Below are 57671 nucleotides of genomic sequence, written 5' to 3'. Positions count from 1 at the left end.
AGGGTTTTACATCGCGCAAATACTGGCGCGGGGCCATATACGAATCAACCATGACGTAAAGCGGCCTGCAGAACGCAGGCCGCGGGAAGGACTTCAGGCGTCGGGCGGGCCGAGCTCGACGCGAAAACGGCAGCCGTTTGGCTCCATTGTGGTGAGGGTCACGCGCCAGCCCTGGCTATCGCAGATTCGCTGCACCAGCGACAACCCCAGACCCAGCCCTTCGCCACGTTTTTCACTACCGCGCACAAAGGGTTGAAACATGGCCTGGCGTTTTTCTTCCGGGATACCAACGCCGCTGTCTTCCACCACAAACCCGCTGGGCTCCAGGGTCAACCGGATAAAGCCCTTATCGGTGTAGTGCAACGCATTGCGCAGCAAGTTGCCCATCACCGCGTGCAGGAAGGTCGCGTTATAGCGCGTATCCAGCGGATTGCCGGGTTCGTAAATCAATTCAAGGCCTTTGGCCTCGATGGGCTCTCGCCACAGGCTGATCAGGCCTTCGGCCACGGTGGTGAGCGTTACCGTGGGCGACATGCTGGCATCTTCATGTTGCGCGCGGGCCAACATCAGGAAGGTCTGCACCAGTTCACGCATTTCTTCGCAAGCACGGGATATGCGCTCGACCTGTGAGCGACTGCGCTGATCCAGCGACGGGCTTTCCAGCAGAAGTTCGCAGGAGCTGGCCAGTACCATCAGCGGGGTGCGCAATTCGTGGCTTACGTCACTGGTAAACAGACGTTCGCGGGTCAGGGTGTCGCGCAGGCGACCCAGGGTAGCGTCGAACGCCACGGCCAGCTCGCCCACTTCATCAGCGGCATAGTCCGGGGCCAGGGGCGGGGCCAGCCCCAGCAGTTGATCTCGATGGCGAACCTGACGCGCCAGACGCACCACCGGCGCCATTACGCGACGTGCAAGCGTCCAGCCCAGGAAGACGGCCAATGCCAGGGCCAGGACAAAACCGACCACCACCACAGCAAACAGCACGCGCTCACGCTCTTCAAAATCGCTCTGGTCTTGCAGCAGGACATAACGCCGGCCATCGACCACTTCAACCATCGCGTGATACGACAGCTGATCGCGAAATACCTCATGGAATCCCGGGTCCAGATGGCGCAGGTCCTTGGGCAAAGCAAAATCGCCACGCCCGCCACTGAAATAAAACAGCTGACTCGGTTTAGGCCTGTGGTTCCACTCTGCGCCGTTGTCCATCAGCAACAGGCGCTGCAAATCACCGCCCAGACCGGCCGATATGAGTTTTTCTTCAACCAGATGCACGGTGGCAATAATGCCCACCGCAAATGTCCCTGCCACCAGGGCGCTCATCAAGGCAAAGGCAATGATGATCCGCTGGGAAAGGCTTTGCTTAAACTCCATCGCGAAGCTCGGCGAGGCGGTAGCCAACACCATGCACGGTTTGCAACAGAGGCTTGTCGAAAGGCTTGTCGATCACCTGGCGCAATTGATGCACATGGCTGCGCAGGCTGTCGCTGTCTGGGCAGTCGTCGCCCCAAAGGGCCTCTTCCAGAACTTCGCGGCGCAGCACGTGAGGGCTTTTTTGCATCAATACCGCGAGCAGTTTGAGACCCACCGGGTTGAGCTTGAGCAAACGCCCTTCACGGGTCACTTCGAGGGTATCGAGGTCGTAACGCAGCTCCGCGACCTGCAACTCCCGTCGACCTCCGCCTTGGGCGCGACGCAATACCGCCTCGATCCGCGCTGCCAGTTCGGACAGGGCAAACGGCTTGAGCAGGTAGTCATCGGCACCGGACTTGAAGCCTTGCAGGCGGTCGTCCAATTGGTCGCGGGCAGTCAGCATGATCACCGGCGTATCGCGACGAGCGTCTTCACGCAGGCGCTTGCACAGGGTATAGCCGTCGATACCCGGCAACATGATGTCGAGCACAATCAGGTCGTAGTGCTCAGTGGCCGCCAGGTGCAAACCTGACAATCCATCCTGGGCGCAGTCAACGGTATAGCCCTTGAGCCCCAGATAGTCCGCCAGGTTGGCGAGGATATCGCGGTTGTCTTCAACCAATAGAATTCGCATGGGTATTCTCTCCGTTCACAGTTACGGCCGTCTTGGCCCGCGCAGCTTAAGGCCAAGAACCGCGCAGGGCCAGCACCGCAGGGCGCACAGACAATTTAGTTGTCGCATCTGCAAAAATGACATTTTTTTTACTATCGGTTCACAAACTCAATACAGTGGCGCCCGCACACTCCCGCACCCTCGCGTTTAAGGAAAAACAACAATGCGTCTGCTGCACACTGCGCCAATGCGCTACCTCCTTCTGTTGACTGGCTGCTGGCTGGCGACTTTTCTAATTACCCGAGGCGTTCTGCTGGTCACCCACCTGGGAGAGGCTGGTAACAACTGGCTTCCGGTGTTTGGCATTGGCTTGCTTTATGACCTCGGCTTTCTGGCCTATGCCGCCCTGCCTCTGGGCCTGTACCTGCTGTTATGCCCGCCCGGCCTGTGGCGTCGTCGAGGCCATCAGTGGTTTCTGCAAGGCCTGCTGACCGTCAGTCTGTTTGCCATATTGTTCACGGCCGTCGCCGAGTGGCTGTTTTGGGATGAGTTCGGCGTGCGCTTCAACTTTATCGCCGTGGACTATCTGGTCTATTCCGATGAAGTGCTGAACAACGTACTGGAGTCCTACCCCATTGGCATACTGCTCAGTGCCATTGCCCTGACTGCCATTGTGTTGAGCCTTGTTCTGCGCAAACCGTTCAACGCGGCCATGAATGCTCCGCTGCCAACCTTTGGCTCTCGCATCGCTGCCTTCGCCAGTCTGTTGCTGGTAGCTGGCCTGAGCCTGCAACTGCTCGATCAGGACGGCCCACGGGGTCAGGGTGGCAATGCCTATCAGCATGAACTGGCAAGCAATGGCCCGTATCAGTTCTTCGCCGCGTTCCGTAACAACGAGCTGGATTACCAGCAGTTTTATGCCAGCTTGCCGACCGACGTGGTGGCCCAACAATTGCGCAAAGAGTTGACGGAGCCCAACGCTACGTTTGTTGGCCAGGACCCGCTGGATATCCGTCGCAATATCGACAATCCGGGCACTGCGCGTCAGCCCAACATTGTGTTGGTGACGATCGAAAGCTTCAGCGCCAAATACCTGGGCAGCAACGGCGATGGTCGCAACCTGACGCCAAATCTGGATCAACTGCGCAAGGAAAGCCTGTACTTCAATAACTTCTATGCCACCGGCACCCGCACCGACCGCGGCCTGGAAGCCATCACCCTGGCCATTCCGCCGACGCCGGGGCGCTCCATCGTCAAGCGCATCGGCCGTGAAAGCGGTTTTGCCAGCCTGGGCCAGCAGCTTAAAGGTGTGGGTTACGACAGCGTGTTCGTCTATGGCGGACGCGGTTACTTTGACAACATGAACGCCTTTTTCAGTGGCAACGGTTACCGCGTGGTTGACCAAAGCAGCGTGAATGAAGCCGATATCCACTTCAAGAACGCGTGGGGCATGGCCGATGAAGACCTGTACCGCGAAACCCTGAAGCTGGCCGATGCAGACTATGCGCAACAAAAACCCTTTTTGCTGCAACTGATGACCACCTCGAACCATCGCCCCTACACCTACCCGGAAGGCCGGATCGACATCAAGTCGGGTAATGGTCGCGACGGCGCAGTGAAGTACACCGACTACGCCATCGGCCAATTCCTGGACGCAGCGCGCAAAAAGCCCTGGTTCGATAACACGATCTTTGTGTTCGTGGCCGATCACACGGCAGGCAGTGCGGGCAAGGAAGACTTGCCGATCACCAACTATCAGATCCCGCTGTTTATCTATGCGCCCAAACTGATCGAAGCGCGGGAAAACGCGCAACTGGCCAGCCAGATCGATCTTGCCCCAACCTTGCTCGGCTTGCTGAACCTGGACTACCAGTCGACTTTCTTCGGTCGCAACCTGCTCCAGGACAATCCGTTGCCACCACGGGTGGTAGTGGGCAACTACCAGCACCTGGGTTTGTTTGACGGTAAAGACCTGGCCATTCTCAGCCCGCGTCAGGGCCTGCGTCGCCACGACGAAGCGTTGACCACCAGTGTTGAGTCCCGCGTACCGGCGACCGATCCGTTGATTGAACGGGCGATTGCCTACTATCAGGGCGCCAGCCACGGCTATAAACAGCAATTGTTGGGCTGGAAGCCAACGCAGGGAATCCCGGAGCAGCTTTCCCAGCGGTAAACCATCGCTTTTGCGGGAGCGGGCTTGAGGCGACGCGCAGTGTCAGTCAACCTGCGGCTGATACCATCGCAGGCAAGCCAGCTCCCACTGGTTTGGGGGTAAACCCAAGACTGGATGCTGACAGGATCTGTCGTGGGAGCGGGCTTGCTCGCGATGGCGAACGACGCACAGTATCAGACGTGTACTTTTCTCAATACCTGCCAGATAACGACCAGCCACAAAAAAGCCCCGCCTGATGACTCAGGCGGGGCTTTTGCGTAACGGGGTAAGGCTGGCTTACATCATGCCGCCCATACCACCCATGCCGCCCATGTCTGGCATGCCGCCAGCTGGTTTGTCTTCCTGGATCTCAGCGATCATCGCCTCAGTGGTGATCATCAGGCTGGCAATCGACGAAGCCGCTTGCAGAGCCGAACGAGTCACTTTAGCCGGGTCAAGGATACCCATTTCAATCATGTCGCCGTATTCGCCAGTGGCTGCGTTGTAACCGTAGTTACCCGAACCCTGCTTAACTTTGTCGACAACTACGCTTGGCTCGTCACCGGAGTTGGCAACGATCTGGCGCAGAGGTGCTTCAACAGCACGACGCAGCAGTGCGATACCAACGTTCTGATCAGCGTTGTCGCCTTTCAGATCAGCGATTGCCTGCAGAGCGCGAACCAGTGCCACGCCACCGCCAGGTACCACGCCTTCTTCAACGGCTGCACGGGTTGCGTGCAGGGCGTCTTCAACGCGGGCTTTCTTCTCTTTCATTTCTACTTCAGAGCCAGCGCCAACCTTGATCACTGCTACGCCGCCAGACAGCTTGGCCAGACGCTCTTGCAGTTTTTCACGGTCGTAGTCCGAAGTGGTATCAGCCACTTGAGCACGGATCTGAGTCACACGAGCCTGGATGTCAGCTTCAACGCCAGCACCGTCGATAACGGTGGTGTTTTCTTTGGTTACGGTAACGCGCTTGGCATTACCCAGGTGTTCCAGGGTAGCGCTTTCCAGGCTCAGACCGATCTCTTCGGAGATAACGGTACCGCCAGTCAGAACAGCGATGTCCTGCAGCATTGCCTTACGACGATCACCAAAGCCAGGTGCTTTAACAGCAACGACTTTCACGATACCGCGCATGTTGTTCACAACCAGAGTCGCCAGGGCTTCGCCTTCAACGTCTTCGGATACGATCAGCAGTGGGCGACCGGCTTTGGCAACAGCTTCCAGAACTGGCAGCAGTTCACGGATGTTGGAGATCTTTTTGTCGACCAGAAGGATCAGCGGACCGTCGAGCTCGGCAGTCATGGTTTCTGGTTTGTTGACGAAGTACGGGGACAGGTAGCCACGGTCAAACTGCATGCCTTCAACAACAGACAGTTCGTTTTCCAGGCCCGAGCCTTCTTCAACAGTGATCACGCCTTCTTTACCGACTTTTTCCATGGCTTCGGCAATGATGTCGCCGATGGAGCTGTCGGAGTTGGCAGAGATGGTACCTACCTGAGCGATCGCCTTGCTGTCAGCGCATGGCTTGGCCAGGGATTTCAGCTCTTTGACAATGGCGATGGTCGCTTTGTCGATACCGCGCTTCAGGTCCATCGGGTTCATGCCGGCAGCGACGGCTTTCAGGCCTTCGTTGACGATCGATTGAGCCAGAACGGTTGCAGTGGTAGTACCGTCACCAGCGTCATCGTTGGCACGGGAGGCAACGTCTTTAACCAGCTGCGCGCCCATGTTTTCGAAGCGATCTTTCAGCTCGATTTCTTTGGCAACGGAAACGCCGTCCTTGGTGATGGTCGGAGCGCCGAAGCTCTTCTCGATGATCACGTTACGGCCTTTAGGGCCCAGGGTCGCTTTTACTGCGTCAGCCAGGACGTTTACACCGGCCAGCATTTTTTTACGGGCGGAGTCGCCGAATTTAACTTCTTTAGCAGCCATGTTCGTTCTTCCTTAAATACTTTGTAGTAACGGGAAAAGGAGCGGGAGATCAGCCTTCGATTACAGCGAGAATTTCGTTCTCAGCCATAACCAGCAGGTCTTCGCCGTCGACTTTCACAGTGTTGCTGCCGGAGTAAGGGCCGAACACAACCTTGTCACCCACTTTCACGGCCAGCGCACGTACTTCACCGTTGTCCAGAACGCGGCCAGTACCGACAGCGAGGATTTCACCGCTGTTGGCTTTTTCGGCAGCAGAACCCGGCAGAACGATACCGCCAGCGGTTTTCTTTTCTTCTTCGCTGCGACGGATTACGACGCGGTCATGCAGAGGACGAAGCTTCATTGTCGATCTCTCCTAATTGTGGTGTTCATCGGCCGGTGTCAATACCGGCGGGGTTTGCAAATCCGGAAATGCCGGGTGCTATTCGCTGAAGGGATGTGCTGTTGCCAGTAAAACCCTGCGGTGTCCGTTACATAAGGGCGCATCCACTTATTACAAGGGCACGCCCATGAATTTTTTAACCTTGTGCCTGACCGAAAAACAAACACGGCACCCAAGGTGCCGTGTTGATAACGCAAAAGCCTTATTTGTCGCGGTGCTCGAACTCGCCTTCGATCACATTCGGCTCACGCCCCAAAGGCTGCTGGGATCGAGGGCGAGCTGCAGCCTCGAAGTCATCGGCAAACGCACGCTGGCGAATGGCTTGTTCTTCTGCACGCTTGCGCAGACGGTTGACCAGGAAACGACGAACCGGCGGGAACAGCAACAACAGACCGGCCGCATCGCTGATAAAGCCCGGTAGCACCAGAAGGCCGCCACCCAGGGCCAGCATCAGACCTTCAAGCATTTGCTGAGCAGGCAGCTCGCCGCGATTGAGGCTTTCGCGCGCTCTGAGCGCAGTGGCCAGACCTGCAACGCGAACCACCAGAACACCCAGCATGGAGCCGGCAATGATCAGCAGCAACGCAGGGAAAAACCCGATAGCGGTGCTGACCTTGAAAAAGACGTACAGCTCTAGCACTGGAAATAACAGAAAGAGCAATAGAAAAGCGCGCATCAAATGATTCCTCTCCGGAAGAATATCTTCCAACCAAACCTAGATGACGGCGCGCCTGTGAAAATTCAAGGTCAGGTCGTCTGTTTTTTCGGCCATTCACTAGCACGCGCCAATAAAACCAACGCTTCGCGCACCTGTGTCGAAGTATTGCAAGGCTCGGGAAAGCCCAACCAATGCAGGCCTTCACCGATACGCAAATGCATGCCTTCGCTGTCGATACCCACCAGCGTAGCTGGCGTTGTTAGCGGTAGACCGGTCAATTTGACGTAATGCTCGATGGCGTTGGCGTGGTCGGCGTTCATGTGCTCCACCATGCGCACCTCGACCTGCCCGGCAAAGGGGTTGGCCAGCGTGACTTGATCCAGCCAGTGAATAGCCCCGAAACCACCTATATAACGGTGCCTGACCGGGTTAAGCACCCAAAAGTCGAAATCATGGGCCGTGTCATAGCCCCTGGCCTCAGGGAAATAGCGGTAGTAGCGCTCAGCTGCGGCGGCAATCGCTGCAGCCTCGGTCAACTGCTCGGCTTCGGCCAGATACGTCAGGCGCCCAACGGCCTGGATATCTTCAGCCCCCCGCTCGCCTACCATCAGCGAGCACTTGGGGTCCTTGCGCAGGTTATGGGTGTGCTGGGCAATACGGCTGATCAAAATCAACGGGCGCCCCTGCTCATCCAGGCAATAAGGCACCACGGAACCAAAGGGAAAACCCGGCATGGCCTTGGACTGGGTCGACAGGGCTCCGCGGTATTCCTTGAGCAGTAATTCTCGGGCATGCTTGGCAGCTTCAACGCTCAACTTATGACTCCTTAATAAAAAATCCGTCGATAACGGTCGAGATCAGGGCACCCATGCAACTAAAAGACAAAGTAATCATTATCACTGGCGGCTGCCAAGGGCTGGGCCGTGCAATGGCTGAGTATCTGGCTGCCAAGGGCGCGAGGCTGGCACTGGTCGACCTCAATCCGGAAAAGCTTGAATTGGCGGTCGCGGCTTGTCAGGCACACGGTGTAGAGGCCCGCGCTTACCTGTGTAACGTCGCCGATGAAGAACAGGTTACGCAAACTGTTGCCCAGATTGCAGAAGATTTTGGCGCGATCAATGGTCTTGTAAACAACGCCGGCATTTTGCGCGACGGACTGCTGCTCAAGGTCAAGGACGGGGTGATGACCAAGATGAGCCTGGCGCAATGGCAGGCGGTGATCGACGTCAACCTGACGGGCGTTTTCCTGTGCACCCGTGAGGTCGCGGCAAAAATGATCGAGCTCAACAGTCAAGGCGCGATTATCAACATTTCGTCGATCTCGCGCGCCGGTAACGTAGGCCAGACCAACTACTCGGCAGCCAAGGCCGGAGTTGCCGCAGCCACGGTGACCTGGGCCAAAGAGCTGTCACGCTACGGCATTCGGGTGGCCGGGATTGCCCCAGGCTTTATCGAAACCGAAATGACCCTGGGCATGAAACCCGAAGCCCTCGAAAAGATGACTTCCGGCATCCCGTTGAAGCGCATGGGCAAGGTTGAAGAAATCGCCCATTCCGCGGCCTACATTTTTGAGAACGACTACTACACCGGGCGGATTCTGGAGCTTGATGGCGGCTTGCGAATCTAGAGCAACCTGTAGCCGCTGCCGAAGGAACGAGGCTGCGCTCCTTCGGCAGCGGCCACGACGTGAGCTATTACCAGGTCACGCCAAACCCCATGGTGTAGCGAGTCTTGTTGAGGGAGTTATCAGAGCCGCTTGAACCACCAATCAGGTCTTTCTCGGCCTTGAGATTGAGCGATGCCCACTCGGTCACCTTGTAACGCAAGCCTATTTCGGAATCGAGGCTGTAATCCGACGTACTCTCCAGCGACTTGCCCAACTCACCATTGGTGAAGATCGACACTGTCTTGCCCAGCAAGTAGCGGTTGTAATCCCACTTCATGGCCAGCGAGTAGAAGTTATCTTTTTTGCCGTCAGAATATTCATAGTCCGTGCGGTTGATCAGCGACCCCAGGGAGAACGCACCCAGCTCGTCATCCCAGAACTGATAGCCCGGACCAGTACCGATCGTGCGCTGGCGTGAAACGTCTTCGACCCGGTCACGGTTATAAGTCAGACGACCTTGCCAGTACCACTTTTCATCAATGAAGTGGTCAAGCGCGTATTCGGCAGTCCAGTTGTCCGTCGTGACAACATCGTTCTGAAACTCGCGGTTGTATTCGCCTTCTGCATGATGGCGCCAGGCACCGTGACGAGCAGTGGTCTTGAAGTCGATGTCGTAATCGTCGGTATCCTTGTCGGCCCGCTTGTAGTCCAGTGCCACATCGACATTGCCTTTCCAGACCAGGTCTTCAATCACTGGCTTGGGCTTGAGGATTTGCTGAATACTGGCCAGCTCTACGGTTTTCGGCGCTTCGCCATTGGCCAGGGTTACGTGGCCATCTTCGGCTGCCTGCAACGACTTGGCTTTCTCTCCGGTGTAGGCATCCTGCTTGACCAGCAGTTCCTGATCACTCTCAAGGGTTTTGACCTGTTTCCAGTCAATGGGCACGGCACCCGCGTATTCGGTCTGGATCAGCAACTTGCCACCGTCGAATACTTTGATCTTGCCGGTCAGACGGTCGCCATTTTTCAACCACACCGTATCGGCAAGCACGGGCGCAGTAAGACTCAGGGCAGCAAGGCATAACAGGGTTCTGGACAGCATAAGCAAATGCGAAACTCAGGAGTGCGAAAGAATGCCGGCATTATCCCCATGGACACGCCCTTGAGAAAGAAAGACCGGCTCATTGTGCTGGAGTTCCTTCTATAGTTGAGTTAACAGCGCAAGCCCCCTTTCCGCCGACCAGAAGCCCGCCGTGAGCACACTCATCGACACCCCTCAAAGCCCCGCCGAAATTCGCCGTACAGCACTGTATTCAACCTTGATGATGGTGCCCGCAGGTTATGTGGTGTCCTACGGCCAGCTTGCCGAACTGGCTGGTCTGGGTCGAGCTGCACGGTGGGTTGGGCGAACGCTTAGCCAACTCCCTGAAGGCACGCGCCTGCCCTGGCATCGGGTTCTTGCCGCTGGTGGCCGTATCAGTTTGCCAGCAGGTAGCCCGTCGGGTGATGAACAGCGTGCGCGTTTGCGCGCCGAGGGCCTGAGCATCATGAATAATCGCGTGGATATGCAACGTCATGGCTGGCGCCCGATAGAGCACTGCGGTTAGAGTGCGCCCTTTGTTTCCGCAACCAGAGGCAGACTCCAGTCCATGCCCCGTAAAACCTGGCGCGAAGCGCTAGCTGCCTATTCCAGCCCCTCAACCCTTGTGCTGTTACTGCTCGGTTTTGCCGCCGGTTTACCGTACATGCTGGTTTTTTCAACGCTCTCCGTGTGGCTGCGCGAAGCCGGTGTGGCCCGTGAAACCATTGGCTATGCCAGCCTGATCGGTCTGGCTTACGCCTTTAAATGGGTGTGGTCCCCGCTGCTGGACCAATGGCGTTTACCGCTGCTCGGAAAACTTGGCAGGCGTCGTTCATGGCTGGTGCTGTCGCAGTCGCTGGTGATCCTGGGCCTGATCGGCATGGGCTTTTGCGACCCGCAAAAACACCTCTCCTGGCTGATTGCCATCGCGGTGGTCGTGTCCTTCGCCTCGGCGACCCAGGACATCGCCGTGGATGCCTACCGGCTGGAAATCGCAGAAGACAATCGTCAGGCTGCGCTCGCTGCCAGTTATATGTCCGGCTATCGCGTGGCAGCCCTGCTGGCCACCGCAGGCGCCCTGTTCTTTGCCGAGGGCTTCGGCTCGACGGGCTTTAACTACAAACATTCGGCCTGGACCGGTACTTATGTGCTGTTCGGCCTGCTCATGGTGCCAGCACTGCTCACCACCCTGTTCATGCGCGAGCCCCCGGTACCGCTGCGCACCCAACTGTCGGCCGGGCGCTACAGTTTTGGCCATCAGCTGGCGTCTGTATTCGTACTGATCGTCTTGCTTGTTTCAGTACCGGCGATGTTCACGCAGCTCTACAACACCGATTTTGCAGGCGTCCTGTTCGAGGGCGTCAGCCCGATGACACTGGTGCTTGAAGACAGGGCATTTCTGCGCGCCATCCTGTACACGCTGCTCACGGTGCTGTGCCTCTCGACCTTTGGACGACGCGGGCTGGCGCCAGTCCTGACACCGGTTAATGACTTTATCCTGCGTTATCGCTGGCAAGCCCTTCTGCTGCTGGGCCTGATTGCCACTTACCGCATGTCTGACACGGTCATGGGCGTGATGGCCAACGTGTTCTATATCGACCAAGGGTTCACCAAGGATCAGATCGCCGGGGTCAGCAAGATTTTCGGCTTGATCATGACCCTCGTTGGCGCTGGCATGGGCGGTTTGCTTATCGTGCGCTTCGGCATTTTGCCGATCCTGCTGATTGGCGGGGCGGCATCAGCAAGCACCAACCTGCTATTTATGTTGCTGGCAGACATGGGCCCGAATCTGGACATGCTGATCGTCACTATCTCTCTCGACAACTTCAGCTCCGGCCTCGCCACCTCTGCATTCGTCGCCTATCTGTCCAGCCTGACAAACCTCAAGTTTTCGGCCACCCAGTACGCCCTGCTCAGTTCCATCATGCTACTGCTGCCGCGCCTGATGGGCGGCTATTCAGGGGTTCTGGTGGAAAAGTTCGGCTATCACAACTTCTTTATCATCACGGCACTGATGGGCATCCCTACCTTGCTGCTGATCAGCCTGCACTGGTTTCAGGAAAGCCGCCGGGCCCGCCAGAAGCCCGCTGTAGACCTCGAAAAACAGCCATAAATCTGCGGGGGAAGCACTCTCCCCCGCCCGCGCTGTACGCAAACTGATCTCGCCCGTACAATGCGAGGTCATTTCTAGTCATCAGCAACGGCCACGACTAACCATGCGCACCAGCCAATATTTGCTCGCCACACAGAAAGAAACGCCTTCCGATGCGGTCGTTATCAGCCACCAGCTGATGCTGCGCGCCGGCATGATTCGCAAACTTGCTTCCGGCCTGTACACCTGGCTGCCCATGGGCCTGCGGATCATGCGCAAGGCCGAAGCCATTGTTCGCGAAGAAATGAACGCTGCAGGTGCTCTTGAAGTGCTGATGCCGAGCATCCAGCCAGCTGAGCTGTGGCAGGAATCCGGTCGCTGGGAAGAATACGGCGCCGAACTGCTGCGCCTGAAAGATCGCCATGGTCGCGAGTTCTGCGTAGGCCCGACCCACGAAGAAGTCATCACCGACCTGTGCCGCAACGAGCTCAACAGCTACAAGCAGTTGCCGATCAATCTGTACCAGATCCAGACCAAATTCCGTGACGAAACCCGCCCGCGCTTCGGCTTGATGCGCGGCCGCGAGTTCATCATGAAGGACGCCTACTCCTTCCACGTCGACAACGCTTCGCTGCAGGTCACTTATGACCGCATGCACCAGGCCTACTGCAATGTATTCACCCGCCTGGGCCTAAACTTCCGTCCGGTTGAAGCTGACAACGGCTCCATCGGCGGCGCCGGTTCCCACGAGTTCCACGTTCTGGCCGAGTCTGGCGAAGACGACATCGTGTTCAGCAATGGTTCCGACTACGCGGCCAACATCGAAAAAGCCGAAGCCGTTCCAGTCGAAACCTCGCGCCCTGCTGCCACCCAGGAGCTGCGCCTGGTCGACACGCCAGATGCCAAGACCATCGCCCAACTGGTCGAAGGCTATGATCTGGCCATCGAAAAAACCGTCAAGACCCTGATCGTTCACGCCGCCGAAGAAGGCAAGCTGATCGCACTCGTTATTCGCGGTGATCACGAACTTAACGAAATCAAGGCTGGTAACCACCCGCTGGTAGCAAGCCCGCTGGTCATGGCTTCGGACGCAGAACTACGTGACGCCATCGGCGCCGGTGCAGGCTCCCTGGGCCCTCTGAACCTGCCGCTGCCGTGCATCATTGACCGTTCGGTCGAATTGATGAGCGACTTCGGCGTGGGCGCCAACATTGATGACAAGCACTACTTCGGCGTGAACTGGGAACGCGACCTGCCGGTTCCGACCGTTGCCGACCTGCGCAACGTGGTCGCTGGCGACCCGAGCCCGGATGGCAAGGGCACACTGGAAATCAAGCGCGGCATCGAAGTGGGTCACATCTTCCAGCTGGGCACCAAGTACAGCGAAGCGATGAAGTGCCAGGTGCTGGGCGAAAACGGCAAGCCGGTAACCCTGGCAATGGGTTGCTACGGCATCGGTGTTTCCCGCGTCGTGGCAGCAGCCATCGAGCAGAACAACGACGAGCGCGGCATTATCTGGAGCGATGCCCTGGCACCTTTCCAGGTCGCACTGGTTCCACTGCGCTACGAGACCGAAGCCGTACGCGAAGCCACCGACAAGCTCTATGCCGAACTGACGGCCGCAGGCTTTGAAGTGCTACTGGACGACCGCGACAAGAAAACCAGCCCGGGTATCAAGTTCGCCGACATGGAACTGATCGGCATCCCTCACCGGATCGTGGTCAGTGACCGTGGCCTTGCAGAAGGCAATCTGGAATACAAGAGCCGCACCGAAGCAGAGCCTCAAGCCCTGCCCGTTGCTGATGTGCTTGCCTTCCTTCAAGCCCGTATCGCTCGCTGAAACCAGATAGAGGCGTCATGTTCAAGCGAAGTACCTTAACCCTCGCAGGTGCCGCCATGTGCGGCACCTTGCTGCTGAGCGGCTGTGCCAATCACATGTCGCAACGCAGTGAGCACGAGGAGCGAATCGAGCGAAAGCTGCTCGCCCACAGCCTCCTGATCGATGTTGGCTCGCCAGCAGTGCTTGAGCTGCCGCAACGCCGTGTGCGCATCAATGAACAGAAGACCTTTGAGGTCACCGAGTTCGATGTCACGCGCCATTACGACCGCTACACCCCGTACCAGCCCTGGCGCGAAGTCTATGAGATTCCGCTGGGGGCGGTGGCTATCGTCGCAGGGGTGGGTGCCAATGTGCTTAACGTGTTCATGTTCGGGCAACTTCCTGACAGCGTGACCAAAGACTGGATCAACTACGGCTTTGCGGGCATCAACCCTGCAATGAACGTGCAGTCCCACGGTCGCGCCGAACAGAACCTGGCCGGTATTGATGATGTTCAGCGCGACAAGCGCCTGGAGTATTCAAGCTTGCCCTGGTCGGAACGCCCGGTTGTGGTCAAGGCTGGCAAGCAGACTCATGAGCTGACGACTGATCGCAACGGTGTATTGCGCCTCAACCTGCTGGACAGCCCTTTTGCCGAGCAAGACCTCAATCACATCGGCAAGCTGACCATCATGGTTGAAGACGCTCAGGACGAGACCCACTCGAACTCAACCCTGTCGATCAGCAGCAACCTGCGTGGCAAGCTGCTTGAAGCGCACAACCTGATCTACGACGACCTGGAGGGCGACGACGTCAACCAATGGGTACATCGGGTCAAGCGCTTGTCGGAACTGGGACTGGAAGAAGAAGCCAGCGAGCTGGAACAAAGCCTGATCGAACTCACACGCAACGATCCCGAGCTACAACGTGAGTTCCTTCATTCTCTGACCAAGGATGCCGGGCGGCTGGTGGCGGATCCGGGCGTCAGCTGACACATGCCCTTGTAGTCGCTGCCGCAGGCTGCGAGAAGGGCCGCAGGCTCTTCGTGTTTTGGGGCCGCTTCGCACCCCATCGCAGCCTCGTACCTCGTCAGCGACTACAGTTATTTGCCTACCCCTTGAACAGCTCCAGCTGCTCAAACCCGCTGTTCAAATCCTGTAAACGCACACCAAGCCCGAGCAATCGAACGGGCTTGGCGCCGCGTGCAAACGCCTGGCTCAACAATCCCTCATAACTCTCAAGGTCACGCCCGGCACCGGACTGCTCCAGTGTGGTCTGGGTAAAATCGTGGAATTTGACTTTGACGAACGGCTTGCCTGGACGATAACTGCTGTCTATACGTGCAATGCGGCGAGTCAGCGTCTCCAGCAACTCCGGTAGTTTTTCCAGGCAACTGGCCAGATCCGGCAAATCGGTATCGTAGGTATTTTCCACGCTAACAGACTGACGTCGACTGTCGCTCTGCACCAGACGGTCATCAATCCCCCGCGACAACCCCCACAATCGCTCACCGAAACTGCCGAACTCACGCACAAGTGCCAGTTTGTTCCAGTCACGCAACTGCAGGCAGGTCTCAATCCCCAACCGCCCCAGCTTGTCCGCCGTGACCTTGCCCACGCCATGCAACTTGTTGACTGGCAACGCCGACACGAAATCTTCAACGTGATCCGGAGTAATGACGAACAGCCCATTGGGCTTCTTCCAGTCGCTGGCAATTTTGGCCAGAAACTTGTTCGGTGCTACACCCGCCGAGACGGTGATGTGCAGTTGATTGGAGACCCTGCGCCGAATTTCCTGGGCAATGCGCGTGGCACTGCCCGAAAAATGCGGGCTATCAGACACATCCAGGTAAGCCTCATCCAATGACAGCGGCTCTATCAAGTCGGTGTAATCGCGCAAAATGCCGTGGATTTCTTTCGACGCTTCTTTATAGGCATCCATCCTGCCGTTAACGATGATCAGATCCGGGCACAGTTTGAGTGCATGCCGGGACGCCATCGCCGAGCGCACACCATAAGCCCGCGCCTCGTAGTTACAGGTCGAGATTACCCCCCGACGGTCAGCCGAACCCCCGACTGCCATCGGCTTGTTTGCCAGGCTCGGGTCATCGCGCATCTCAATAGCGGCATAGAAACAGTCACAGTCGACGTGGATGATTTTGCGCTGCGTCATGTAAGGCGACGTTCTTCAGGGGAGTAGGCAATGCGGATTGCCAGTATGTCACCACCAACTGTATATAGCACCAGTGGTCTCGACTCTCCCCGACAGACGCGGGAAATATCGCCATTGAATTTGTTTTTTCAATCGAATCTTGCCCGTCAATAGAGCCACACCCCATATGGAACATGGCCTGCAGGCCTTTTTACAACCGGATTTTCTATCTAACCAATTGACGCAGAACGAATTTTTCTAAATTAAGGTTTGACAGCCCAGCGGATCGCTGTAGAATCCACCCCACAGACGCGGGATGGAGCAGTCTGGTAGCTCGTCGGGCTCATAACCCGAAGGTCGTCGGTTCAAATCCGGCTCCCGCAACCAAACATCGAAAAAGGCTACTCGAAAGAGTGGCCTTTTTTGTGCGCGCCTGTTTTGTAGCTCGCCTGACTTGCGACGGCTTCGCCGCCGAACGCAGCCTTCGTTCCTCGGCAGCTGCAACAGACCGAACTGCCCCCACCCAAAAACAGGCCTGTTTTGATCTTATTCAGGTCATTTATGCATTAAAGGTTGACTCCCCCACTCATCACTGTAGAGTGCGCCCCACAGACGCGGGATGGAGCAGTCTGGTAGCTCGTCGGGCTCATAACCCGAAGGTCGTCGGTTCAAATCCGGCTCCCGCAACCAAACATTAAAAGGCTACTCGAAAGAGTGGCCTTTTTTGTGCCCGGGTGTTTTACCCGCCTTCTGCACGTCACGAGCCGGAGGAATTAAAACCGGGTATTTCAACCGCTTACGACATTTAAGGTTGACACCCGCACGATCCTCTGTAGAATGCGCCCACACAGACGCGGGATGGAGCAGTCTGGTAGCTCGTCGGGCTCATAACCCGAAGGTCGTCGGTTCAAATCCGGCTCCCGCAACCAAACATCAAAAAAGGCTACTCGAAAGAGTGGCCTTTTTTGTGCGCGCTCGAAAAGTATGGGGAAAACGGTTATTGACGCTCAACGTCATATTCCTGAAAGTCCCGTCGTCTATGCTGTCCGGCAATAATTACCCTTTTTGTACAGGCCAAACCTGAACCTCAGGCAAACAGCCAAACATATTTAGAAATATTTTCACCAAAAGGATTGGTAACTTGAGCCTATGCCTCCATCCTATCGCGCACGATCCACGAGGTGATTGATGCCCGATAATTCGCCAGAACTTAAAGAAGCCGTCACAGCAGCCCACCCGATTGCCGCAACTCGTTTGCGCTGGCTGGATTTGCTGAGCAAGTATCGCCAACCCATTGGTCTGGCAATCACTTTGTTGCTGTTTGCGATAGCACTGATTGCCTGTCGCCACCTGCTCAGCGAACTTGACCTGTACGCCCTGCACGACTCGATCCTGGAAGTCCCCAAGCCCGCCCTCCTCGGTGCAGTGGCCGCGACTGCCGTGGGCTTTGTGATACTGCTGGGGTATGAGTGGTCCGCCAGCCGGTATGCCGGGGTCAAGCTGCCACCTAAAACCCTGGCATTGGGCGGCTTCACCGCCTTTGCCATCGGCAATGCCATCGGCCTGTCGCTGCTGTCCGGCGGCTCCGTGCGATATCGCCTGTATGCACGTCATGGCGTAGGCGCATCAGAAGTCGCCCACATGACGCTGTTCGCCAGCCTGTCACTGGGCTGTGCCTTGCCGCCACTGGCAGCACTGGCAACGTTGAGCAACTTGCCCGCCGCCTCCGCCGCCCTGCACATCCCGGCTTATATACTGGGTGCAATTGCTTTCGCGGTTCTGGCCCTGTTCGGGTTATTGGCACTCGGCATCTATCGCCGCCGCCTTCCTGAGCAACCGATCCCGGACAACCTGCTGGTAAAGGCCGGGCGTCGCACATTACGCTTGCCAAGCCCGCGCCTGACCTTCCTGCAATTAGTCATTACAGCCCTGGACGTCGCTGCAGCGGCCACCGTGCTGTATTTGCTGCTACCCGAAGCGCCACCTTTTGGCGCCTTTATGCTGGTGTATCTGTTGGCGCTGGCTGCTGGCGTACTCAGCCACGTGCCCGGCGGTGTCGGGGTTTTCGAAGCCATCCTGCTGGCCGCCTTTGCCGACAAACTCGGCGCAGCACCTCTGGCGGCTGCCCTGCTGCTGTACCGCATGATCTATGTGATCCTGCCGCTGCTGATTGCCTGCCTGCTGCTGTTGCTGAACGAAGCCCAACGCCTGATCCATACCCGACAAAGCCTGCGGGTTGCCTCGGGCCTGGCCGCTCCGGTTCTGGCGGTCCTGGTATTTATGTCCGGCGTGGTGCTGCTGTTTTCCGGGGCCACTCCCGAAATTGACACACGCCTTGAGCACATCGGCTTTCTGATCCCGCACCGCCTGATTGACGCATCACACTTTGGCGCCAGCCTGATCGGCGTGCTGTGTCTGTTGCTTGCCCAAGGCCTGCGCCGGCGCCTGTCCGCTGCCTGGATGCTGACCACGATTCTGCTGCTGGTCGGCGCCGTGCTTTCCCTGCTCAAAGGCTTTGACTGGGAAGAAGCCACTATCCTGGTCCTGACCGCCAGCCTGCTGGGGCTGTTCCGCCGCTCGTTTTACCGTCCGAGCCGCCTGACCGAGTTGCCGTTTTCACCCCTGTATCTGGTGGCCAGTGTCTGCGTGCTGGGCGCCTCGATCTGGCTGTTGCTGTTCGCCTATCAGGACGTTCCTTACAGCCATCAACTGTGGTGGCAGTTCACCCTCGACTCGGACGCCCCACGGGGCCTGCGCTCGTTGCTGGGCGCAGCCGTGCTGCTGGTGATCGTGTCGCTGACCTGGCTATTGCGTACCGCACGCCCGGTGATTCACCTGCCCGATGCCGCAGAGCTGGAAAAAGCCGGGAAAATCATCCTGGCCTCCGACCAGCCCGATGGTGGCCTGGCCCTGACCGGCGACAAGGCCCTGCTGTTCCACCCGGATGAAAATGCCTTCCTGATGTACGCCCGCCGCGGGCGCAGCCTGGTAGCGCTGTACGACCCGATTGGACCACCCCAGCAGCGTGCCGAGCTGATCTGGCAATTTCGCGACCTGTGCGACACCTTTCACGCCCGCCCCGTGTTCTATCAGGTCCGCGCCGAGAACCTGCCGTTTTACATGGACATTGGCCTGACCGCGATCAAGCTCGGAGAAGAAGCCCGGGTCGACTTGCACCGCTTTGATCTCGAAGCCAAGGGCAAAGAGATGAAAGACCTGCGCTACACCTGGAACCGTGGCACCCGTGACGGTCTGTCACTGGAAATCCACGAACCGGGTGAGGCCCCGATGGATGAACTCAAGGCCATTTCGGATGCCTGGCTTACCGGCAAAAACGTACGGGAAAAAGGCTTCTCCCTGGGTCGCTTCAGCGAGGACTACATCAAGCACTTTCGCGTGGCAATTATTCGCTTTGAAGGCAAGCCGGTAGCCTTCGCCAACCTGCTTGAAACCCACAGCCATGAGCTGTCGAGCCTCGACCTGATGCGCTCACACCCCGAAGCGCCAAAACTGACCATGGAATTCATGATGGTGGGTTTGATTCAGCATTATAAAAAGCATGGATACGCACGTTTCAGCCTGGGAATGGTACCTCTGTCCGGCCTGCAACCCCGACGCGGCGCACCGTTGACCCAGCGTCTGGGGTCGATGCTGTTCCAGCGCGGCGAGCACCTGTACAACTTCCAGGGTTTGCGCCGCTTCAAAGATAAATTCCAGCCCGACTGGGAACCTCGTTATATGGCCGTGCCCGCCGGACTTGATCCGCTGGTAGCGCTGGCTGATACCGCCGCCCTGATTGCAGGCGGCTTGACTGGATTGGTGAAACGTTAATGAAACATCGTTCCTGGCGGTTTTTGTTGCTTGCCTTGATAGTTCTGGTCGCACTGGCTGCAGGCGGCTATTGGTTCTGGAATCGCCCCGCGCCTGAGCCAACAATTGAACACCTGAGTCAAACCGATGGCTCGACCCTGACCAACGTCACTCCCGGTCAGAAAGCCCTGGCCCGGGTGGTGATCGCCACCCCCGCCGAAGAAGCGCTCAATGACAAGCAGTTAGTGGCCTTGAGCCGTGGCGGCAAAGCACAGGTCGTGCAGGTGATTCTGCCCAAAGATGATTGCACCCTGCAGCAGCAAGCCCTGCAAACTGCACTGCAACAACTCAAGGGCCCAGCGACGCTGGTCAGCGGTATCGGTCCGGGTGCAACCCTGGCTTGGCGCTGGCTGGCCGAGCAGACCAATGACAAGGCCCAGGCCGTGTCGGTCGGTTTCAAACTTGAAGAGCCCGGCTGCGCCCTGCCCGTTCCAAAAACCGCTGCCCACGGCAACTGGCTGGTGGCCTGGAACGACAACCCTGACGACCCGAGCGCTGCGTTCGTACGTGATCAACCAAACGCTCAGACCAGCATCAGCGACTACGACATTCATTACCCGCAGGTACTGAGCAACGAACTGCGCAAAATACTGGTAGGCGATGAAAACGGCGGGTTGAGCATGCCGGTGGTCGAAGTGCCCGCAGGCCAGCAAAACAGCACCGTAACCCTGTTCCTGTCCGGTGACGGTGGCTGGCGAGACCTGGACCGCGATGTGGCCGGTGAAATGGCCAAGATCGGCTACCCGGTGGTCGGCATCGACATGCTGCGCTACTACTGGCAGCACAAAACACCCGAGCAAAGCGCCACCGACCTGACCGAACTGATGCAGCATTACCGTCAGAAGTGGGGCACCCAGCGCTTTGTACTGGTGGGCTACTCGTTTGGTGCTGACGTTTTGCCTGCCACTTACAATCGCTTGCCTGAAGCCGAGCAAAAGCGGGTCGACGCCATCATGCTCCTGGCATTTGCCCGCAGTGGCAGCTTTGAGATCCATGTCGATGGCTGGCTCGGCAAAGCCGGCGCTGAAGCCGATACGGGCGAGGAAATGTCCAAGCTGCCTGCCAGCAAAGTGGTATGCATCTATGGCGCAGAAGAGGTGGATGAAAGCGGCTGCACCGCCAAGACAGCCGTAGGCGAAAGCCTGAAACTGCCCGGCGGACACCACTTCGACGAAAACTACCCGGCCCTGGCCCAGCGCCTCGTAGACCTGATCAAGAAGCATCAGACGACTGCCGAGTAAGCAACCTGTGGGAGCGGGCTTGCTCGCGATGGGTGCGCTGCGGTTTATCAGGCAAACCGCGGCGCCTGTATCGCGAGCAAGCCCGCTCCCACAAAAACGCCTCCCTCCTGCACAAAAAAGCCCCGACTCTCACGAGCCGGGGCTTTTTATTGGCGACCTGAACGCGACTACATCTCGACCTGGGTCCCCAGCTCGATAACCCGGTTAAGTGGCAGCTTGAAGAAGCGCAAGTTGCTGTTGGCGTTCTTGAGCATGAACGCGAACAACCCTTCTCGCCAACGCGCCATACCCACCAGCTTGGACGCAATCACCGTCTCCCGGCTAAGGAAGTAAGTGGTACGCATAGGGCTGAAATCCAGCTCATCGAGATGGCACAGCTTCAACGCCTCAGGCACATCCGGCTCGTCCATGAAACCAAAGTGCAGGATCACCCGAAAGAAGCCATCTCCATACGAATCCACCTCGAAACGCCGCGAAGCAGGGACCCGGGGCGAATCTTCGTTGACCACCGTCAGCAATACCACTTGCTCGTGCAGCACCTGGTTATGCAGCAGGTTGTGCAACAGCGCATGGGGCACCGCGTCCGGACGGGCCGTCAGAAACACCGCAGTCCCTTGAACCCGATGCGGCGGTTGCACCCGGATACTGCTGATAAACAGCGGTAACGGCAGCGCACTTTCGTCAAGGCGATCCACCAGCAGTTGCTTGCCGCGACGCCAAGTGGTCATCAGGATAAACAGCACAATCCCCGCCAGCACCGGGAAGGCCCCGCCCTGCACAATTTTTGGCACGTTGGCGGCAAAGAACAGACCGTCCACCAACAGAAAGCCAATCAGTACAGGCACTGCCAGAATCGGCGGCCACTTCCACAGCAACAGCATCACCGCCGACACCAGAATACTGGTGATCAACATGGTGCCGGTCACCGCCACCCCGTAGGCCGACGCCAGGGCCCCCGAGGATTCAAAGCCCAGTACCAGCAAAATCACCCCGACCATCAGCGACCAGTTCACCGCACCGATGTAAATCTGCCCCTGCTCGGCACTGGAGGTGTGCTGGATATGCATGCGCGGGATATAACCGAGCTGAATCGCCTGGTGGGTCAGGGAGAAGGCCCCGGAAATCACTGCCTGGGAGGCAATCACCGTGGCCAGCGTGGCCAGGCCTACCAGAGGAATCAGCGCCCAGGCGGGTGCCAGCAAATAGAACGGGTTACGGGCAGCCTCGGGGTTTTCCAGAAGCAGAGCACCCTGCCCGAAGTAATTGAGCACCAACGCAGGCAACACCAGGATGAACCAGGCCCGGGCTATCGGCTTGCGCCCAAAGTGGCCCATGTCGGCATACAGCGCTTCAGCGCCGGTCAACGCCAGCACCACGGCGCCCAGAATGGCCACGCCCATACCGGGGTGCGAGACGAAGAAACGCACGCCCCACACGGGGTTCAGCGCATTGAGCACCTCAGGATGTTGAGCGATGCCATGAATACCGAGCCCGCCCAACACGACGAACCACAGCACCATGATCGGACCGAACAGCTTGCCCAGAGTGGCTGTGCCACGGCGCTGGATCAAAAACAGCGCCACCAGCACGATCAGGGCCAGCGGCACGACCCAGCGCTCCAGCCCGCTGAACGCCAGTTCAAGCCCTTCGACCGCTGACAATACCGAGATCGCCGGAGTAATCATGCTATCGCCGTAAAACAGCGAAGCACCGATCAGCCCCAGGATCACCAACACCGAACGCAGCTTGGGATAGGGCGAAGCAGCACGCCGCGCCAATGCGGTCAGGGCCATGATGCCGCCCTCACCTTCGTTGTCTGCCCGCAGAATGAACAGCACATACTTGATCGAGACCACCCAGATCAGCGACCACAGAATCAACGCCAGAATTCCGAACACACCGTCATGGTTGACTTGCACTCCATACCCGCCGGAAAACACCTCCTTGAGGGTGTACAGGGGGCTGGTACCAATATCGCCGTACACCACGCCGACCGCTGCAACCAGCATCCCTATGGGCCTGGCCTTTGAGTGACCGTCTTCTGCCGCCTGACTACTTGCCTGCCCCATCAACCACCCCTACGACCATGGACCGCGTTTCTTAATGGTTTGCGCTACATTTGATCAGCAGCATGCGCTGATTTTGCGAATCTGATCCACGAAATTCGGGTGATTGAAAACCCTGTTTTCGCGACGGCGCGCAGCATAGCGCAGCACTCGTCGTAAATCCCCGTATAACGCTGGTCAAGTACGTTGACCATAGCTAAAATTGCGCACTTTTTTTGATCAGAGGCGCACAAGAGCCTGTTACCGCTTGGTTGATAATTTCAACAGAGCGCCAGCAGGCCCAAAGCGCCCGTTCGTCGTGCAGCCTTTACGGGCATGTAACGTCACTACATACCGAGGTTCGCCATGTCCACCGTTACCACCAAGCCAGCCAACCCGAAGGTTGGCTTTGTTTCCCTGGGTTGCCCGAAAGCGCTGGTCGACTCCGAACGCATCCTTACGCAGCTGCGTATGGAAGGCTACGACGTCGTCTCCACCTACCAGGACGCTGACGTCGTTGTGGTCAACACCTGCGGCTTCATCGACAGCGCGAAAGCTGAATCCCTGGAAGTGATCGGTGAAGCCATCAAGGAAAACGGCAAGGTCATCGTGACCGGCTGCATGGGTGTCGAAGAAGGCAACATCCGCAACGTGCACCCAAGCGTGCTCGCCGTGACCGGCCCGCAGCAGTACGAGCAAGTGGTCAACGCCGTGCACCAGGTGGTGCCACCGCGCCAGGATCACAACCCGCTGATCGATCTGGTGCCGCCTCAAGGCATCAAGCTGACGCCGCGTCACTACGCCTACCTGAAGATTTCCGAAGGCTGCAACCACAGCTGCAGCTTCTGCATCATCCCGTCGATGCGCGGCAAGCTGGTCAGCCGTCCGGTGGGTGACGTCCTCGACGAAGCCCAGCGCCTGGTCAAGGCTGGCGTAAAAGAACTGCTGGTGATTTCCCAGGACACCAGCGCCTACGGCGTTGATGTTAAGTACCGTACCGGTTTCTGGAACGGCGCCCCGGTCAAGACCCGCATGACCGAACTCTGCGAAGCGCTTAGCTCGCTGGGTGTGTGGGTCCGCCTGCACTACGTTTACCCGTACCCGCACGTTGACGAACTGATCCCGCTGATGGCCGCCGGCAAGATCCTGCCGTACCTGGACATCCCGTTCCAGCACGCCAGCCCCAAAGTGCTCAAGGCCATGAAACGCCCTGCGTTTGAAGACAAGACCCTGGCCCGCATCAAAAACTGGCGCGTGATCTGTCCGGACCTGATTATCCGTTCGACCTTCATCGTCGGCTTCCCGGGTGAAACCGAAGAAGACTTCCAGTACCTGCTCGACTGGCTGACCGAAGCGCAACTGGATCGCGTGGGTTGCTTCCAGTACTCGCCAGTAGAAGGCGCCCCCGCCAACCTGCTGGACGCGGCCATCGTGCCGGACGACGTCAAGCAGGATCGCTGGGACCGCTTCATGGCCCACCAACAGGCCATCAGCGCCGCACGCCTGCAGATGAAAATCGGCAAGGAAATCGAAGTCCTGATCGACGAAGTTGATGAGCAAGGCGCTGTTGGCCGCTGCTTCTTCGACGCACCGGAAATCGACGGCAACGTGTTTATTGCTACCGAAAAAGACATCAAGCCGGGTGACAAGATCATGTGTCGCGTCACCGACGCCGACGAGTATGACTTGTGGGCTGAAGTGATCTAAACCGCAACTGCCTCTCAAAAAGCCCTGCCGCACTCGCGCCAGGGCTTTTTTTACGACTATCGTTAATCCATCGCTATCCCAACCTGTGTCAGGAGACACGCTTGATGCAACAACAATGGGTTATTCATACGCCACGCCTTACAGACTTCGATGAACTGACCGACGTGTGGGAAGCATCGGTACGGGCTACCCACGACTTTTTGCCTGACAGCTATATCCAACTGTTACGGGGTCTGGTCAAAGATCAATACCTGGATGCCGTGATGCTGATCTGCTGCAAGGATCCCGTCAGCAAACGCATAACCGGCTTTGCGGGCGTAGCGGGAGGCAAGGTGGAAATGCTGTTTATCCACCCCGATTACCGGGGCCAAGGCATAGGCAGGTGCCTGCTGATGTTCGCCATCAACGAACTGAATGCCGAGCGCCTCGACGTCAACGAGCAGAACCCGCAAGCCATTGGCTTCTACCTCAAGCAAGGTTTTGAGGTCACCGGGCGCTGCGAAAAAGACGGCCTGGGCCAACCGTATCCATTGCTGCACCTGCGGTATAAACGCCCAGCACGTGCATAAGGCAAATGTTGCCGGGCTTAACCGGCGCCAGGCGGGTACAATAGCCGCCCAATTCCTATACGGCCCCTGTCATGTCTGAACCGATACGTCTCTCCAAACGCCTCATCGAACTCGTCGGCTGCTCCCGCCGTGAGGCCGAACTGTTCATTGAAGGTGGCTGGGTCACGGTAGATGGCGAAGTCATCGACGAGCCGCAATTCAAGGTCGACAGCCAAAAAGTCGAGCTGGACCCAGAGGCCAAGGCTACTGCGCCAGAACCGGTGACCATTTTGTTGAACGCCCCGGCGGGCCTGGACACTGATAGCGCCCTGGCGTTGATCGGCCCTGAAACCCTGAGCGAGGAGCACCGTTTCGGCAAGCGCCCGCTAAAAGGCCACTTCCTGCGCCTGAGCGTTGGCAACGAGCTGCAAGCCAACGCCAGCGGCCTGCTGGTGTTTACTCAAGACTGGAAAATCGTGCGCAAGCTTACGGCCGATGCCAACAAGATCGAGCAGGAGTACGTGGTTGAAGTCTCTGGCGAGATGGCACCCCACGGTTTGAACCGCCTCAATCATGGCATGACCTACAAGGGTCGCGAGCTGCCTGCGGTCAAGGCCAGCTGGCAGAGTGAAAACCGCCTGCGCTTTGCGATGAAAAATCCGCAGCCGGGGGTCATTGCACTCTTCTGCCAGGCCGTCGGCCTGACGGTCATCTCTATCCGCCGGATCCGTATTGGTGGCGTGTCGATGGGTAAATTGCCCGTTGGCCAATGGCGCTACATGAGCGCCAAAGAAAAGTTCTAAGCCCCACACCGAACATTTCGACACCGCAGCAATGCCTGCGGTGCTCACTGCTGAATATCAGGATTACCCACATGATTCATAACGACGTACTGCGTAGCGTGCGCTACATGCTCGACATCAGCGACAACAAGGTTGTAGAAATCATCAAGCTTGGTGGTCTTGAAGTCACCAAGGAAGACGTACTGACCTACCTGAAAAAAGACGAAGAAGAAGGCTTTGTTCGTTGCCCTGACGACGTGATGGCGCACTTTCTTGATGGCCTGGTGATCTTCAAGCGCGGCAAGGACGAAAGCCGTGCACCGATGCCTGTTGAGCTGCCGGTGACCAACAACATCATCCTGAAAAAACTGCGCGTGGCCTTCGAACTCAAGGAAGACGACATGCACGCCATCCTCAAGGCTGCTGGTTTTCCGGTATCCAAGCCTGAGCTGAGCGCCTTGTTCCGCAAGTTCGGCCACACCAACTACCGCACCTGTGGCGACCAGTTGCTGCGCAACTTCCTGAAAGGCCTGACCCTGCGCGTTCGCGACTGAAAACACTATCGCTTTTGTAGTCGCTGCCGCAGGCTGCGATAAGATCTGAAAGATCTTCAAGTCCTTATCTACCAAGGGCCGCTGCCGCAGCCCATCGCAGCCTGCGGCAGCGACTACAAGGTTTCTTTCGATGACCTATACCGTCTCCCCCATCGGATTTGTGCGCTCCTGCTTCAAGGAGAAGTTCGCGATCCCCCGTCAGCCGCAACTGGCTCCGGCCGCCCGTGGCGTGCTGGAACTGGTCGCGCCTTTCGATCAGGGCGATGCGGTGCAAGGGCTGGAGCAGGTCAGTCATGTCTGGCTTTTGTTCGTATTCCATCAAGCGCTCGAAGACAAACCCCGGCTAAAAGTACGCCCGCCACGGCTGGGCGGCAACAAGTCGATGGGAGTGTTTGCTACCCGCGCCACCCACCGCCCGAATGGCATCGGCCAGTCTGTGGTCAAGCTGGACAAGGTTGAAGCCAATCGCTTGTGGATTTCAGGAATCGACCTGCTCGACGGCACGCCGATTCTCGATATCAAACCCTATGTGCCTTACGCGGACATCATTGCCGATGCCAGCAATGGCATGGCCAGCGCGGCACCGGTGTTGATTCCCGTGGTGTGGGCCGATACGGCCCTGCAACAGGCTCATACACAGGCTCTACGCCTCCAGGAGCCGCTGGTGGCACTGATTGAGCAATGCCTGGCGCAAGACCCGCGCCCGGCCTACCAGACGCCCACCCCCGAACGAGAGTACGGCGCGCAGTTCTGGGATCTGGACGTACGCTGGCATTACCCTGAACCCGGCACGATCCGGGTGCTTGAGGTAATTCCCAAGCAGTGATCTGAAACGCAATGTGGGAGCGGGCTTGCTCGCGATATCGGTCTTTCAGACACCTGTGCGGTGACTGGAGCTCCACAATCGCGAGCAAGCCCGCTCCCACATTTTTTTGATCGGTGCGGTTTACTTCTCGACGAAGGCGCGCTCGATCAGATAGTCACCCGGCTCACGCATACGTGGCGAAACTTTAAGGCCGAAGCTGTTCAGCACTTCGCTGGTTTCGTCGAGCATGCTCGGGCTGCCGCACAACATGGCACGGTCATCCTGCGGGTTGATTGGAGGCAGACCGATGTCGCTGAACAGTTTGCCGCTGCGCATCAGATCGGTCAGACGGCCTTCGTTCTCGAACGGCTCGCGGGTCACGGTTGGGTAGTAGATCAGCTTTTCACGCAGCGCTTCGCCGAAGAACTCGTTCTGTGGCAGGTGCTCGGTGATGAACTCGCGGTAGGCGACTTCATTGACGTAACGCACGCCGTGGCACAGGATCACTTTTTCGAAACGCTCGTAGGTTTCCGGGTCCTGGATGACGCTCATAAATGGCGCCAAGCCAGTACCGGTGCTGAGCAGGTACAGATGCTTGCCCGGCTTCAAGTCGTCCAGCACCAGCGTACCCGTAGGTTTTTTGCTGATGATGATCTCGTCGCCTTCCTTCAAGTGCTGCAACTGGGAGGTCAGCGGGCCATCCGGCACCTTTATGCTGAAGAACTCCAGATGCTCTTCCCAGTTCGGGCTGGCGATCGAGTAGGCACGCATAAGCGGACGGCCGTTGGGCTGTTGCAGGCCGATCATCACGAACTGACCGTTCTCGAAGCGCAGACCCGGGTCGCGGGTGCACTTGAAGCTGAACAGGGTGTCGTTCCAGTGATGAACACTGAGGACACGTTCGTGGTTCATGTTGCTCATGTACGGGGCTCCTAATTTCGCCTGCGCTGACTATGGGCGCGATTGCACAGCATTCTAATGGCGGCGACAATATCTGTTAACTGAATTATCAAGATAAGGGTTATCGGTTATATCGATATGCGATTTACTCTCAGACAACTCCAGGTGTTCGTTGCCGTCGCCCAACAAGAGAGCGTGTCTCGCGCTGCTGGTTTGTTGGCCCTTTCACAATCTGCTGCCAGTACCTCGATTACCGAGCTGGAGCGCCAAACCAGCTGCCAGCTTTTCGACCGTGCGGGCAAGCGTTTAAGCCTTAATGCTCTGGGCCGCCAACTGCTGCCTCAGGCCGTCGCCCTGCTGGATCAGGCCAAGGAAATCGAAGACCTGCTCAACGGCAAATCCGGCTTTGGCTCATTGACCGTGGGCGCCACACTGACCATCGGCAACTATCTGGCGACCCTGCTGATAGGCAGCTTCATGCAGGCGCACCCTGAAAGTCAGGTCAAGCTGGTGGTTCAAAATACAGCCCATATCGTGCAACAAGTCGCCCATTACGAAATTGACCTGGGTCTGATCGAAGGCGATTGCGCCCATCCGGACATCGAAGTCCAGAGCTGGGTAGAGGATGAACTGGTGGTTTTCTGCGCTCCGCAGCATCCGCTGGCGGTTCGTGGTCACGCCACACTGGAAGAGTTGACCCGTGAAGCTTGGATTTTGCGCGAGCAGGGCTCCGGCACCCGCCTGACGTTCGATCAAGCCATGCGCCATCACCAAACTGCGCTCAATATTCGCCTGGAGCTGGAGCACACTGAAGCGATCAAACGGGCGGTGGAGTCGGGACTGGGCATTGGATGCATCTCACGCCTGGCGTTGCGCGACGCTTTTCGCCGCGGCAGCCTGGTCGCCGTGGAAACACCTGACCTGGATCTGGCCCGACAGTTTTTCTTTATCTGGCACAAAAAGAAGTATCAGACGTCTGCCATGCGCGAGTTTCTGGAACTGTGCCGCGCCTTCACCGCAGGGGTTCAGCGCAGCGACGAGATCGTATTACCGACCATCGCTTAAAGCAGAATGACCGCCCATACCACGGCAATCATGGTCAGCACCACAAACTGGGCGGCGCTGCCCATGTCCTTGGCATTTTTCGACAATGGGTGCAAGTCGAGGGAGATACGGTCAACCACTGCCTCAATCGCCGAATTCAACAATTCCACAATCAATGCCAACAGGCATACAGCGATCAGCAAGGCCCGCTCTACCCGGCTCACATTCAGCAGGAAGCTCAGCGGGATCAATATCACGTTCAGCAACACTAACTGCCGAAAAGCCGCCTCGCCAGTAAAGGCTGCGCGCATACCGTCCAGCGAGTAACCGCTGGCATTCAAAATCCGTTTAAATCCGGTTTTACCCTTGAAAGGCGACATAGATAGGCAACTGCGCAAAAAAATGAGAAAGGGACGCTAGTTCACGCCTCGTCAAAAAAGCGTGAAGGCTCGCAGGTTAATGGCTCGAAATTGATTCAAGTTGCTGCAAGAGTAGCGCGGCCTGGGTTCGCGTGCGAACTCCCAGCTTGCGGAAAATCGCTGTCACGTGGGCCTTGATGGTTGCTTCGGAAACGCTCAGCTCATAGGCGATCTGCTTGTTCAACAAACCTTCACACACCATGGTCAGCACCCGGAACTGCTGTGGAGTCAAGCTGGCCAGGCCTTCGCTGGCGGCCTTGGCCTCAGCCGACACCTGAACTTCTTCAAACGCCTGGGGCGGCCAGCTCACATCACCATCCAGCACCGCGCGCACGGCTTTTTGAATTTCATCCAGCGAGCTGGATTTTGGGATAAAACCACTGGCGCCAAATTCCCGCGACCGCACCATGATCGAGGCTTCTTCCTGAGCTGAAACCATCACTACCGGGATCTGCGGGTATTGACCACGCAACAACACCAGCCCGGAGAAACCGTAAGCGCCCGGCATGTTCAAGTCGAGCAGCACCAGATCCCAATCGGCCTTGATTGCCAGCTGTGTTTCAAGCTCAGCAATACTGGCAACCTCAACCAGGCGAACATCAGAGCCCAGCCCAATGCTCACAGCCTGGTGCAAGGCACTGCGAAACAGCGGATGGTCGTCGGCAATCAGGATTTCGTATGTGGCCATTTTTTAAATGATCCTGTTTTTCAGGCGAGCCCTGATGAATTCCAGCACTCGCTAAGGCAACTCGAGCAATAGCTCAAAGACTAGGGGTCAAAGGGCGCGATTTACGCTAAACGTCGGCAAATATAAGTGTTTTAGCAGCTACTTCAGCCGAATCGGCGCCAAGCATGCCCAGCGAAACGGGGGTGGTCAAGTTGAAAACCTGACGCCTGGGTCCAAGGGGAAGCTATCACGGCGCCATCATCCAAATACGAACAATGGCACTCGCTTGCATCTGCCGGAAAAGTGTAGCGCTACTTCTTTAGTCTATTGAGCCCGATTCCGGGGAAGGTCTTTTACAAAAACGCCCAGTTCCTGGTGTGCGACGCTGGATTCATTCATCGGCAGCTGGTTTTTCGCGTCCAGGTAATGCTGGCTGAACACATCGAAATAGGCATCCAGCGCACTTGAAGCCTCGGTATCGCCGGCCAGCTCAAGGCATAAACTGGCCACTTCTGCGGTACACAGATGCTCACTTCGTGTGGAGCGCCGCAGCCGGTAGCGCGACAGCCTTTCAGGCAGCAGGCTCAAAATAGGCAAGGCATCGAAATACGGGCTTTTGCGAAAGATCTTGCGGGCCTCGGTCCAGGTTGCATCCAGCAGGATAAACAGCGGGCGCTTGCTGCTGTCCAGGTCCACCGTGTGCGTTACCCGCTCAGGGGCGACGTATTCACCGGGAAACACCAGATATGGCTGCCACTGCGGATCGGACAGCAATGCCAGCAGTGCATCGTCGGTCTCGGTTCGCGACCAGATAAAGGCAAAGTTGTCGCTGACTACGTCCGCAATCAACCAACCTGTATTGCTGGGCTTGAACACTTCCTTTTTAGTCATGACCAAACACACACCCGAGCGCGTGCTGACCTTTGGCCGCCAGTTGCACAGGCAGTGGCTTTCAATCACGCGACAGGTATGGCAACGCGGGGCTCGTGAGCCACGCGCCAGGTAAGGCTTGGTGCTCTCCTCTTCGCGCTCGTCTCGTAAACGGGCTACAGAATTCGGGGGAAAGGTCGTCAGGGTCATGGATTTTTACTTAAAGGCGCCAACCGTCCATTTGCCAGAATTGGCACACCAACGGATTCACAAGAGAAAGGCGGCAAGTTTAACAGAGGCGCAGTAACAGGGCGCGAATCCATGACCTTTGGCATTTCCTGCCAACTCATGCTGACCTATACTCCCGCGCCACTGAACGCACAGATATGTGGCCGGTCTAAGCCTGGGTCACTGAAATCAGGAGAGTTTCATGCTGCGCCATATCATTCCGACCGTCGCTCTTATGCTTGCACTGCCTCTGGCTGCACAAGCGGCTTCTCTCAAGGATTTTGAGTTGAACAAAACCCTGCTCAAGGTTGCCGCGAAAAGCAATGAAGGCAAACCACGGGCTATCAATGCGGACCTGCTGGACAAAGGCTTTACGGTAGACGGTACTGTTTTGATCAACAATCTGGAGGCCAGCCCTACATTGTCCGCCCAGATGCGCTCCAATCCTGAAGAAACAGTCCCGCAACTGGGTCGCAGTGTTTGCAGCAACGCAGGTTTCCGTACCCTGATGGCTCAAGGTGCGACGCTGCGCTACAGCTTCAAGGAATACAAAACCAACAGTCCGGTCCTGATCCAGGATTTTCGGGCTGAAAACTGCCAGCGCAAAAAGTAACCTCGCTGACACGCCGTACCTCCCGGTACGGCGCATGAGCCTGCCACAGGCCTCGACACTACGTTCCCTCGCATGACCTCCTCGCACCAAACTCCATGTAGGTCAGGCAATTAGCTATTGCCAGCCAAGACATACCGGGACCATCATCGAACCATCATGGTGACACTCTGTGTCTCTGCGGCTGCCCACCTGCGGCGCCTTCAAGGATGTTGTGTAGAAGGAGAAATACATGCCTGATCAATCCAATGACACCCTGACGCTGCACTTCCAGGAACAGGGGCTGGATCTTGCTCATGAAGTCGACGAGCAACTGCAACGGGTCGCCCCCGACAGCCCGAACCGGGCGCTTTACCGAGAAATGTTGCTGACCGTGTTGCGCATGGCCCACGACGATCTTGATCGCTGGAATGCCAAAATCACTCTGCAAGCCATCCGCGAGCTCGAAAAAACCTTTCGAACTCTGGAGCAGTTCAAGGGGCGACGCAAAGTCACGGTCTTCGGCTCGGCCAGAACCCCTATCGAACACCCGCTCTATGCGCTGGCCCGGGAAATGGGCAGCGTGCTGGCCAAGTCCGACATCATGGTCATTACCGGCGGCGGTGCGGGCATCATGGCCGCAGCCCATGAAGGTGCAGGCCTGGCCCATAGCCTGGGTTTCAACATCACCCTCCCCTTCGAGCAACGGGCCAACCCCACCATCAACGGCACTCCCAATGTGCTGGCGTTTCACTTTTTCTTTACCCGCAAACTGTTTTTCACCAAGGAAGCAGATGCTCTGGTGATGTGCCCGGGCGGCTTTGGCACGCTGGATGAAGTGCTGGAGGTGCTGACACTGATGCAGACCGGCAAGACCCCGCTGGTACCGGTAGTTTTGCTGGATGTGCCAGGCGGTTCGTTTTGGCAGGGGGCGCTGGACTTCATTCACAACCAACTGGAGGCCCACCAGTACATTCTGCCCAACGATTTGAAGTTGATGCGTCTGGTACATAGCGCTGAAGAGGCGCTTGCTGAAATCAACCAGTTCTACAGCAACTTTCATTCAAGCCGATGGTTGAACAAGACCTTTGTCATCCGCATGAAGCGACCTCTCAGCGCGTTGGCGCTCAAGGCGATACAGAAAGACTTTGCCGATATTTGCTTGAGTGATGGTTTCCATCAACAGGGATATTGCAGCTTTGAGCATGAAGACCCCAAGTTCAACCACCTTACCTGCCTGGGCTTTGCATTTAGCGGGCGCAATCAGGGGCGGTTGCGCGAACTGGTCGATTTTATCAACCTGCCGCAAAACTGGGAGACAGTTGACCGTTCGATTACGTCCTCACAGCCCGCATCCGTAGCGGACTGAAAATACACCCTGTGGGAGCGAGCCTGCTCGCGAACGAACTTCGGGAGCAGGCTCGCTCCCACAGCGGCTGTCAGTCTTCAAACTCTCGGCCGCTCAACAAGCGGCCGATCATTTCAAGCGGATACCCTCGGTAGCTTAAAAAGCGCCCCTGGCGGGCACGTTCCTTCGCATCGACAGGCAACTGACCGGAAAACTTGCGGCGCCAGGTATCTTCCAGCTGCTCTTGCCAGTTGAAACCACACTCTCGCAGCGCCTCCTCGATATCCCCACGCACCAGGCCACGCTGGCTAAGCTCTTCGCGAATTCGCAAAGGGCCATAACCTGAACCGGCACGGTAGTTGATATAGCTCTCGAGATAACGAGACTCGGACAGCAGCCCCTCTTCCGTCAGACGGTCAAGGGCGGCGTCAATCATGTCGGGGCAAGCCCCGCGCTGACGCAGCTTGCGCGTCAGCTCGACTCGACCGTGCTCGCGTCGCGCGAGCAGGTCCATTGCAGTCCGTCGCACTGCGACGGGGGTATCCAGAACGGCGATCATGATGTCTATCAGTTATCGCTGTCGGTAGCGTTTTCCATTTCTTCAGCTTCAGCCAGTGCTGCAGCTTCTTTGGCAGCCTTGCTCAGTTTTGGCATGACTTTCATTTCTGCCAGCTCAGCGTCGGTCTTTGGCCCCAGCAACTTCTCACGCAGCTGCTTCTCCAGCGCATCCTTGATATCAGGGTTGTCGTCCAGGAACTTGGCGGAGTTGGCCTTGCCCTGACCGATCTTGCTGCCGTTGTAGCTGTACCAGGCACCGGCTTTTTCAACGAAGCCGTGCAACACGCCCAGGTCAATCATCTCACCGTTCAGGTAGATGCCCTTGCCGTACAGGATCTGGAACTCAGCCTGGCGGAATGGCGGTGCCACCTTGTTCTTGACCACTTTGACGCGGGTTTCGCTGCCTACTACCACATCGCCTTCTTTCACGGCGCCGGTGCGACGGATATCCAGGCGTACCGAAGCGTAGAACTTCAGCGCGTTACCACCGGTAGTGGTTTCCGGGCTGCCGAACATCACGCCGATTTTCATGCGGATCTGGTTGATGAAGATAACCAGGCAGTTGGCGTTCTTGATGTTACCGGTGATTTTACGCAGCGCCTGGGACATCAGACGGGCTTGCAGGCCAACGTGGGTATCGCCCATGTCGCCTTCGATTTCAGCTTTTGGCGTCAGTGCAGCAACGGAGTCGATGATGATCACGTCAACCGCATTGGAACGCACCAGCATGTCGGTGATTTCCAGTGCCTGTTCGCCGGTGTCAGGCTGGGAAACCAGCAGGTCATCAACGTTTACGCCCAGTTTGGCAGCGTACTCAGGGTCAAGGGCGTGCTCTGCGTCGACGAAAGCGCACGTTGCACCCGCCTTTTGCGCCTGTGCAATCACGGACAGGGTAAGCGTGGTTTTACCCGACGACTCTGGACCGTAGATTTCAACAATACGGCCTTTTGGCAAGCCGCCAATGCCCAGTGCGATATCCAGACCCAGGGAGCCCGTGGAGATCGCCGGAACTGCCTGACGCTCCTGGTCGCCCATCAGCATCACGGCACCCTTGCCGAATTGACGTTCGATCTGACCCAGGGCCGCAGCCAAGGCTTTCTTCTTGTTGTCGTCCATTAAAGTCCTCTCGTAATCAATAAGGCCCGACGGCCGATAACTGTATAAGTAGCCAGTATTATTCCACAGGGTTAAACGATCGCCTACCCCTCATTTTTTATTTCTCGTACCGTTCGGCGTATTAAGCCTTCCAGAGCGGCAATCACCGTTTGCTGGCGTACCTCTTCGCGATCACCGGGGAAGTGCCTGCGCTCGGCCGTCACCTGATCACCATCGCCCCACGCCAGCCAGACGGTGCCGACCGGCTTCTCTGGCGAACCGCCACCCGGGCCGGCAACGCCACTCACGGCGACGGCAAATCGAGCCCCGCTTTGCACCTGCGCACCACGCACCATCGCCTCAACCACCTCGCGACTGACCGCTCCCACCTGAGTGAACAAGGGCTCGGGGACATTCAGTTGCCTGGTTTTTTGCTGGTTGGAGTAGGTCACGAATCCCGCCTCAAACCAGGCGGAGCTGCCGGCGATGCGGGTGATGGCTTCAGCGATGCCGCCGCCGGTGCAGGATTCGGCGGTCGTCACCTGGGCATTAAGAGCCTGTAACAGCAGCCCAAGTTCAGTCGCAAGTTGAGATATTCGGTCCACGGTCCTCTCCTGATGGGCGCGTCTGCGCCATAACCTACACCAAAATAGCGTCTGCTATGGCTCGATCCGCGAGTCGCCAGCCGAGCCATCGACCCCAAGCCGCCTGGCGGCCCAGCGCTGGTACAGGCTGATGGCCGCATCCGCACCGGCCAGCGCGGTCAGGCACCCCAGTGCCCCGGCCGCCAGAATCGACATCCCTGCCGAGTACAGCAGCATGAAGGTCGACACACCGCACACCATGCATGCCCCCGAACGCAGCGCCAGGCGCCGCAACAGCAACCATCCGCTTGCTCCGTCCTTGTCCGCCCGCCACATCTCACCAAAAACACCGCCCACCAAGGCAAGAAGGATGACCAGTAAAACCGGCATTTCCAGCAAAACCTGCGGCCCATTAATCATGTCATCACTCCTGTGTCCTTATTGATAAGCGCCAATTTCTGGCTCGGGCTGTACAGCGGGCGCCCTCTGTTACGCCACATCCCTGCTTGAGTTACATCGTGGACCGCCATGCAGCAAAGACTATGCATGTATGGATATACAGTCAATGCACCAGTGCATATATTTATTCGGATGATTTCAGCAAGCCGGAAAAAGCCAACAATTACGGCGTGAATGGTCTTTTTGATGACGAAAAAAACCCACTGACTTGTGGGTTGCTTCTTAAATGCGAGGGTCAGCGTGCGTACATGCCCCACCAGAATACATGCCCGAGGATCACCAACTGCTCATCCTCCATATCGCTGTAGGCGTAATCCTCATCGGGAAACTCATCGCGATTGAAGCTGCGCAAACGGAGCCCTCCCGCCAGGCGATACAGTTGTTTGACCCGCAACTGACCATTGTGATTGACCGCATAGAGATCGCCATCAATGACTTCCTCCAGCGTACGCTTGCCAGCATTGACCCCGACCGTAGCGCCATCGCGCAGAACGGGCAGCATGCTGTCACCGCGCACGGTCACGCATTTGGCCTGATCGAATTCCACACCGTTATGACGCAGGCTGCGTTTGCCGAAACGCAGCCTGGCGCGCTCGCTCTCTTCAATGGCAAAACGCCCGGAGCCCGCTGCCAGTTCGACCTGGCGCAAAAACGGAATGGACACTTCATCGTCCGCCACCGGGGTATTGTCGTCCCACAGGCAAATATCGCGCAGCTCAGGGTGATGCAAGCCGGCTTCTGACGCGGCAAACGTACAGGGGTCATCCCGGCCACGCAGACGATCGGTGCTGATGTGGAAGTACTCGGCGATTTTGGAGATATGCCTGTCGGAAGGGTCGACAATTTTACCGCTCAAAATACGTGACAACGTGGGCTGCGGCACCCCAGTGCTACGGTGCAGCGCCATCGCGCTGATTCCGTGCCGGGCAAGCAGCTCTTTAAGGACGGTTGAAACAGTTCGTTTGGACATGACGGCAATAGTGCTGGCCGTGTTTATTGATGGCAAATGCTATTTCTTCTATTTATAGCCACGCGCAAGCGCCCCTCCTTGCGCACCTGTAGATGCAAGGGGCTGACATGTTAACCTTGCGCCCATTGCGAAAACCTCAGGCCACGGCCTGCCTTTCCCCCACTTCTGAACGAATCCGCCTAAGCCCTGATGAGTAAAAATACTTCCGACCTGTCCAGCCACACGCCGATGATGCAGCAGTACTGGCGCCTGAAGAATCAGCACCCTGATCAGCTGATGTTCTATCGCATGGGCGATTTCTACGAAATCTTCTACGAAGACGCGAAGAAAGCCGCCAAATTGCTGGATATCACACTCACTGCACGCGGTCAGTCTGCAGGTCAGGCGATCCCGATGTGCGGGATTCCTTACCATGCAGCTGAAGGCTATCTGGCCAAGCTGGTCAAGCTTGGCGAGTCGGTGGTGATTTGTGAGCAGGTCGGCGACCCGGCCACCAGCAAGGGGCCGGTTGATCGTCAGGTCGTGCGTATCATCACGCCGGGGACGGTCAGTGATGAGGCACTGATGGATGAGCGCCGCGACAACCTGATTGCCGCCGTGCTCGGCGATGAGCGCTTGTTTGGCCTCGCCGTTCTGGACATCACCAGCGGCAACTTCTCGGTACTGGAGATCAAGGGCTGGGAAAACCTGCTGGCAGAGCTTGAGCGCATCAACCCGGTCGAGCTGATGATTCCCGATGACTGGCCACAAGGCCTGCCGGCCGAAAAACGTCGTGGGGTTCGTCGCCGCGCGCCGTGGGATTTTGAACGCGACTCGGCCCTGAAAAGTCTGTGCCAGCAGTTTTCGACCCAAGACCTTAAAGGCTTTGGCTGCGAAAACCTGACCCTGGCCATTGGCGCCGCAGGTTGCCTGCTCAGCTACGCCAAGGAAACCCAGCGCACGGCCCTGCCCCACTTGCGCAGCCTGCGCCATGAGCGCCTGGACGACACCGTCGTACTGGACGGCGCCAGCCGACGCAATCTGGAGCTGGACACCAACCTCGCGGGCGGACGCGACAACACCTTGCAGTCGGTGGTCGACCGCTGCCAGACCTCGATGGGCAGCCGCTTGCTGACCCGCTGGCTGAACCGTCCGTTGCGCGACCTCAACGTGCTGCTGGCTCGCCAGTCATCGATCACCTGCTTGCTGGACGGCTATCGCTTCGAAAAGCTGCAGCCACAGCTCAAGGAAATCGGCGATCTGGAGCGTATTCTGGCCCGTATCGGCCTGCGCAATGCTCGCCCCCGCGATCTGGCACGCCTGCGCGATGCCTTGAACGCATTGCCTGAACTGCAAGATGCAATGATCGGACTCGAAGCGCCGCATCTGCAACAACTGGCCACGACTACCAGCACCTACCCCGAGCTGGGAGCCCTGCTGGAAAAAGCAATCAACGACAATCCGCCAGCCGTGATCCGCGATGGCGGCGTATTGAAAACCGGTTACGACGCCGAGCTCGATGAGCTGCAGACACTGAGCGAAAACGCCGGGCAGTTCCTGATTGATCTGGAAGCCCGGGAAAAAGCCCGCACTGGCCTGGCCAACCTCAAGGTCGGTTACAACCGGGTACACGGCTACTTTATCGAGTTGCCAAGCAAGCAGGCCGAGCAGGCACCGGCTGATTACATCCGCCGCCAAACGCTCAAGGGCGCCGAACGCTTTATCACCCCGGAGCTCAAAGCCTTCGAAGACAAGGCCCTGTCGGCCAAAAGTCGGGCCCTGGCCCGCGAGAAGATGCTCTACGAAGCACTGCTCGAAGAAATGATCAGCCACCTTGCACCGCTGCAAGACACCGCCGCCGCACTGGCCGAGCTGGATGTGCTGAGCAACCTGGCCGAGCGTGCACTGAACCTGGACTTGAACTGCCCGCGCTTTGTGGACGAGCCGTGCATGCGCATCAGCCAGGGTCGTCACCCGGTGGTCGAGCAAGTACTGACCACCCCATTTGTGGCGAATGATCTGGCGCTGGATGACAACACGCGCATGCTGGTGATCACCGGCCCGAACATGGGCGGTAAATCGACCTACATGCGCCAGACCGCATTGATTGTCCTGCTGGCCCACATCGGCAGTTTTGTTCCGGCAGCCAGCTGCGAGCTGTCGCTGGTTGACCGTATCTTCACCCGGATCGGCTCCAGCGATGACCTGGCGGGCGGCCGTTCGACCTTTATGGTCGAGATGAGCGAAACCGCTAACATCTTGCACAACGCCACCGACCGCAGCCTGGTGCTGATGGATGAAGTCGGTCGCGGCACCAGCACCTTCGACGGCTTGTCCCTGGCGTGGGCTGCGGCAGAACGTCTCGCCCAATTACGGGCCTACACCTTGTTCGCCACCCATTACTTCGAGTTGACGGTACTGCCCGAGAACGAACCGCTGGTCGCCAACGTGCACTTGAGCGCAACCGAGCACAACGAACGCATTGTGTTCCTGCACCATGTGTTGCCTGGCCCTGCGAGCCAGAGTTATGGCTTGGCAGTGGCACAGCTTGCGGGTGTTCCAGCCAATGTCATCACCCGTGCCCGCGAGCATTTGAGCCGTCTGGAGACCACCAGCCTGCCCCACGAAGTACCCCCGGCGACCCCTGGCAAAAAGTCGGCACCACAGCAAAGCGACCTGTTTGCCAGCCTCCCTCACCCGGTGCTGGATGACCTTTCCAGGCTGGATCTGGACAACATTACGCCGCGTAAAGCACTTGATTTGCTCTACACATTAAAGACACGCCTTTAAAAGCTGCTAGAATCGCGCGCGGTTCGGGATGCTACTGACCTTTTAGCCTGGTCTGTAGATATCACTCCCGAACCCGGCGAACCCGTTCTGGAAGGGCTTCGCTGCCGCCGCCTGAGGAGAGAATTAGAAATGACCTTCGTCGTCACCGACAACTGCATCAAGTGCAAGTACACCGACTGCGTAGAAGTCTGTCCGGTGGACTGCTTTTACGAAGGCCCGAACTTCCTGGTGATTCACCCGGATGAGTGCATTGACTGCGCGCTTTGTGAGCCTGAATGCCCTGCACAGGCGATCTTCTCTGAAGATGAAGTGCCTGCTGGCATGGAGAATTTTATTCAGTTGAATGTCGAGCTGGCTGAAATCTGGCCCAACATCACTGAACGCAAAGACCCTCTGCCGGACGCGGCCGAGTGGGATGGCACCCCAGGCAAGATCGCCGACCTGGAACGCTGATTCACGCTTGAGTAAAAAGCCCCGCGAGGGGCTTTTTGCGTTTTGCAGCATCAATTTTCTGTGGGAGCGGGCTTGCTCGCGATGGCATCACTGCGGTTTGGCAGTTAAACCGCGGCGAGGGCATCGCGAGCAAGCCCGCTCCCACAGACTCAAGCGTTGATTTCGCAGCCGGTGGCCGCTTTCAGCTCTTCAAGACTGACGCCCGCTGCCAGCTCGACCAGCTTGAGCCCCTGCCCGGTCACATCCAGCACGGCCAAATCGGTAATGATCCGGTCAACCACGCCCACGCCAGTCAACGGCAAGTCGCATTGCTTGAGCAGTTTATGGGTGCCGCCCTTGGCCGTGTGCTCCATCAGCACCACCACCCGCTTGACTCCGGCCACCAGATCCATAGCACCGCCCATGCCCTTGACCATCTTCCCGGGGATCATCCAGTTGGCCAGGTCGCCTTTCTCGGAGACTTGCATCGCCCCCAGAATCGACAGATTGATATGGCCGCCGCGAATCATTGCGAACGAATCAGCGCTGTTGAAAAAGCTGCTGCCCGGCAAGGTCGTAATGGTTTGCTTGCCCGCGTTGATCAGGTCGGCATCGACTTCATCGTCGGCGGGGAACGGGCCTATGCCCAGCAGACCGTTCTCACTTTGCAACCACACGTCCATCCCCTCGGGAATGTAGTTGGCCACCAGCGTAGGCAACCCGATACCGAGATTGACGTAAAAGCCGTCCTGCAGTTCTTGGGAGGCGCGCTGCGCCATTTCTTCACGAGTCCAGGCCATGATCAGGCGCTCCGCACAGTGCGATGTTCGATACGTTTTTCCGGAGTAGCGTTGAGCACCAGCCGCTGCACGTAAATCCCGGGCAAATGAACTTGATCAGGCTCGATCTCGCCGATTTCAACGATTTCTTCCACTTCCACCACACACACCTTGGCCGCCATTGCTGCCAACGGGTTGAAGTTACGTGCAGTTTTGTTGAACAGCAGATTGCCGGACTTGTCGGCTTTCCAGGCCTTGACCAAGGCTACATCGGCGCGCAACGAACGCTCCATGACGTACCACTCGCCATCGAACTCACGGGTTTCCTTGCCTTCAGCCACCAGCGTGCCGTAACCGGTCTTGGTGAAAAAAGCCGGGATACCCGCCCCGCCCGCCCGCAGTTTTTCCGCGAGGGTGCCCTGAGGGGTGAACTCCAGCTCAAGCTCGCCGGCCAGGTACTGGCGTTCGAACTCTTTGTTCTCACCCACATAGGAAGAAATCATTTTGCGGATCTGACGCGTCGTCAGCAGTTGCCCCAACCCGAAACCGTCGACCCCGGCGTTGTTACTGATGACCGTCAGCTCGCGCTTGCCGGTGTCACGCAAGGCCGCAATCAGCGCCTCTGGAATCCCGCACAATCCAAAACCGCCCACTGCCAGGGTCATGCCGTCTTCGACCAGCCCCTGCAAAGCGGATTCAGCACTCGAGTAAATCTTGTTCACTTGTTATTCCTCGAATTCCCCACGACACACCACTCCATCGCGGTCTGTTTGCTTTAGTCGAGAGAGGACAAACACGTTGGCAGTCGCCCGCTCCCCGATTCTGGCTGCTCTGGCGTGCAGCCAAAGCGTCGTTCAAGTGTAGGGCAGCCGACGCAGGAAGGGTTGATTGAAAGAAATAACCAGAAAGGATGTCGCCGTTCAGCCTCCACTCAACCGCTTTGGCTTAGGGTCATTCGCCCGTGGCCGTAGGAGGTTTAACCAAGCGATAACAATTTAACTACAAAATACGTAGCTCGCTAACTTTAAACCCGCGAGCTAGACGTATATAACTGCCTGCTGCCATCAAATGGCCCAGAGGGGGAAAACTTCACTCGCCATATGGCTTGAGCCTACTAGACTCCCTTTCGGATATCGCCGCAGATTCGCAGTGTCGGGCTTAAACGCAACATATCCAGCCCGGTGTCGACCCAGGATTCAGCTTCGTTGTAAAGATCGAAACTGTTGGGAACCAGCAGCCATTGTCCGAGAATTCCGTCGACATAGGCATGCAAACAGATAGCAGCACGGCGCGCATCCAGATTTTCAGGGAGTTGTTGACGGTGAATGGCATTGTTCAGGGCAAGCTCAATCCTGCTGTTGCAATCGACCATCGCTACCTGACGCTGAGCTCGTAAATCACACATTTCGTCAGTGAATTCGCACTTATGAAACAAAATTTCATTGATACGCCGGGTTTTCGGATCAGTGGCAACTTGGCGAAACAAATGAATCAACAGTTGGCGCATGCAGCCAAGCGGATCAACTTCGTTCTCGCTTTCACTGGCTTTGGCCATTTCATCCAACGGCTCATGCAGGCTGTCGAGCATGGCCTGGACCAGCTCGGCCTTGTTGCTGAAGTGCCAGTAAATTGCACCACGGGTGACGCCCGCCAGCGCGGCAATATCTGCCAGCGTCGTGCGTGCAACACCTCGCTCATAAAAGGCCTGCTCGGCCGCTTCGAGGATTTTGCTCCGGGTTTCAAGCGCTTCTTCTTTGGTACGACGCACCATGGCAATTACAACCTCAATCAGGAGGATCCGGGCCGCTGCGATCACTCGTCCGGACCAACATCGGGTGGCGTTTGTTTTGCCTTATCCCGGTCTACTTCAGGCTTGAAAAGTGGCCCTGTAATGCCTGGCGAGACAGTGTCCCGCTATTTACAAACAGACATGAATGTAAGTATATTCCTTAGCAAGCTACTTATCCACCCGGAACAGCTTTCTTTACCCTTCCACTATTCTTGTGCGCTTTCGCGTGCCTGACCCGAGGATTTTCATGCAATTCAAGCCAGCTGTTACCGCTCTGGTTGCTGCCATCGCCCTAGCTTCGCTGCTCAGCGGATGCAAAAAGGAAGAGGCAGCACCTGCCCCGCAAATCCCTCAGGTCGGCGTCGTCACGCTGAAAACCCAGCCTTTTACCTTGACCACCGACCTGCCAGGCCGCACCGCGTCTTATCGCTCGGCAGAAGTTCGGCCCCAGGTAAATGGCATCATCCTCAAGCGCCTCTTTAAAGAAGGCAGCGACGTAAAAATCGGCCAGCAGCTGTATCAAATCGATCCAGCGATCTATGAAAGCGCCGTACTGAGCGCCCGCGCCACGCTGCAATCGGCCAAATCCCTGGCTGATCGCTACAAGCAATTGGTCGCCGAGCAAGCCGTCAGCCGCCAGGAATACGACAACGCCCAAGCTGCACGCCTCGAAGCCGAGGCCGCGCTGAACACGGCCCAGGTCAATCTGCGTTACACCAAGGTTCTGGCTCCGCTGACCGGTCGTATTGGTCGCTCGTTGTTCACTGAAGGCGCACTGGTGACCAGTGGCCAGGCAAACGCATTGGCCGTGATCACCCAACTGGACCCGATCTACGTCGATGTCACGCAGTCCTCGGTCGAGATGCTCGAACTGCGCCGCGATCTGGCCAGCGGCCGCCTGAAGAAAGCCGGTGACAACGCCGCCAAGGTCAAGCTGACCCTTCCAGATGGCAGCGAGTATCCGCAAGAAGGTCGCCTTGAGTTCTCCGAAGTCTCGGTCGATGAAGCCACTGGCTCCGTGACCTTGCGCGCCGTGTTCCCGAACCCTGACGAAACCCTGCTGCCGGGCATGTTTGTCCACGCGCAACTGGAAGCAGGCATCGACAGCAATGCGATCCTGGCGCCTCAGATCGGCGTGACCCACAACCTCAAGGGCCAACCAACGGCTTTGATCGTGGGTCCCGACAACAAGGTTGAAATGCGTGTACTGCAAGCTTCACGCACGGTCGGCAGCGACTGGCTGGTTGAGAAAGGCCTGAACCCGGGCGACCGTTTGATTACCGACGGCCTGCAGTTCATCAAGCCTGGCATTGAAGTCAAGATCATGGACAAGCCACAAGGCGAAACCCCGGCATCTGCCCCGGCAACAGAAAAAGCTGCAGGCAGTAAAGGGGAGTAAACCATGTCGAAATTTTTTATCGACCGTCCGATTTTCGCCTGGGTAATTGCCCTGGTGATCATGCTGGTCGGGGCTCTATCGATCCTCAAACTGCCGATCAACCAATACCCGAGCATTGCGCCACCGGCCATCTCGATCTCCGTGACCTACCCGGGCGCTTCGGCGCAAACCGTGCAGGACACCGTGGTTCAGGTGATCGAGCAACAGCTCAACGGTATTGACCACCTGCGATATGTGTCGTCTGAAAGCAACTCCGACGGCAGCATGAGCATCACCGCCACCTTCGAGCAAGGTACAGACCCTGACACCGCTCAGGTTCAAGTACAGAACAAGCTCAACCTGGCGACCCCACTGCTGCCTCAAGAGGTTCAGCAGCAAGGTATCCGTGTGACCAAGGCGGTTAAAAACTTCCTGATGGTCATCGGCGTGGTGTCCGAAGACGGCAGCATGAACAAGGACGACTTGTCGAACTACATCGTCTCCAACATGCAGGACCCGATTTCCCGTACCGAAGGTGTGGGCGACTTCCAGGTGTTCGGTGCCCAGTACGCCATGCGTATCTGGCTCGACCCGGCCAAGCTGAACAAATACAACCTGACCCCGGTGGACGTTAAATCCGCCATCAGCGCGCAGAACGTACAGGTGTCCTCCGGACAACTGGGCGGCCTGCCTGCCGTCAAAGGTCAGGAACTGAACGCAACCATCATCGGTAAAACCCGCCTGCAAACCGCCGAGCAGTTCAAAAAGATCCTGCTCAAGGTCAACTCCGACGGCTCCCAGGTTCGCCTGAGCGATGTGGCCGAGGTTGGGCTGGGTGGTGAGAACTACAGCATCAGCGCACAGTTCAACGGCAAGCCGTCTTCGGGCCTGGCGATCAAGCTGGCACCGGGTTCCAACGCTCTGGACACCGCAAAAGCACTGCACAAGACCATCGAAGACCTGGAACCGTTCTTTCCGCAAGGCATGAAAGTCGTTTACCCGTATGACACCACTCCAGTGGTCTCCGCATCGATCAAGGGCGTTGTTGAAACCCTGGTTGAAGCCGTCGTACTGGTGTTCCTGGTGATGTTCCTGTTCCTGCAAAACTTCCGCGCCACCATCATCACCACGATGACGGTGCCCGTTGTATTGCTCGGTACGTTCGGCATCCTGGCCGCTGCAGGTTTCAGCATCAACACCCTGACCATGTTCGGCATGGTCCTGGCCATCGGCTTGCTGGTGGACGATGCGATTGTGGTGGTGGAAAACGTCGAGCGGGTAATGGCCGAAGAAGGCCTGCCGCCCAAGGAAGCCACCAAGAAATCCATGGAGCAGATCCAGGGTGCCCTGGTGGGTATCGCTCTGGTGCTGTCGGCGGTACTGCTGCCAATGGCCTTCTTCAGCGGCTCCACCGGTGTGATTTACAGACAGTTCTCGATCACGATCGTTTCGGCGATGGGCCTGTCGGTGCTGGTTGCATTGATCTTCACCCCGGCGCTGTGCGCCACCATGCTCAAGCCTATCCAGAAGGGTGATCACGGTGAGAACAAGCGCGGATTCTTCGGCTGGTTCAACCGCACGTTCGACAGTGGCGTCAAACGCTACGAGAAAGGTGTAGGCAGCATCCTGCGCCACAAGGCTCCGTACCTGCTGGCTTACGTACTGATCGTGGTCGGCATGGTGTTCCTGTTTACCCGTATTCCTACTTCATTCCTTCCGGAAGAAGACCAGGGCGTACTGTTTGCACAGGTACAAACCCCCGCGGGCACCACGGCAGAACGCACTCAGGATGTGATCGACAGGATGCGTGAGTACCTGTTGAAAGACGAGTCGGGAGCGGTGTCTTCCGTGTTCACCGTAAACGGCTTCAACTTCGCCGGTCGCGGTCAAAGCTCGGGCCTTGCGTTCATCATGCTCAAGCCCTGGGGCGAGCGAGATGCGGACAACAGTGTGTTTGCACTGGCTGCCCGTGCTCAGGCGCACTTCTCTACCTTCCGCGACGCAATGGTGTTCGCCTTTGCTCCGCCGGCAGTTATGGAATTGGGTAACGCCACCGGTTTTGACGTTTACCTGCAAGACCGCTCCGGTATCGGTCACGAGAAGCTGATGGCCGCCCGTAACCAGTTCCTGGGGATGGCTGCACAAAGCAAGATCCTGGCAGGCGTACGTCCAAACGGCTTGAACGATGAGCCGCAGTACCAACTGGAAATTGACGATGAAGCCGCACGCGCCCTGGGCGTCGAGCTGAGTGACATCAACAACACGCTCTCGATCGGCCTGGGTGCCAGCTACGTCAACGACTTCATCGACCACGGCCGTGTGAAGAAGGTGTTCCTGCAAGGTGCAGCGGACTCGCGGATGAACCCGGAAGACCTGAAGAAGTGGTTCGTGCGTAACAGTGAAGGGACCATGGTGCCGTTCTCGGCATTCGCCAAAGGCAAATGGATCTACGGCCCTCCGAAGCTGTCGCGCTATAACGGCGTAGAAGCGATGGAAATCCTCGGTTCTCCGGCTCCTGGCTACAGCAGCGGTCAAGCCATGGCCGAAGTCGAAGCCCTGGCGAAAAAACTGCCGCCAGGTGTTGGTATTTCCTGGACGGGGCTGTCATTTGAGGAACGTCTGTCAGGTTCGCAAGCACCTGCCCTGTACGCAATATCCTTGCTGATGGTGTTCTTGTGCCTTGCCGCACTGTACGAAAGCTGGTCGATCCCGATTGCAGTCATGCTCGTTGTGCCTCTGGGGATTATCGGGGCACTGATGGCGACCAGCCTGCGAGGGTTGTCCAACGACGTGTACTTCCAGGTGGGCTTGCTCACGACCATCGGTCTGGCATCGAAAAACGCCATTCTGATCGTCGAGTTTGCCAAGGAACTGCATGAACAAGGACGAACATTGACGGAGGCTGCGATCGAAGCGTGCCGCATGCGTCTGCGTCCGATCATCATGACCTCGCTGGCGTTTGTACTGGGTGTGATCCCCCTGGCCATTTCCACGGGCGCAGGTTCGGGCAGCCAGCACGCTATTGGTACCGGTGTTATCGGTGGCATGATCACCGCTACCGTGCTGGCCGTGTTCTGGGTACCGCTGTTCTTTGTGGCCGTATCGTCCATTGGCAGCAAAAAAGAGTCGAAGACGAAAGTGGATCTGACTAAAACTCCAAACCAAGAGGCTGGCCAATGAGCAAGTCGCTTCTCGCAGTAGCTGTCGCAGCGTTCACGCTGGGCGGCTGCTCGCTGATCCCCGACTACCAGCGCCCTGAAGCGCCGGTAGCGGCGCAATACCCGCAAGGCCCGGCCTACTCGCCAACCGAGGCGGCCAATAAGGCCGCTGCAGAACAAGGCTGGCGTCAGTTTTTCCATGACCCGGCACTGCAGCAACTGATTCAAACCGCGCTGGTGAACAATCGCGACCTGCGGGTCGCGGCGCTGAACATTGACGCCTATGCCGCGCAGTACCGCATTCAACGTGCAGATCTGTTCCCGGCCGTCTCGGCCACTGCCAGCGGCAGCCGCCAGCGCACTCCGGCGCGCATGTCGCAAACCGGCGAATCGGGGATCACCAGCAGTTATTCGGCGACCCTTGGGGTCAGCGCATATGAGCTGGACTTGTTCGGACGGGTTCGCAGCCTGAGCGATCAGGCTCTGCAGAACTACTTTGCAACCGAAGAAGCCCGACGCAGCACCCAGATCAGTCTGGTCGCCAGTGTCGCCAATGCCTACCTGACCTGGCAGGCTGACAAAGAGCTGCTGAAACTGACCGAAGACACGCTCAAGACGTTCGATGAGAGCTACAAGCTCACCTTGCGCAGCAATGAAGTGGGTGTGGCCTCGGCGCTGGATGTGAGCCAGTCCCGTACCTCGGTGGAAAACGCCAAGGTCCAGCTGGCCAGGTACACCCGTCAGGTGGCTCAGGATCAGAACAGCCTGGCACTGCTGCTTGGCACCACCATCCCGGACAACCTGCCGGCCGCCAAGCCGCTGGCAGCCGACCTGTTGAGCGAAGTACCTGCTGGCTTGCCATCAGACTTGCTGCAGCGTCGTCCGGACATCCTCGAAGCCGAGCACAAGCTGTTGGCGGCCAACGCCAACATCGGCGCGGCGCGGGCTGCGTTCTTCCCCAGCATCAGCCTCACGGCCAATGCCGGGACCTTGAGCCCTGACCTGTCGGGGCTGTTCAAGGGTGGTTCGGGCACCTGGCTGTTTTCGCCGCAGATCAACCTGCCGATCTTTAACGCAGGGGCTTTGCGCGCCAGCCTGGACTACTCGAAGATCCAGAAGGAAATCACCGTTTCTCAGTATGAGAAAACGATCCAGACCGCCTTCCAGGAAGTCTCTGACGGCCTGGCTGCGCGTCAGACCTACAACCAGCAGTTGCAGGCACAAACCGATTTCGTCAACGCCAACCAGGATTACTACCGGTTAGCCGAACGTCGTTATCGGATTGGGATCGACAGCAACCTGACGTTCCTTGATGCCCAGCGCTCGTTGTTCAGCGCCCAGCAATCACTGATCACCGATCGTCTTTCGCAGCTGACCAGTGAAGTCACGCTGTACAAGGCATTGGGTGGCGGCTGGTTCGAACAGACCGGGCAAGACCGCCCTGTTTCGGATCAGCCACCGAAGGCTTGATGCGTAACGGTTAAACAACAAACCCGCCAATAGGCGGGTTTGTTGTTTATGCCCCTGTGGGAGCGGGCTTGCTCGCGATGGCATCACCTCGGTTCGCCTGGCAAACCGTGAAGCCTGCAACGCTAGCAAGCCCGCTCCCCCTGTATCGATTACACCCGCGACTCGACCCCCAATTCATCCCACACCGACTCGGCCAGGTGGAACGTCGCATTGGCCGCCGGAATGCCGCAGTAGATGGCGCTCTGCATGATCACTTCCTTGATCTCGGCACGGCTCACGCCATTGTTGGCCGCAGCACGCAAATGCAGTTTCAGCTCTTCATTGCGGTTCATGCCGATCAGCATCGCGATGGTGATCAGGCTGCGGGTATGGCGCGGCAAACCCGGGCGGGTCCAGATGTCACCCCAGGCATGGCGGGTGATCATTTCCTGGAACTCGCTGTTGAACTCGGTCAGGGCGTTGAGGCTGCGATCGACATGGGCATCACCCAACACTGCCCGGCGTACTTGCATGCCTTCGTCGTAACGTTGTTTCTCGTCCACAAAAAACTCCTCAGACCGCTGACAAAAATTGCAGCACGCGCTGGCTGAACGCATCGCCCGCCTGCACGTTGGACAGGTGCGCGGCATAAAATTCGGCGTACTGCGCGCCTCGCACCTGTTCCTGAATGAAATGGCTGCCCGCAGGCGGCGTGACCGCATCTTCAGTGCCCGCAATCACCAGCATGGGCACCTCTATGGCACCCAGTTGATCGCGAAAGTCTGCATCGCGCACAGCGGCACAGTTGGCGGCGTAACCCTGTGGCGAGGTCGCGGCGAGCATGTCGGTTATACGCTTGGCCTGCCCGGGATTGGCCTGGGCAAAATCAGGGGTAAACCAGCGTGCAATCGAGGCGTCACGCAGCCCGGCCATCGCCTGTGCGCCGTCTCGCAAGACCATTTCGATTCGCGGGTTCCATACCGAAGGCTCGCCAATTTTGGCAGCGGTGTTGCACACCACCAGCTTGTGCAAGCGATTACCGGCATTGATCCCCAGCCATTGGCCAATCAACCCCCCCATCGACAGCCCGCAAAAGTGCGCCCGTTCGATATGCAGTGCATCCAGCAGTTCCAGAACGTCGCCGCCCAGTTGCTCGATACTGTAAGGGCCCTCGGTCACCAGAGACTGGCCATGACCACGGGTGTCGTAACGCACTACCTGGAACTGCTCGGCGAATGCCGGAATCTGCGTATCCCACATCCCCAGATCAGTCCCCAGGGAGTTGGACAACACCAGCACCGGCGCGCCTTGCGGACCGTCCAGCCGGTAGTTGAGTTCACCTTCAGCGAGTTGTACACGTCCCACGAGCTTCTCCTTTAGAGGACCAACGCAAAATGTTCAGCCCGCGCACGCTCGACCCACGTCGTCGCCTGGCCAAGGTAATGGGCCGGATCGAGCAAGCGATCCAGTTCGTCTGCACTCAGGTGTGCGGTGATTTGCGGCTCATCGCCCAATACCGCTCGCAAGTGACGCTGTTGGGCCACTGCACGCTTGCAACACTGCTCCAGCAGATGGTGCGCCGTTTCGCGCCCTACCCTCTGGGCCAGCACGATGCTCACCGCTTCGGCCAGCACCAGCCCGTGGGTCAGGTCAAGATTGCGCGCCATGCGCTCGCGGTCCACTTCCAGCCCTTGGGCAATGTTCAAGGCCTGTACCAGCGCACCGGACACCACGCAGCAAATTTCAGGCAGGGTTTCCCACTCGGCATGCCACAGTCCCAGGCTGCGTTCGTGCTCCTGGGGCATGGCGCTGTACAGGATACTGAGCAGCCCCGGCACCCGTGTCGCGGCACTGATCAACACCGCTGAGCCCACGGGGTTGCGCTTGTGGGGCATGGTTGAAGAACCACCCTTGCCCGGCGCCGACGGCTCAAACACTTCAGCGGCCTCGGTTTGCATCAGCAGGCTGATATCCCGGCCTATCTTGCCAAGACCACCGGCGATCAAGCCTAGAACCGCACCGAACTCCACCAGACGATCACGCTGGGTATGCCAGGGTTGCTCAGGCAGGTTGAGCCCCAACTCGTTGGCCAGCGCCTGTGCCACCGGCATCCCCTGATCGCCCAGGGCCGCCAGGGTGCCCGAGGCGCCACCAAATTGCAGACACAGCAAACGCGGTTTCAGCTCATCAAGGCGTTGGCGGTTGCGGGTAACGGCGCCCAACCAACTGGCGATCTTCATCCCCAGCGTGACCGGCGTGGCCTGTTGCAGCCATGTACGCCCTGCCAAAGGCGTAGCGACATACCGCTGAGCCTGCTCGGCGAGGATATCCGCCAATTGCGTCAAGTCGCGCTCGATCAGCCCCAGAGCGGCCCGCAATTGCAGCACCAGGCCGCTGTCCATCACATCCTGGCTGGTGGCGCCCAAGTGCACATAACGCTCGGCCTCGGGCGCGGTACTGGCAATCTGTTTCCCCAGGGCTTTGACCAGGGGGATCGCCGAATTCCCGGCACTGGCGATCGCCAGGCCCAGGGTCTCGAAGTCGTAGAGTTCAGCGCGACACGCCGCTGTAATCGGCGCGAGCGCAGCGTGAGGAATCACCCCGACCCCGGCCTGCGCCCGGGCCAGGGCCGCTTCGACGTCGAGCATGGCCTGGACCCGGCCTTGGTCGCTAAAGACCTCGCCCATGGCCTTGGCCGTAAAGTACGCATCGAAAAGCTGATGACTCATAAACCTTCCTTAGAAAGCGCGCGCCACCGATGGCGCGCGCGGGTACATCACAGATCGTGGTGCAGGTACTTGGGCTGCTTGGGCAAGCGGAAGCTGAACAGGAAAGCAATGGCCATCATGACCGTCACATACCAGTAGAAGCTGTTTTCCATGCCCATCGACTTGAGCCCCAACGCCACATATTCCGCCGATCCACCAAAGATCGCGTTGGCCACCGCATACGCCAGCCCCACGCCCAACGCACGCACCTGCGGCGGGAACATCTCGGCTTTGACCAGGCCGCTGATCGAGGTGTAGAAGCTGACAATCGCCAGCGCCAACGTAATCAGCACAAAGGCCAGAAACGGGCTGCTGATGGTTTTCAGGGTCAGCAGGATCGGTACCGTACACAGCGTACCCAACGCACCAAACCAGAGCATGTTGTTACGTCGACCGATCTTGTCCGCCAGCATGCCGAACAGCGGCTGCATGCACATATAAAGAAAGAGCGCGCCGGTCATGATGTAACTGGCGGTTTTGGCATGCATGCCAGCCGTGTTCACCAGGTACTTCTGCATATAGGTAGTAAAGGTGTAGAAAATCAGCGAGCCGCCGGCGGTGTAACCCAGCACGGTAATGAACGCCGCTTTATGGTCGCGGAACAACGCCCTCACACTGCCAGCATCCTTGTCCTGACGGGTTTCAGCGCTGGTGGTTTCTTTAAGGGTGCGACGCAGCATCAACGAAATCAGCGCTGCAATGGCACCGATTACAAACGGTACACGCCAGCCCCAGGCCCGCAGTTCATCTTCTGACAGGAACTGTTGAAGAATCACCACGACCAGTACAGCCAGCAACTGGCCGCCGATCAGCGTTACATACTGAAATGAGGCAAAGAAGCCACGCTGGCCCTTGAGCGCCACTTCACTCATATAAGTCGCCGTGGTCCCGTACTCGCCCCCCACCGACAGCCCCTGAAACAGTCGCGCCATCAACAGCAGGGCCGGCGCCCAGGCCCCGATCGAGGCGTAGGTAGGCAAACAGGCAATCACCAGCGAGCCGGCGCACATCATCAGCACCGAGATCATCATTGAATTCTTTCGCCCGTGCTTGTCGGCGACCCGGCCAAACAGCCAGCCGCCGATGGGGCGCATCAGAAAACCGGCCGCAAACACACCGGCGGTGTTGAGCAACTGCACCGTGGGGTCATCTGAAGGGAAAAAAGCAGGCGCAAAGTAAATCGCGCAGAAGGCGTAAACGTAAAAGTCGAACCATTCGACAAGGTTGCCGGAAGACGCACCGACAATCGCAAAGATCCTTTTTTTACGTTCCTCTCCTGTGTAGTGAGTTTCTGTTGTCATGTTTATTTACTCATCAGGTTTTAGTTGCAATCAGACACACCTTGCAACATATAGCGCCGCAACCGCAATAAGCCGAACGACTGAGGCTGCAGTCGTCCGGCTTTGACTCCAGCGCTATCAGACCCGTTCTATGGCCAATGCCAGACCTTGCCCAACACCCACGCACATGGTGGCCAGGCCTTTCTTGCCGCCGGTTTTTTCCAACTGATGCAGGGCGGTCATCACAATTCGTGCCCCGCTCATGCCCAGCGGGTGGCCCAGGGCAATTGCCCCGCCGTTGGGGTTAACCTGCGGCGCGTCGTCAGCCAGGCCCAATTCCCGCAATACGGCCAGGCCTTGGCTGGCGAACGCTTCGTTGAGTTCGATCACATCAAAATCGCTGACCGCCAGACCCAGGCGCTCAACCAGCTTGCGTACCGCAGGCACCGGGCCGATGCCCATGACACGCGGCGCCACACCGGCGCTGGCCATGCCCAGGACTCGGGCGCGAGCGGTCAGGCCATGACGCTTGACCGCCTCGGCCGACGCCAGAATCAGCGCCGCCGCACCGTCGTTTACCCCCGAGGCATTGCCCGCAGTGACGGTCTTGTCAGGGCCGTTGACCGGCTTGAGTTTGCCCAGTGTTTCGAGGCTGGTATCCGCACGGGGATGTTCATCATGCTCAACGATGGTTTCGCCCTTTTTATGGGCGATACGTACCGGCACGATTTCTTCGGCGAAGTAACCTGCAGCCTGGGCAGCCGCAGTACGTTGCTGGCTGCGCAGGGCGAAAGCGTCCTGGTCGGCGCGGGAAATGTTGTACTCGTCGGCCACGTTGTCCGCCGTCTGTGGCATCGGATCGACACCGTACTGGGCTTTCATCAGCGGGTTGATAAAGCGCCAGCCGATGGTCGTGTCTTCCAGCTTCATGTTGCGCGAGAACGCCGCATCGGCCTTGCCCATCACAAAGGGCGCGCGTGACATGGACTCAACGCCTCCAGCAATCGCCAGCTCCATTTCACCGCTGGCAATGGCGCGGAACGCCGTACCGATGGCATCCATGCCCGAGGCACACAGGCGGTTGAGCGTCACGCCGGGAATGGTTGGCGCCAGCCCGGCCAGCAACGCAGCCATGCGGGCCACGTTGCGATTGTCTTCACCGGCCTGGTTGGCGCAGCCGAAAAACACTTCGTCGACTTCGTCCCATTTCACGCCAGGGTTGCGCTCGATCAGTGCCTTGATTGGTGCTGCAGCCAGGTCATCCGCGCGAACCGTTGCCAGGCCACCGCCAAAACGGCCAATAGGGGTGCGAATCGCGTCACAGATAAAGACTTCACGCATCACGCTTCTCCCGGTGCCTGGCCGTGGGCCAGTGCAGTGCGTGCTTCCAGATCGCGCAAGGCCGTCAGCTCCACGTCGGTCGGTGCCGCCGTCTGCTGCACGTTATCGGCAAAGCGAATGGCCCAGCCGGTGGCCGCGATGACTTGCTCGCGGGTCACACCCGGGTGCAGCGCAGTGACCACGAATTCGTTGGTCTGCTCTTCAGGTTCCATGGTGCACAGGTCAGTGATGATCCCGACAGGACCGGCACCAGGCAGGCCCAGACGCTTGCGCGAGTCGCCGCCTTCGCCATGACCGACCGAGGTGATGAAGTCCAGCTTGTCGACAAATGAACGGGCCGACTGCTTGAGGATAATCAGCACGCTTTTCGCCGACCCGGCGATTTCCGGCGCACCACCTGCACCTGGAAGGCGCACTTTTGGCTGGTGATAGTCGCCGACCACTGTGGTGTTGATATTGCCGAAGCGGTCGACCTGGGCCGCGCCCAGAAAGCCCACATCGACCCGGCCGCCTTGCAGCCAGTAACGGAAGATTTCGCTGGTGGATACGACCGTGTCGGCGGTTTCAGCCAGTTCACCGTCACCAATCGACAGCGGCAATACATCCGGTTTGGCACCAATCGGGCCGGATTCGTAGATCAGCACCACATCAGGCGATGAAGTCAGGCGTGCCAGGTTGGCCGCCTTGGAAGGCAGGCCGATCCCGACAAAACATACAGAACCGTTTTTCAAGCGGCGAGCGGCGGCGACGGTCATCATTTCGTTGGTGGAGTAAGTCATTATTTTGCCTCCGAAGCGCGGGCCAGCTTGGCTTGGAACTCGCTGAAATTCGCAGTGCCGTGGATGTATTCGTTGATCCAGGCCGTAAAGGTCTCGCGGTCGCGGGCGATAGGGTCCCACGCCTGATAGAAACGGTTATCGCGCTCGGTGTAGCCGTGAGCGTAGGAAGGATGCGCGCCACCCGGTACATGGCATACAGCGCTAAGTGCCCAGGTTGGCAATACGCAGGCGTTCATCGGGGCTTGCAGGTCATCAACGATTTCTTCAACCGTGACGATGCAGCGCTTGGCCGCCAACGCCGCTTCTTTCTGTACACCCAAAATGCCCCACAGCAGCACGTTGCCTTTGCGGTCAGCCTTTTGCGCATGAATCACCGTCACGTCCGGGCGTACCGCCGGCACAGCGGCCAGGACTTCACCCGTAAACGGGCAAGTCACTGTCTTGATCAGCGGGTTGACCTTGGGCAGATCAGAACCGGCGTAGGCGCGCAGCACGGCGAACGGCAGGCCCGAGGCACCCGCCACGTAGGCGTTGGCCAGGTCGGCATGGCTGTGCTCTTCGATTTCCAGCGGCTGCGGCCACTGCTTTTCAACGGCATCGCGCAGACGGTGCAGCGAACCAACGCCCGGATTACCACCCCAGGAAAAGATCAATTTTCGTGCACAACCGGCGCCGATCAACTGGTCGTAGACCAGGTCAGGTGTCATCCGCACCAGGGTCAGGTCTTTCTTGCCCTGGCGGATGATTTCATGACCCGCTGCAGTCGGGATCAGGTGGGTGAAACCTTCAAGGGCAACGGTGTCGCCATCGCTCACAAATTGTTTCACCGCGTCGTGTAAGGAAATTATCTCTGCCATCTGGGGTAGCTCCCGTTTTTTGTAAGCCACTGCGGTTGTAGAAGGTGCGCCAGCGCGACACCGGATGTTCAGCAGATTAAGCCGCAGCTTTCGCCCAAACAATCCGATAATCGACTATGTGTTCGTTAATCGAACACATAGTTAGCACGACAACGATCAGGTTGCGTCCGCATGGCTGACCATGCCCTTGATCAGTACCGCAGCCGTTGCCAGGGCCGCTGGAATCACCAGGGCGGTCAGCACTTGCTCGAAGTTCCATCCCAGTCCCAGCAGCGTCGCGCCCATCCAGGCCCCCAGAATGGCACCGAAGCGGCCAATGCCAAGCATCCAGGACACCCCCGTGGCGCGGCCTTGGGTCGGGTAGAAACGCGCAGCCAAAGAAGGCATTGCCGATTGCGCACCGTTCACACACATACCGGCCACCAGCACCAGGGTGGCGAGCAGCGTGATGTTGCCCAGGCTCTGGCCCACAGCGTAGGCAAACACCCCGGCCAGCAGGTAGAAAATGCCGATCACCTTGTGCGGATTGAATCGGTCCATCGCCCACCCCACTCCCACCGCACTCAGTACCCCGCCGAACTGGAACAGTGCGCCAATGAATGCCGCCTGCTCCATGCTTGCGCCACTGTCACGCATCAACGTCGGTAGCCAGCTGGTGAGCAGATACACAATCACCAGCCCCATGAAATAGGTGAGCCACAGCAACAAGGTGCCCGTGCTGTAGGTGCCGGAAAAAATCACCGCAAACACGTTGCGGGCCTTGACGGTCTTTTGCTCCGGCACACTGAAGCTTGCAGCTTGAGCCACAACTGCCGGGTTGATCGGAGACAAGGCTTTGCGCACGAGCTCAATACTGCGATTGCGTACGACCAGAAAACGCGCGGACTCAGGCAGCCACACCACTAAAACCAGGGTCAGGATCAGCGGCAACACCCCGCCGATCAGCAGCAGGCTGTGCCAGCCATACACAGGGATCAGCTTGGCCGAGACAAACCCGCCTGCGGCCATGCCCAGATTAAAGCCGCAGAACATGCCGGTCACCAGCAAGGACTTGTGGCGTTCAGGGGTGTACTCCGACAGCAACGTGGTGGCATTGGGCATCCCGGCCCCCAGGCCCAAACCGGTCAAGAACCGCAATACCAGCAATTGATCCACGTTGGTGCTGTAGGCCGACGCCAGGCTGAACCCGCCAAAAACCAGTACCGCGACCACCAGCACCACTTTGCGACCAAAACGGTCCGCCAACGGCCCCGAACCCAACGCACCAAACACCATGCCGATCAGGGCGGCACTCATGACCGGCCCCAGGCTGGCGCGGTCTATGCCCCAGTCCTGAGACAGCGCCGGTGCAATAAAGCCCATTGCAGCGGTGTCCAGGCCATCTAGGAAAACAATCAGAAAACACAGGATCACGACGCGCCACTGGTAGCGTGACAAGGGTTGAGCATTGATGAAGGACTGCACATCAAGGCAGTTGCCGACGGAAGACTGGGGTGAATTCATTATTTTTATACCGAGTAAAAACCTGGGCGAACAAAAACCGGCCAGAGGCTGGCGGCTCACACTAAAAACTATCGGGGGATCAGCGAATTTTCGGGCGACTGCGCAGTGACTGCGTCAATGACGGACAGATGGGGGTGCTCATGGCGTGTAGCCTCTTCATTATTATTTTGGCCAGGTGCTGAAGAACGCGCAGCGGACTTC

50 protein-coding genes and 3 tRNA genes are annotated in these 57671 nt (G+C 58.1%); 24 read left to right on the top strand and 29 right to left on the bottom strand.

Annotated features, from left to right (window positions below; genetic code table 11):
• Window positions 1-93: 93 nt before the first annotated feature.
• Entirely contained in the window at window positions 94-1374 is a 1281-nt protein-coding gene (locus V6P94_RS08865) for an ATP-binding protein (RefSeq protein WP_133075799.1), read from the bottom strand.
• A complete protein-coding gene (gene colR, locus V6P94_RS08860; protein ID WP_019827811.1) occupies window positions 1364-2047 on the bottom strand; it encodes a two-component system response regulator ColR in 684 nt (227 codons plus the stop codon). The genes V6P94_RS08865 and colR overlap by 11 nt, the downstream gene beginning before the upstream one ends.
• 202 nt (window positions 2048-2249) lie before the next feature.
• Between colR and V6P94_RS08855 the strand changes: the two genes are divergently transcribed.
• On the top strand, window positions 2250-4199 hold the full coding sequence (locus V6P94_RS08855) for an LTA synthase family protein (RefSeq protein ID WP_326398359.1): 1950 nt from the start codon (window positions 2250-2252) through the stop codon (window positions 4197-4199).
• Between the two features lie 276 nt (window positions 4200-4475).
• Here the strand turns inward: V6P94_RS08855 and groL are convergent, their stop codons facing one another.
• From groL to V6P94_RS08835, 4 genes are all read right to left on the bottom strand, one after another.
• A complete protein-coding gene (gene groL / locus V6P94_RS08850; RefSeq protein WP_095038382.1) occupies window positions 4476-6116 on the bottom strand; it encodes a chaperonin GroEL in 1641 nt (546 codons plus the stop codon).
• A 49-nt stretch (window positions 6117-6165) separates the two neighbouring features.
• Window positions 6166-6459, bottom strand: coding sequence for a co-chaperone GroES (locus V6P94_RS08845; RefSeq protein ID WP_019827816.1), 294 nt, complete (start codon window positions 6457-6459; stop codon window positions 6166-6168).
• Between the two features lie 241 nt (window positions 6460-6700).
• Window positions 6701-7174 carry an FxsA family protein gene (locus tag V6P94_RS08840; protein WP_019827818.1) on the bottom strand — a complete coding sequence of 158 codons (474 nt, stop codon included), beginning with the start codon at window positions 7172-7174 and terminating at the stop codon, window positions 6701-6703.
• 71 nt (window positions 7175-7245) lie between these two features.
• Complete coding sequence (locus V6P94_RS08835; protein WP_326398360.1) at window positions 7246-7971, bottom strand: HugZ family protein; 726 nt, start codon at window positions 7969-7971, stop codon at window positions 7246-7248.
• 53 nt (window positions 7972-8024) lie between these two features.
• Between V6P94_RS08835 and V6P94_RS08830 the strand changes: the two genes are divergently transcribed.
• A complete protein-coding gene (locus V6P94_RS08830) occupies window positions 8025-8783 on the top strand; it encodes an SDR family oxidoreductase (RefSeq protein ID WP_046808918.1) in 759 nt (252 codons plus the stop codon).
• Between the two features lie 67 nt (window positions 8784-8850).
• Here V6P94_RS08830 and V6P94_RS08825 read toward each other — a convergent pair whose 3' ends face one another.
• On the bottom strand, window positions 8851-9864 hold the full coding sequence (locus tag V6P94_RS08825) for a DUF481 domain-containing protein (protein WP_326398362.1): 1014 nt from the start codon (window positions 9862-9864) through the stop codon (window positions 8851-8853).
• A gap of 151 nt (window positions 9865-10015) precedes the next feature.
• Here V6P94_RS08825 and V6P94_RS08820 point away from each other — a divergent pair, with 151 nt between their 5' ends.
• From V6P94_RS08820 to V6P94_RS08805, 4 genes are all read left to right on the top strand, one after another.
• Window positions 10016-10369, top strand: coding sequence for an MGMT family protein (locus tag V6P94_RS08820; RefSeq protein WP_133075805.1), 354 nt, complete (start codon window positions 10016-10018; stop codon window positions 10367-10369).
• Between the two features lie 42 nt (window positions 10370-10411).
• On the top strand, window positions 10412-11956 hold the full coding sequence (locus V6P94_RS08815; RefSeq protein ID WP_133075806.1) for an AmpG family muropeptide MFS transporter: 1545 nt from the start codon (window positions 10412-10414) through the stop codon (window positions 11954-11956).
• 103 nt (window positions 11957-12059) lie between these two features.
• Window positions 12060-13775 carry a proline--tRNA ligase gene (locus V6P94_RS08810; protein WP_326398363.1) on the top strand — a complete coding sequence of 572 codons (1716 nt, stop codon included), beginning with the start codon at window positions 12060-12062 and terminating at the stop codon, window positions 13773-13775.
• Between the two features lie 17 nt (window positions 13776-13792).
• Window positions 13793-14746, top strand: a complete 954-nt coding sequence (locus V6P94_RS08805) for a hypothetical protein (RefSeq protein ID WP_326398364.1) — start codon at window positions 13793-13795, stop codon at window positions 14744-14746.
• Between the two features lie 118 nt (window positions 14747-14864).
• Here V6P94_RS08805 and dinB read toward each other — a convergent pair whose 3' ends face one another.
• Window positions 14865-15926, bottom strand: coding sequence for a DNA polymerase IV (gene dinB / locus V6P94_RS08800; protein WP_133075809.1), 1062 nt, complete (start codon window positions 15924-15926; stop codon window positions 14865-14867).
• A 289-nt stretch (window positions 15927-16215) separates the two neighbouring features.
• Between dinB and V6P94_RS08795 the strand changes: the two genes are divergently transcribed.
• From V6P94_RS08795 to V6P94_RS08775, 5 genes are all read left to right on the top strand, one after another.
• Window positions 16216-16292: transfer RNA gene (locus V6P94_RS08795), tRNA-Met, on the top strand.
• Window positions 16293-16518: 226 nt separating this feature from the next.
• Window positions 16519-16595: transfer RNA gene (locus tag V6P94_RS08790), tRNA-Met, on the top strand.
• A gap of 162 nt (window positions 16596-16757) precedes the next feature.
• A tRNA-Met gene (locus V6P94_RS08785) sits at window positions 16758-16834 on the top strand.
• A gap of 259 nt (window positions 16835-17093) precedes the next feature.
• Window positions 17094-19736 (top strand): bifunctional lysylphosphatidylglycerol flippase/synthetase MprF, encoded by a 2643-nt coding sequence (mprF, locus tag V6P94_RS08780; RefSeq protein WP_133075810.1) that lies wholly within the window; start codon window positions 17094-17096, stop codon window positions 19734-19736.
• Entirely contained in the window at window positions 19736-21016 is a 1281-nt protein-coding gene (locus V6P94_RS08775) for a virulence factor family protein (RefSeq protein ID WP_133075811.1), read from the top strand. The genes mprF and V6P94_RS08775 overlap by 1 nt, the downstream gene beginning before the upstream one ends.
• Before the next feature lie 167 nt (window positions 21017-21183).
• Here the strand turns inward: V6P94_RS08775 and V6P94_RS08770 are convergent, their stop codons facing one another.
• Window positions 21184-23085, bottom strand: coding sequence for a potassium transporter Kup (locus V6P94_RS08770; RefSeq protein WP_133075812.1), 1902 nt, complete (start codon window positions 23083-23085; stop codon window positions 21184-21186).
• Window positions 23086-23427: 342 nt separating this feature from the next.
• Between V6P94_RS08770 and rimO the strand changes: the two genes are divergently transcribed.
• The 5 genes from rimO (at window position 23428) to tsaA (ending at window position 27478) form a co-directional block, all read left to right on the top strand.
• Entirely contained in the window at window positions 23428-24768 is a 1341-nt protein-coding gene (rimO, locus tag V6P94_RS08765; RefSeq protein WP_133075814.1) for a 30S ribosomal protein S12 methylthiotransferase RimO, read from the top strand.
• 104 nt (window positions 24769-24872) lie between these two features.
• A complete protein-coding gene (locus V6P94_RS08760) occupies window positions 24873-25337 on the top strand; it encodes a GNAT family N-acetyltransferase (protein ID WP_133075815.1) in 465 nt (154 codons plus the stop codon).
• 71 nt (window positions 25338-25408) lie between these two features.
• A complete protein-coding gene (locus tag V6P94_RS08755; protein ID WP_326398365.1) occupies window positions 25409-26119 on the top strand; it encodes an rRNA pseudouridine synthase in 711 nt (236 codons plus the stop codon).
• Between the two features lie 71 nt (window positions 26120-26190).
• Window positions 26191-26652, top strand: coding sequence for a DUF1456 family protein (locus tag V6P94_RS08750; RefSeq protein WP_095003025.1), 462 nt, complete (start codon window positions 26191-26193; stop codon window positions 26650-26652).
• Between the two features lie 130 nt (window positions 26653-26782).
• Window positions 26783-27478, top strand: a complete 696-nt coding sequence (tsaA, locus tag V6P94_RS08745; protein WP_326398367.1) for a tRNA (N6-threonylcarbamoyladenosine(37)-N6)-methyltransferase TrmO — start codon at window positions 26783-26785, stop codon at window positions 27476-27478.
• Between the two features lie 120 nt (window positions 27479-27598).
• Here the strand turns inward: tsaA and fpr are convergent, their stop codons facing one another.
• Window positions 27599-28378 (bottom strand): ferredoxin-NADP reductase, encoded by a 780-nt coding sequence (gene fpr / locus V6P94_RS08740; protein WP_019827846.1) that lies wholly within the window; start codon window positions 28376-28378, stop codon window positions 27599-27601.
• Window positions 28379-28495: 117 nt separating this feature from the next.
• On the opposite strand from fpr, the gene V6P94_RS08735 reads away from it, so the two are divergent.
• Window positions 28496-29422 carry a LysR family transcriptional regulator gene (locus tag V6P94_RS08735; RefSeq protein ID WP_219260776.1) on the top strand — a complete coding sequence of 309 codons (927 nt, stop codon included), beginning with the start codon at window positions 28496-28498 and terminating at the stop codon, window positions 29420-29422.
• Here V6P94_RS08735 and V6P94_RS08730 read toward each other — a convergent pair.
• The 3 genes from V6P94_RS08730 to V6P94_RS08720 form a co-directional block, all read right to left on the bottom strand.
• Window positions 29419-29781 carry a diacylglycerol kinase gene (locus V6P94_RS08730; protein ID WP_133075819.1) on the bottom strand — a complete coding sequence of 121 codons (363 nt, stop codon included), beginning with the start codon at window positions 29779-29781 and terminating at the stop codon, window positions 29419-29421. The genes V6P94_RS08735 and V6P94_RS08730 overlap by 4 nt on opposite strands.
• Window positions 29782-29857: 76 nt before the next feature.
• Window positions 29858-30508, bottom strand: coding sequence for a response regulator transcription factor ErdR (erdR, locus tag V6P94_RS08725; protein ID WP_019827849.1), 651 nt, complete (start codon window positions 30506-30508; stop codon window positions 29858-29860).
• A gap of 303 nt (window positions 30509-30811) precedes the next feature.
• On the bottom strand, window positions 30812-31567 hold the full coding sequence (locus V6P94_RS08720) for a tRNA-uridine aminocarboxypropyltransferase (RefSeq protein ID WP_133075820.1): 756 nt from the start codon (window positions 31565-31567) through the stop codon (window positions 30812-30814).
• Window positions 31568-31787: 220 nt separating this feature from the next.
• On the opposite strand from V6P94_RS08720, the gene V6P94_RS08715 reads away from it, so the two are divergent.
• Entirely contained in the window at window positions 31788-32198 is a 411-nt protein-coding gene (locus V6P94_RS08715; protein ID WP_019827851.1) for a PA3611 family quorum-sensing-regulated virulence factor, read from the top strand.
• 229 nt (window positions 32199-32427) lie between these two features.
• The gene (locus V6P94_RS08710; protein ID WP_133075821.1) at window positions 32428-33543 is read left to right on the top strand and encodes a TIGR00730 family Rossman fold protein; all 1116 of its coding nucleotides are present in this window, start codon (window positions 32428-32430) and stop codon (window positions 33541-33543) included.
• Between the two features lie 70 nt (window positions 33544-33613).
• Here the strand turns inward: V6P94_RS08710 and recX are convergent, their stop codons facing one another.
• The 5 genes from recX to V6P94_RS08685 form a co-directional block, all read right to left on the bottom strand.
• A complete protein-coding gene (gene recX / locus V6P94_RS08705; protein WP_219260777.1) occupies window positions 33614-34081 on the bottom strand; it encodes a recombination regulator RecX in 468 nt (155 codons plus the stop codon).
• 8 nt (window positions 34082-34089) lie between these two features.
• Window positions 34090-35196 (bottom strand): recombinase RecA, encoded by a 1107-nt coding sequence (gene recA, locus V6P94_RS08700; RefSeq protein ID WP_133075823.1) that lies wholly within the window; start codon window positions 35194-35196, stop codon window positions 34090-34092.
• Window positions 35197-35279: 83 nt separating this feature from the next.
• A complete protein-coding gene (locus V6P94_RS08695) occupies window positions 35280-35780 on the bottom strand; it encodes a CinA family protein (protein ID WP_133075824.1) in 501 nt (166 codons plus the stop codon).
• Window positions 35781-35834: 54 nt separating this feature from the next.
• Window positions 35835-36179 carry a phage holin family protein gene (locus tag V6P94_RS08690; RefSeq protein ID WP_338649220.1) on the bottom strand — a complete coding sequence of 115 codons (345 nt, stop codon included), beginning with the start codon at window positions 36177-36179 and terminating at the stop codon, window positions 35835-35837.
• A gap of 274 nt (window positions 36180-36453) precedes the next feature.
• Window positions 36454-37188 carry an XRE family transcriptional regulator gene (locus tag V6P94_RS08685; protein ID WP_338649218.1) on the bottom strand — a complete coding sequence of 245 codons (735 nt, stop codon included), beginning with the start codon at window positions 37186-37188 and terminating at the stop codon, window positions 36454-36456.
• 189 nt (window positions 37189-37377) lie between these two features.
• Here V6P94_RS08685 and mutS point away from each other — a divergent pair, with 189 nt between their 5' ends.
• Both mutS and fdxA read left to right on the top strand, forming a co-directional pair.
• Window positions 37378-39957, top strand: coding sequence for a DNA mismatch repair protein MutS (gene mutS / locus V6P94_RS08680; RefSeq protein WP_326398371.1), 2580 nt, complete (start codon window positions 37378-37380; stop codon window positions 39955-39957).
• Between the two features lie 129 nt (window positions 39958-40086).
• Window positions 40087-40410, top strand: coding sequence for a ferredoxin FdxA (fdxA, locus tag V6P94_RS08675; protein ID WP_133075828.1), 324 nt, complete (start codon window positions 40087-40089; stop codon window positions 40408-40410).
• A 149-nt stretch (window positions 40411-40559) separates the two neighbouring features.
• On the opposite strand, the gene V6P94_RS08670 is transcribed toward fdxA, so the two are convergent.
• The 3 genes from V6P94_RS08670 to V6P94_RS08660 form a co-directional block, all read right to left on the bottom strand.
• Window positions 40560-41189, bottom strand: coding sequence for a CoA transferase subunit B (locus tag V6P94_RS08670; RefSeq protein WP_133075829.1), 630 nt, complete (start codon window positions 41187-41189; stop codon window positions 40560-40562).
• A gap of 2 nt (window positions 41190-41191) precedes the next feature.
• Complete coding sequence (locus tag V6P94_RS08665) at window positions 41192-41890, bottom strand: CoA transferase subunit A (RefSeq protein ID WP_019827861.1); 699 nt, start codon at window positions 41888-41890, stop codon at window positions 41192-41194.
• A 392-nt stretch (window positions 41891-42282) separates the two neighbouring features.
• Window positions 42283-42939, bottom strand: a complete 657-nt coding sequence (locus V6P94_RS08660) for a TetR family transcriptional regulator (protein ID WP_133075977.1) — start codon at window positions 42937-42939, stop codon at window positions 42283-42285.
• Between the two features lie 265 nt (window positions 42940-43204).
• Here V6P94_RS08660 and V6P94_RS08655 point away from each other — a divergent pair, with 265 nt between their 5' ends.
• From V6P94_RS08655 to V6P94_RS08645, 3 genes are read left to right on the top strand one after another with little or no spacing between them, the layout of a single operon-like run.
• Window positions 43205-44356 (top strand): efflux RND transporter periplasmic adaptor subunit, encoded by a 1152-nt coding sequence (locus V6P94_RS08655; RefSeq protein WP_219260780.1) that lies wholly within the window; start codon window positions 43205-43207, stop codon window positions 44354-44356.
• 3 nt (window positions 44357-44359) lie between these two features.
• Window positions 44360-47515, top strand: a complete 3156-nt coding sequence (locus V6P94_RS08650; RefSeq protein ID WP_133075831.1) for an efflux RND transporter permease subunit — start codon at window positions 44360-44362, stop codon at window positions 47513-47515.
• The gene (locus tag V6P94_RS08645; protein WP_133075832.1) at window positions 47512-48963 is read left to right on the top strand and encodes an AdeC/AdeK/OprM family multidrug efflux complex outer membrane factor; all 1452 of its coding nucleotides are present in this window, start codon (window positions 47512-47514) and stop codon (window positions 48961-48963) included. Before V6P94_RS08650 ends, V6P94_RS08645 begins: the two co-directional genes overlap by 4 nt.
• Window positions 48964-49112: 149 nt before the next feature.
• On the opposite strand, the gene pcaC is transcribed toward V6P94_RS08645, so the two are convergent.
• The 8 genes from pcaC to V6P94_RS08605 form a co-directional block, all read right to left on the bottom strand.
• Window positions 49113-49505, bottom strand: a complete 393-nt coding sequence (gene pcaC, locus V6P94_RS08640; protein ID WP_133075833.1) for a 4-carboxymuconolactone decarboxylase — start codon at window positions 49503-49505, stop codon at window positions 49113-49115.
• A gap of 10 nt (window positions 49506-49515) precedes the next feature.
• Window positions 49516-50307, bottom strand: coding sequence for a 3-oxoadipate enol-lactonase (gene pcaD / locus V6P94_RS08635; protein WP_326398372.1), 792 nt, complete (start codon window positions 50305-50307; stop codon window positions 49516-49518).
• Window positions 50308-50318: 11 nt separating this feature from the next.
• On the bottom strand, window positions 50319-51671 hold the full coding sequence (locus V6P94_RS08630) for a 3-carboxy-cis,cis-muconate cycloisomerase (protein WP_326398373.1): 1353 nt from the start codon (window positions 51669-51671) through the stop codon (window positions 50319-50321).
• Window positions 51672-51718: 47 nt separating this feature from the next.
• On the bottom strand, window positions 51719-53011 hold the full coding sequence (locus V6P94_RS08625; protein ID WP_019827869.1) for an MFS family transporter: 1293 nt from the start codon (window positions 53009-53011) through the stop codon (window positions 51719-51721).
• 117 nt (window positions 53012-53128) lie between these two features.
• Window positions 53129-54334, bottom strand: a complete 1206-nt coding sequence (pcaF, locus tag V6P94_RS08620; RefSeq protein ID WP_219260782.1) for a 3-oxoadipyl-CoA thiolase — start codon at window positions 54332-54334, stop codon at window positions 53129-53131.
• Window positions 54331-55113 carry a CoA-transferase subunit beta gene (locus V6P94_RS08615; RefSeq protein ID WP_219260992.1) on the bottom strand — a complete coding sequence of 261 codons (783 nt, stop codon included), beginning with the start codon at window positions 55111-55113 and terminating at the stop codon, window positions 54331-54333. Before V6P94_RS08615 ends, pcaF begins: the two co-directional genes overlap by 4 nt.
• Entirely contained in the window at window positions 55110-55967 is an 858-nt protein-coding gene (locus tag V6P94_RS08610) for a CoA transferase subunit A (RefSeq protein WP_133075838.1), read from the bottom strand. The genes V6P94_RS08615 and V6P94_RS08610 overlap by 4 nt, the downstream gene beginning before the upstream one ends.
• Window positions 55968-56123: 156 nt before the next feature.
• A complete protein-coding gene (locus V6P94_RS08605; protein WP_326398374.1) occupies window positions 56124-57470 on the bottom strand; it encodes an MFS transporter in 1347 nt (448 codons plus the stop codon).
• Between the last annotated feature and the right edge of the window lie 201 nt (window positions 57471-57671).

Origin of the sequence: Pseudomonas sp. ML2-2023-3 (assembly GCF_037055275.1) — a bacterium.
Lineage (GTDB): Bacteria > Pseudomonadota > Gammaproteobacteria > Pseudomonadales > Pseudomonadaceae > Aquipseudomonas.
Note: the sequence above shows the minus strand (reverse complement) of the source record. Positions and strands in the feature narration are given on the sequence as shown.

Coding starts and splice junctions, on each gene's coding strand:
- V6P94_RS08865 (WP_133075799.1), bottom strand. CDS start 1,374: ATGGAGTTTAAGCAAAGCCTTTCCCAGCGGATCATCATTGCCTTTGCC.
- colR (WP_019827811.1), bottom strand. CDS start 2,047: ATGCGAATTCTATTGGTTGAAGACAACCGCGATATCCTCGCCAACCTG.
- V6P94_RS08855 (WP_326398359.1), top strand. CDS start 2,250: ATGCGTCTGCTGCACACTGCGCCAATGCGCTACCTCCTTCTGTTGACT.
- groL (WP_095038382.1), bottom strand. CDS start 6,116: ATGGCTGCTAAAGAAGTTAAATTCGGCGACTCCGCCCGTAAAAAAATG.
- V6P94_RS08845 (WP_019827816.1), bottom strand. CDS start 6,459: ATGAAGCTTCGTCCTCTGCATGACCGCGTCGTAATCCGTCGCAGCGAA.
- V6P94_RS08840 (WP_019827818.1), bottom strand. CDS start 7,174: ATGCGCGCTTTTCTATTGCTCTTTCTGTTATTTCCAGTGCTAGAGCTG.
- V6P94_RS08830 (WP_046808918.1), top strand. CDS start 8,025: ATGCAACTAAAAGACAAAGTAATCATTATCACTGGCGGCTGCCAAGGG.
- V6P94_RS08825 (WP_326398362.1), bottom strand. CDS start 9,864: ATGCTGTCCAGAACCCTGTTATGCCTTGCTGCCCTGAGTCTTACTGCG.
- V6P94_RS08815 (WP_133075806.1), top strand. CDS start 10,412: ATGCCCCGTAAAACCTGGCGCGAAGCGCTAGCTGCCTATTCCAGCCCC.
- V6P94_RS08810 (WP_326398363.1), top strand. CDS start 12,060: ATGCGCACCAGCCAATATTTGCTCGCCACACAGAAAGAAACGCCTTCC.
- V6P94_RS08805 (WP_326398364.1), top strand. CDS start 13,793: ATGTTCAAGCGAAGTACCTTAACCCTCGCAGGTGCCGCCATGTGCGGC.
- dinB (WP_133075809.1), bottom strand. CDS start 15,926: ATGACGCAGCGCAAAATCATCCACGTCGACTGTGACTGTTTCTATGCC.
- mprF (WP_133075810.1), top strand. CDS start 17,094: ATGCCCGATAATTCGCCAGAACTTAAAGAAGCCGTCACAGCAGCCCAC.
- V6P94_RS08775 (WP_133075811.1), top strand. CDS start 19,736: ATGAAACATCGTTCCTGGCGGTTTTTGTTGCTTGCCTTGATAGTTCTG.
- V6P94_RS08770 (WP_133075812.1), bottom strand. CDS start 23,085: ATGGGGCAGGCAAGTAGTCAGGCGGCAGAAGACGGTCACTCAAAGGCC.
- rimO (WP_133075814.1), top strand. CDS start 23,428: ATGTCCACCGTTACCACCAAGCCAGCCAACCCGAAGGTTGGCTTTGTT.
- V6P94_RS08760 (WP_133075815.1), top strand. CDS start 24,873: ATGCAACAACAATGGGTTATTCATACGCCACGCCTTACAGACTTCGAT.
- V6P94_RS08755 (WP_326398365.1), top strand. CDS start 25,409: ATGTCTGAACCGATACGTCTCTCCAAACGCCTCATCGAACTCGTCGGC.
- V6P94_RS08750 (WP_095003025.1), top strand. CDS start 26,191: ATGATTCATAACGACGTACTGCGTAGCGTGCGCTACATGCTCGACATC.
- tsaA (WP_326398367.1), top strand. CDS start 26,783: ATGACCTATACCGTCTCCCCCATCGGATTTGTGCGCTCCTGCTTCAAG.
- fpr (WP_019827846.1), bottom strand. CDS start 28,378: ATGAGCAACATGAACCACGAACGTGTCCTCAGTGTTCATCACTGGAAC.
- V6P94_RS08735 (WP_219260776.1), top strand. CDS start 28,496: ATGCGATTTACTCTCAGACAACTCCAGGTGTTCGTTGCCGTCGCCCAA.
- V6P94_RS08730 (WP_133075819.1), bottom strand. CDS start 29,781: ATGTCGCCTTTCAAGGGTAAAACCGGATTTAAACGGATTTTGAATGCC.
- erdR (WP_019827849.1), bottom strand. CDS start 30,508: ATGGCCACATACGAAATCCTGATTGCCGACGACCATCCGCTGTTTCGC.
- V6P94_RS08720 (WP_133075820.1), bottom strand. CDS start 31,567: ATGACCCTGACGACCTTTCCCCCGAATTCTGTAGCCCGTTTACGAGAC.
- V6P94_RS08715 (WP_019827851.1), top strand. CDS start 31,788: ATGCTGCGCCATATCATTCCGACCGTCGCTCTTATGCTTGCACTGCCT.
- V6P94_RS08710 (WP_133075821.1), top strand. CDS start 32,428: ATGCCTGATCAATCCAATGACACCCTGACGCTGCACTTCCAGGAACAG.
- recX (WP_219260777.1), bottom strand. CDS start 34,081: ATGATCGCCGTTCTGGATACCCCCGTCGCAGTGCGACGGACTGCAATG.
- recA (WP_133075823.1), bottom strand. CDS start 35,196: ATGGACGACAACAAGAAGAAAGCCTTGGCTGCGGCCCTGGGTCAGATC.
- V6P94_RS08690 (WP_338649220.1), bottom strand. CDS start 36,179: ATGATTAATGGGCCGCAGGTTTTGCTGGAAATGCCGGTTTTACTGGTC.
- V6P94_RS08685 (WP_338649218.1), bottom strand. CDS start 37,188: ATGTCCAAACGAACTGTTTCAACCGTCCTTAAAGAGCTGCTTGCCCGG.
- mutS (WP_326398371.1), top strand. CDS start 37,378: ATGAGTAAAAATACTTCCGACCTGTCCAGCCACACGCCGATGATGCAG.
- fdxA (WP_133075828.1), top strand. CDS start 40,087: ATGACCTTCGTCGTCACCGACAACTGCATCAAGTGCAAGTACACCGAC.
- V6P94_RS08670 (WP_133075829.1), bottom strand. CDS start 41,189: ATGGCCTGGACTCGTGAAGAAATGGCGCAGCGCGCCTCCCAAGAACTG.
- V6P94_RS08660 (WP_133075977.1), bottom strand. CDS start 42,939: ATGGTGCGTCGTACCAAAGAAGAAGCGCTTGAAACCCGGAGCAAAATC.
- V6P94_RS08655 (WP_219260780.1), top strand. CDS start 43,205: ATGCAATTCAAGCCAGCTGTTACCGCTCTGGTTGCTGCCATCGCCCTA.
- V6P94_RS08650 (WP_133075831.1), top strand. CDS start 44,360: ATGTCGAAATTTTTTATCGACCGTCCGATTTTCGCCTGGGTAATTGCC.
- V6P94_RS08645 (WP_133075832.1), top strand. CDS start 47,512: ATGAGCAAGTCGCTTCTCGCAGTAGCTGTCGCAGCGTTCACGCTGGGC.
- V6P94_RS08630 (WP_326398373.1), bottom strand. CDS start 51,671: ATGAGTCATCAGCTTTTCGATGCGTACTTTACGGCCAAGGCCATGGGC.
- V6P94_RS08625 (WP_019827869.1), bottom strand. CDS start 53,011: ATGACAACAGAAACTCACTACACAGGAGAGGAACGTAAAAAAAGGATC.
- V6P94_RS08610 (WP_133075838.1), bottom strand. CDS start 55,967: ATGGCAGAGATAATTTCCTTACACGACGCGGTGAAACAATTTGTGAGC.
- V6P94_RS08605 (WP_326398374.1), bottom strand. CDS start 57,470: ATGAATTCACCCCAGTCTTCCGTCGGCAACTGCCTTGATGTGCAGTCC.